We start from the raw sequence: 53,123 nt of genomic DNA on the forward strand, positions 1-53,123 counted from the left end.
TAATAGGAGTCCCACCAACATTTCGCGAATTTCGTACGCTAAGCTAAAATTTTATGAAGAAAATGAGGGGCAGGATAGTTCAATAAAGTCCGTCCTGTTTCGCTTCCCTGGCCTATAAATTGAATTGGTACTCATTTATATTAACCAAAATGAATATATATTGTTGAAACTATATTAACTAGGGAGGAATCTTCATGGGATACTTTGTTACCGTAGAGTCAGATGTGAATTTATATGTAGAAGATATTAACCCTGGGGGAAATAAAACCATCGTATTTTTACATGGCTGGCCGTTAAGCCATAAACAGTTTGAATATCAGTTTAATGTTCTTCCTGCTATGGGCTATCGCTGTATTGGTATAGACTGGAGGGGATTTGGCAATTCGGATAAACCAATGAGCGGCTATACTTTTAACAGACTTGCAGATGATATCCGCATAGTAGTTGGTACACTTCAAATAAACAATTTTACTCTCGTGGGTCACTCTACCGGTGGGTCTATCGCAATTCGATATATGTCTCGCCACAATGGTTTTAGTGTATCAAAGCTTATTCTTATTGACGCGGCCGCTCCAACTGGATTTACCGCAGAAACTGCTAATAACTACCTTAAAGAAACCTTAAATGATCGGCCTAAAATGATGCAGGACGTAACAGATGGCTTTTTCTTTCAGTATATAACTAAACCATTTTCGGACTGGTTTTTGCAAATGGGGCTACAAGCAGCAAGTTGGTCGACAGCTGCTATTATAACTACATTAAGAGATGAGAACCTACATGCAGATCTTCCGAAAATTAATGTTCCTACTTTAATTGTTCACGGCATTCATGACAAAGTTATTCCATTTGCACAAGCTCAGGAACTAAATGAAAAGATAAGAAATTCACAGCTTGTTCCGTTTCAATATAGTGGTCATGGCCTTTTCTGGGAAGAACGCGAGGAATTTAACCAACTATTGGCACAATTTATTTAGTTGAAAATTTGACTTTGATTCGATTACTGAACAGAATAAAAGACCATCCGATACATTAATCCGTGATTGAGGCACCATAAATGGTCGTTTGTGGAACCTTCCTAACGTACGAAATTCGCGAAATGTTGGCGGGACCCCTAATAGCCAGAGGAAGACAAGGTTGTCTTTTTCTTTATTTTTAAAAGGACCTGCTCAATTCACTCTTAAAAACATAAGGTAAAGAGAATCCATTAAAATACATAAGTGACCTCATTTTTTCGCCTCTTACTAAAAGGAGAGATTAATATGAGTTATGGTGGTAGCGGCTTTGCTTTATTAGTTGCATTATTTATTTTATTAATCATAGTTGGAGCTAGCTGCTTCTGCTAAAAAAACTATCGGAAAAGGCACCTTAAGGTGTCTTTTCTTTATATATTAAAAAGCCCACCTATTTCCATAGGTGGGGCTCCTCGAATTCTTCGGCATCATGAAAACCTAAATCAAACGAATACAACGTTTCTAATGTCTCTGAAGCTCCTATATATTTCAAAATACTCTCAATATCTTTGTATGATTGAAAATATAACGTTTTTGCTTTTGCTATTTTACTATCAGTCTGCAATTTTTTCTTTTTAATCTCTAATTCCTGAAATATAAAATCATTTATGTGCTCCAATATGTCTGTAGATCCATGGATACGCAAACGTGGTCTAACGTAAATTTTGTTGTTTTTTCGTTTCTCTCTCATTGTACCGAGGTCGTGTCGCATTAAAATATAAGTTTTCACGAATACTTCTTTATTAAACTCACCTTTGGGGAATGCTCTAGATTTTTCTTGTATCGGTGTCCAACCTAGTTCTTTAGCTTTTATGATAAACGAGTGACTACTTTTCATAGATGTGTACCATTCTACATACCCTTTATCTTCACGATACCTTGATTTGATTTCTTTTCCAAAGAAATCAGCAAACCTCTTTACTATTGTTTGTGACTTATGAGTAAATTGAAAATACCAATACCCATACACATTTGTTTCATAACCATTTCGCCAAACCATACCTAAAGCCTCTGAAAATGCATCTGTTTTATTAAAATCATCTATCCAATTTTTTTCTATAAGATTATTAGCCATAAAATATTCCCCTTAAATTTTATCCTTCTAATTAATCAATTGTAAAATAAAACTTTATTTCTATAAACAAGCAATCAACCTTTTAAATTTCACGTACTATATCAGATGTGTAAAACCTAATTCTACAATAAGGCCTATTCTACCATCCATCCCCTTATCCTCTAACCAAGTAAGTAGTAAATCCCTTATTTATTCCTCTATCTTAGTCAGTCATTCCCCTAGGACTTAAACAATCTCATATTTTTCATCTTTTCTTCGTAATTAAGCTTGACTGAAGGTCTTGAAGGTTTTTATCATGTGGGAACGATTATGGAACACGGCTGGAAGGCAGATTTATCCCCTACTTTGAAAGATCACAAAAAAAGCAATCAATCAAAATAGATGGATAAGCGTCTTGTTTTCGCCATGCGGTCACTTATAAGGTATCCGTATGTATAGACCCTGTTCACTCAGCGATTTTCATCGCATACATCCTTTTTCTATGGCTTGTCCTTGTAATATCGCCCCTACACGACAAGCTGAATGTACTCCCTAGCACCGTGATGCTAACGATAACCACCCGAACCTTTTAGGGATTCGTCCCTGGGCACGTTCTCGCCCGCCCTCACCAGAAGAACAGGATTCCAATGAGGGGTGCTGTTTTTGTAGGCGCATACTCTGTACCCCCTGCACGACCAACAGCTAGCCACGCCGTAACACGTTCCCTCTATATAGAAGCACGGAATTACGGCTTATCAGTTTTTAGTTACGTGGTTTCAGGCAATTCCACGCGAACAAAAAAACAAAAAGGCATCTCCAACTCCTAAATGGCCTGTAGATCCACAAGACTTCTAGGTTTAGAGATGCCCGCTATATATCTTTTGACTACAAAAAATACAATTCTAGCATTTACTAGTTGAATTTTAGTCAAACAATAGATAAAATGGGTATATCAAAGAAGCCTCGTGAAAAGGCATAGTTGTTTAAGGATAGTGTTGGTGCACTACTTAAACGTTAACACTGTGGTTCAATACAGTTTTTCTAGTCAAGTGGTGGTACACTTGCTAGAGCAAGTCATTCCCGCTATCGGTTGGCGCCAATAGAATATGGGAGTGGCTTTTTGTTTTGTGTTCATATTCAATTGTCTTTAATCTATCTCGTTCGATCTTCATGATCTTCGTTTATGTAAAATATCAAATCTTGTTTTGTTTTGTAGAATGTTGCTTGTTGTGTACTACGTTACAACAAGCTTTTTTCTTTGTAAATACCTCTATGAGCCTGTTACATTCCCTTCTATATAAAATTCTATTTTCATTTTTATACTTTTATAAATTTATACTTTTATAAAAATCTAGTTTTCCGAAAATAGAATGATAGTTTTTTTATACTTTTATAAAATTATAAAAGTATAAAATTATATTTTTATAAAAAACACGCTAATAAGGCTTGATAATATAACGTTTTGAAAATAGGTTTTAAAAACTATAATCTATTGACATCTTAATTTTAAACTTTTTATAAAAGTATAAAATTATAAATTTATACTTTACCGTTGGTTTGTTGTGTTATAAAATCAAATTATAAATTTATAAAAGTATAAAAAAACTTTTTTTACGAGGTGACGGAAAATGTGCACGGTTATCACAACTGGGAACTTCAAAGGTGGAGTTGGAAAAACTACCAACGCTGTAATGTTGGCTTATACATTCGCAAAACAAGGAAAGAAAACTTTGTTAGTAGATTTAGATCCACAAGCAAACGCGACTGATTTACTATTCAACACAATGAAAAAAGTTTATTCAATCGAACCAGAATTCAAAAGAACATTAGCTATGTCTCTTATCGACGCGAACTTACAAAGTGCGCTGATTAATGTACTACCCAACTTAGATTTACTTCCTTCTTACGAGGATTTACAAACCTATGAGAAATTCCTATTCAGAAATTTTGAAGATGACTTCTCACAAGATACATATTTTGCAAAACAGTTAAGTACAATCAAAGAAAATTATGATTACATTTTTATTGATGTGCCACCACAATTAAATAAATTTGCAGACAGTGCCTTAGTCGCTAGTGACTACGTAATGGTTATATTACAAACACAAGAAAGATCGTTAAAGGGTGCTCAGAAATACGTAGAGCATGTATTTGCTTTAGCAGATGATTACAATTTACCATTAGAAATTATTGGGGCATTACCTGTACTAATGCAAAACGGGAATGAAATCGACAAAGATATTCTTCAAGAAGCCGAAGAAATTTTTGGTAAAGCCAATGTATTCAGTAATATCATTAAACAGATGGCACGTTTAAAGAGATTTGATAGAACGGGAATCACTTATAATCTGAAAGATGTTCATGATAAAAACGTTCATACTGTATACCAAAATATTGCAGGTGAAGTCGAAAAAAGAATCGAGATTTTGGAAGGAATGACAACGGTAAATGGATAACAAATTGGATATAGACAAAGAACAACTTGGTATGAGAAGAAAAAGAACTGAAGGTTCTGTAACGATTACACCAGAAAGTAAAGAAGAGCAGGAACGTACTTTCCCTGAAGATGATAAGCTCTTTGAAAAACCAAAGAGAAAACTTACTACGAAAGAATTACCAAAATCTTTCCGTGTCTCATTAGAAACGCACACAGCAATATCAACACTTGCTACAATTGAAGATATGAAAATTTATGAAGTAATAAATATGTTAATCGAAGAAAAAGTATCCTCATTACCTACACCCAAACAAAAGTTAGTAAAAAACGCTGTAAAACAAGTGCTTGAATCGAAGAAAAGTCGAGAATAGGAATGAAGTTAAACTTTATTCCTATCTAAATAAACGCATTTATAATTTTATAAAATTATAAAGTTATACTTTTATAAAATTATAAAAACACAAATAGGAGTGGTACCTTTGGAAAATGAAAGTAAATCTTTTTTAGTAACTGTGACACCTATTACCGATAGTTCATCTTTAACTATTCAAAGTGATCAAACTAACACGAAAAAGGAAATACAGACACCAGAGAAACCAGATCAACGTTTAGTCCCATCTAAAACAGCTAAAATATCACCTGCTGTTTTACTAAAGCTAAATACCCTTAAGCCATTTATTCAAGAACAAGAAGGTATGGATAAAACATCAATTAACAACATCATTGATATGCTTGTTGAAAACTATGTAGATGCCAACCTAAAAAACCGACATTCTGAAGCATATAAAGATATGTACAAGCGTCTTTATGAAGTATTAGAGAATAAATAGGAGTGAGTAATTTGGATAAACAATACTTAGTAACTGTGACGCCTATTCAAAAAGATTCTAAGCCGCAAAAAAAGACTTCATTGCCGGCATCAGACAGAAAAAATATAAAAGTATCACCTGAAACACTTAATAAAATAAAAGCCATTTGTACTATGAAAGACATGAAAAATTATGAGCTTATTGATGAAATGTTAGATTACTATACCACTAATAAATTGAATTCAAATGAACAAAATAACCTAAACGATATATTGTCTATACGAAAATAAGCCCTGCTTTCTGTAGGGCTTATTGTTTTAAGTAATTAGATTTTCACCAAAACCGCCACCAAGGCTTTTTCTTCTCTTTCGCTGCAGCAACCTCATCACGAAATTCCTGCATCATTCTCTTGGTTTCCTGCATCTCACGAAGTGTCTTCATAAGCGTCTCATCTCGCGTTTCCAATCGTTTTTCCACGCGTTCATTATGCGCTTCTACACTCGCTTTGATTTCCTCGTTACTTTGCTTGGCCTGCTCACTCAATCGCTTCTCCATTGCTAACATACTCTGATTCATTTCTTGCGCCATAACGCTGTACTGTTCCTGTAGTTGCTGTTTAATGTGGAATGGCACTAAGTCCGTTTCCTCAGCCGCTTCTTGAATCAGGTCCGGATTAACTTTCTCTATTTGCTGCGCAATCATCTTCGCTGCTTTCTCTAGCGTCATACCGTCATGCTTGCTGAGTTCAATTAATTTCTCAATCACCATAATGTCATTGTCTGTGTACTGGCGTCTGCCACGATTATCTTTCTTCACAGCAAATCCTTCGCGTTGCAATACTTCCATGTACTTTCTAAGGGTGCTATCGGATATTCCTAGTCGTTTATATACTTCACTTGCAGAATAAACAATTTCGTCCGTCATAACGTCACAACACCTCCTAGTGACAGTATTCCATGATGGTTAAGAAATTCCTGCAAAATAAAAAATTCCCCTTATAATAGACAAGATATAAAGCTTTCTTCTTTCTGTCTACTATAGGGGGTTCATATCAAATAGGACGGCTCTTGTTTTTGGTAATCAAACTACTCTTTTGTATAAAAAAATTAACATATACATTTATCGTTCAATAATAAGTTCTATCCTTGACTAATATTGGACATACTATTTATACATCTAGAGAATCATCACATGAGACACTTTCAACTGGGGAAGGTGTCTTTATTATTTTTGATTCATATTGTATATAGTGGATTCATATAATTAAAATGCCGATACTGTGGTACAGAAAAAGTGTATTCCTCCCATCCAACCAGGAATGCTCTTTTTCTGTCTTTTCAGTTACACAAAATAATTTTCTGCATATATATTAAATGGTTCCAGAGAAACCACGAAAACAGAGTGCTCCTTGGTCAAGGGTTCTCTGTTTTTTTATTTTTCATGTTCATATTACTTCACAATATTTCATATAATACAATGACAAACCAGATTAGAGATATATTTCTTTATACTGTAAAAAAGAGCATCCCTCACTCGCCAGGGGAATGCTCTTTTTAGTTTACTTCACATACACATAGGCTTCATTTGCTGTAATATAGTATGTTTTGCCTTTGCTATTGTTTACTTCTTAATATACTCGTAGAACCATTTACCTTCCGGTCGAGTATCCATCCACCAAGTAATTTTATCTAATTCAGCATTAGGTAATACTTCCGTTTGCAAGTATGCTATACCCGTTTCTGGATCAGAAATAACTTTTCCTTTAATCCCACGTTCAGTCATAGCATTTAACACTTCTGGAACCAACGAAACGCCAAAACCTCCAGATTTAACATATTGATATCCACCATTAGAAACAGTTTGTTCTTGCTGCTTAGCTTCTGTAAACCAAGGTAATGATTTGCTACCAATCAATTCATTCAAATCGCACTTTCCGATACCAGGGACATTTCCCGTTTCAGTGTATTGCCAGATATCACATGGGTAATCTGGTTTCTTTCCACCATAACGAGGGATCCATACAAAGTCAGCTTTTACATTCGCCATTCCAAACGGAGCATACATATGATGGCCAACATATAAACCAACTTTCTGAGCGCCTAATCGTCGTAATTCATCGATAAACGCTTGTGTGCCGGCTCTCATATCATTCATTGTTTGAACTTCAACATCAGCAACCCAAACTGTAGCGCTCTTGTCACCGCGATTCCAGAAGTCACGAGCTTCTATCCGTGCATCATTTTCAGAAACAAAACGACAGAATGCATAGTTTCCAAAAGGGATATTTCGAACTTTCATGGCAGCGACATAAGATTTGTACACTGGATCAACATAGTTAGATCCATCTTGTACTCGAGCAATAACGAAATCTAGATGTTTTGCTGCTGTATCCCAATCAGGACTACCATTCCACTTAGACATATCAACAATATAACCCATTATTTATCCGCTCCTTCATTTCGTTTATCCGCAAACCATTTACCAGCTGTAGGATTAGATACAACACCTGCAGCAATCAAAATGTATAGAATCATATCTACATATTCTTGGTATCTCCCTAAATTAAAATGAGGGACAGTATCCATTAATACCATCCCTAACAGCGCGAACAATGCTACCCACAATCCATAATTCTTGAATTTCTCTTGCATCGTTATTTCCTCCGTTTCCTTGTATCAGAACGTTTTATTTTTGCTTCAATTTCACTTGCTACGCTTTCCAATAACCATGTCGGAATCCATTTATCCCAACCAACACGAACGCAGTTAGCAGTGAAACTATTGAAAATGTGATATGTTAAACCGCCTGTCACCATATAGAAGAAAAAATCTGGTAATTTAAAGGCAATATCAAACATATGCGCTAAGCATGGCAATAAAAAAAGCACCACGGTACGCGCGATGCCTTCTACTCCATATGCCGATGAATATGATCCATCTAACTTTGATGCTTTACTTCCAGTGATCCAATCGAGTGCAACAACCATCATCAGAATGAATATCCAGATTAGATTAGTTTTTCCATAAACCAAACTTAAGAACGTTCCTACTCCACCGCTTACAAATGAAGCTGCTTTAAATTGTGCTGAATTAAAAATATCGATTATGTTAAGATTTCTGAAAATGTCATGAACTCGCTCCAATTGTTCACCTCCTTTTAGGCAATAAAAAAGACCAGCTTACGGCTGCTCTGTTTGCGTTGTGTTTTCTGTTGTCGGTGTTTCATTCATCAATTTTCCTATTAATTCTTCTAATGCTGTTATTCGCTTATCTTGATCCACCTCCTTGAGTTTTTGTGCTTCAAGTTCTTTCTCTAGTTGACTTATCTTTTCACCTTGTAAATCCTGATTCTGTTTAATTTTTTGGACCGCATCTACATTAAGTGAAACAAGCGTGTACAAGTTGATTCCATCCCCTAAATCAGCATGGAATGTTTCGTCTGTATCCTCCAGAACAAGTCCGTACTGTAAAGGAATATCTGCAGTAGTATAAACCTTATCAGTCCCTACCGCTTCTTCTCTCATTTGATAAAGCTTTTCTACGTCACTCTTGAAGTTGTACTGTTGTACTTTCAATCCCATGATTTTTTCTAAAGAATCAATTTCTAAATCTCTAATATTAGCTTTAATCGTACGGCTACTACGGTTTGTCAGAGAAGTATACGATATGTTACCAGCTTCTAGGCCTGCTGTAGGGGTGCTTTCCCCTGTAGGGACTAACTGTATTCTCCCACTGTAGCCAGAAACGTGAGATGAACGAATACGAACAAATGCAAGACGCAAATCAGCGTTGTTGCCGTCATCCTCAAGTGATGTCTGATTTTGCGCTGATGGAGCACCGTTCCTTACAAAGTTAAATACTCCGTTACCGGCGAACCTATGGAAAGTATTAGAATTAGTCACAATGGAAGTACCAGCTGTTATTTGGACTGACGATGACGCTTTAATTGATATTGGCTGAGCAGACCCTACTGAATCCGTCTCAATATCAATCCAGCCATTTTTACTACTCTTGAGCCAGATATTATTGTCCCCGTGGATATTCATAGACCCTGTCTCAAAGAATCTAACCTGAGAGGCGTAATTAAACGCATTGTTTGAGTCTACACTACTGACTATGCCAATTGCAGATTGAGAGCTAGCTCCTGTTTCGTTCCCGTTAGCATCTAGAAAAGTAAAATGATAAAATGCAGATGATCCGACTATACCTTTAGTAGATGAATTACCTAGAATTAAACCAGGTGTAATTGCCTTAGTGTAATTGGAGTTAAAGAATTGCAGTTGAATACGGGAGGTACCTTTGTCGTACATCTCTAGATATTGTCGATTGAGCTTAACATATCTATTCTCTGTATTAGGGGCAGTCTTAATAGTAACGCCCACAAGTTCCTGCGCTTTTAAGTGCTTCGCTTCAATAAATCCATCTAACATTATCTTATTTGCTTGGATCAATACACTTTGAGCTGTTTGGTTAATTGCTGAAGCAATTTCACCAGATTTAACTCGTAGGTTAATTTCATTACTCATTACAGATAACGTAGCAGTATGAGATTCTACAATAGCCTTACTTCCATAGCGCCCATCAGAATCTACTTTATTGTAGACATCATTTTTCTCTGCCTTTAAGTCAATACGATTAGATTGCTGATTTATGCTTGTTTCAATAGTCGATACTTTAGAGTTAAAATCAGAAGTGGCCACTTTCTTGCCAATCTCACCTACAAGCTGGTCATAGTTGGCATAGTCTTTCGGATTCTCCATGAATGTAGAGCGAGTAGATCCTTGTTGTATTTGGGGTTGAGATACCCAAATTGTGCCGTTCTGTCTAACCCATATATCACCTTGTAAATGTGTTATCGCTACGTTAGGAGAAGTGATTTTAACAGATACTAGTATCCAAGAATTGTTTACTAATAAATCTTTAAACTCAGTTTGTACAAATGCAGTTGCAACTGCATTTGCCCCATTAAAGAATTGAAGTTTAATCGCCCCACCATTATCAAGTGTATTCTTATCCTGGACGTATACCCAAGTGGAGAATACATAATCACCGCCATTTTGTACAGCTGGAACACGCTGCATGATACCAGACCACTTACTAGCAGTTTGGCCTGTAGCTGTAATTTTGACAGAATTGTAACCTTCATGATGCCTAGCACTCTCAGGAACTATAGTAATCCCTGATCCTGTACCTACAATGCTCCATTTCGTTGTACTTGGGGTTGTATTTGTTACAGCTCCTGTAGAAGCGTTTATTACTCGATCTTCAAATGCAGCATTAAATAGTAAGTTTGTGCTTCCTAATTCGCCTACATATTCCTGCATTTGAGTATCAGTAACTGTATTTTTTATCTGATTATTCAACTGTGTGATACTACTCGTGTTTTGCTGAATAATCTCCCCTTGTTGTCCTTGTGTTTGAGATAACGTTTTGATAGTTTGAGAATTTGAATCTGTAGTCTGCTTAACTTCGTTCAAAGTAGATTGCATTGACCCCTGATCCTTTTGTATGCTCTGTATTGTAGCTACGTTGCTGTCTACTGTTTGTTTAATCTCATTTGATTTCTTTACGAACGTAGCATTATCTTCAGGAGCAGGACGCCATGTATAAACCTTATCACCAATAGTCAATTGTGGTGTACTTTGTTGATACCACACTGTACCAGTTTGAGCTACATCGGGTTCAATCCTCATAAAACTATCAGTGCTTGTCCCTGTGACTGTCATCATATCAGGGGTAACCGTGAAACTTACACTTACACGTTGCCACTGGTTAGTAGCATTTGGTGGACGTATCCCAGTAGCACCTGTGCGGAAATAAAAATTCTGTTGTGCAGATTGCCCATTCGCTAAGTTCTTAACCCTAACACAAACAGAGTAATTTACTTTATCTCCTGCTTTAACAACTCCTCGACTCACCAAATCTTTAAAGTTATAAGCTAAAGAGTTCCAAGCAGTTTGTGTTTCTATTACAGCATTTCCTTGATAAGTGTCCGCAGAAAGTCTAACTTGACCATTATTTTTAAACCACCAACGATCAGTTGCTAAAGGGGTAGTTGTTTTAGCGCCTTCAAACGTTCCAGAATCAACAAGTAAGTTAGTTACATTATCATTAATGTTACTTACTGTAGTCTGTAAGCTGGAGATAGTATTAGTGTTAGATTCTGCTGTCTGTTTAGCTGTATTAGCTGTTTGAGTTACTTGGTTCAGATTATTACTAAGAGTATCGACCTGTGTTTTTTCAGCTTTCTGAGTAATCGCCTCTGCATTCTGGTCAATCTCCGTTTTCATGTCGGTAAACTTCTGTATATTCCCTTGTTTGTCAGTTTCATAGACCTGCTTACCTACAAGGTTTTGGTCAATATAATCCCTATTATAGACTCCAGATTTATCAGCTTTATCCTCTAATTGTTGATTTATCCAAGTAGTATCAGGAAGGTCTTTAACCGTATTTTTTAAAGTATCAATCTCTATTTGAGCATCATTGATACTTTGCTGCAAAGATCCTGTATCAGGAGTAACCCTTTGCCATTGGCCATCTTTCCAAAGTTTCTGCACCTTATTTTCAGGATCAGAACTATCTATCCATAAAGTTTTTCCATCACGTAAATTTTCAGTAGGAGCTGTAGGTTGCTCGATAATATCAACCATGTTCTGATCCATGTAATCTTTTGTGGCATTTGCTAAATCTTTAGCCGATTGCGATTCTTCAACAGCCTCGTTTGCCTTTTTCGTAGCGTCATTTGCTTTTTCTTCTAAAGCAGCAAACCATTCTTTCGATACTTTGTCGTTAATCATTGAAAGCATCTTTTGATACAGTTTTCGCAACGCTTCATCTTGGTCAACTATTTCTACAAAGTTTCCGAATGTGTGCTTATTTTGATGCTTATCCTTGTGGGATTCGTCTCCCGCAATAGCTCTTGCTTCCAGGTAAAGAGTTGGAGTCATTCCTTCATCGATAATGCGTATTGTGTCGCCCTCACTTACATCCTCATGTTCATATCCAAATACGCTAGATATATCAATGGAATTCACTTCGTAAGTAACGATTGCAGAAACGCGCTTTTTCAGCTCCGTTTTTGCTAATGTTAACAATCGAGCCGGAGTAAGTTCGTCTTTTTCAGATTCCGGCGTATAGAATCCAAATAGATGCTTTCCGTTCACATTCCAACGTTGAAACGCTGCATCATCGACAATATATTGAGATCCGTTATTTACAGATTCGATAGTGATTAACTTGTCGTTACCGTCCGCGTCTTGTCCTATATAATACGGAACTAATGCAGTAATAATGTTCTCAGAGTTCTCTATACGTTTGATACCTACTAAATCCTTACCAAGCGTAACCTCTTTATTTGTTTCTCTGCCGCGCTTCTTAACAAGGTCAATGAATCTCCTTGGTTTGCCGGTTCCAATTTCCATTCTGTATTGGATCTCGATGTTGTCGAAGAGAGTTGCGATTTGTTGAATGAACTGTAAAGGGCTTATGAATTTTTCAATTTTAAAAGAACGCTTACCTTCAGCTTCGATAAGACCAATTTCCCATCCAGTACCTGTAATACCGAGTGTTAAATACTGTTCAGCGCTCCAACTTTTAATCTCTTGTGGTTTTATATAATTCTCTTTATCAAGTAAAATCCACTCACCTGATGCATAGATGGTAACATTGTGAGCTTCAGAGTCTTTTTCGATAGAAGTGATTACATAAGGAGTAATAACACCTGGGTTAGTTTCTTTTAATATTAAATTCTTTTGTTGGATATAATCTAGAAACGGAGAATCCTCTAATAATTTGAAATCCAGTATGTCAACATTATCTTTAATCTCCCAATGCCTTAGATCATCGAGATAATCTTCTGGCTGAATAGAAGCGATAATTTGTTTTGTTTTAAAGTCTACAATGTGTAAATCTCCGCTTACTTTCCTCATTATTTGTATCTCTCCCTGTAAGTTAATGTAGCAGTTCCTATATTGTAGGGACGTACAATGATATTGTTGTCACCTCGTTTCACAATCGGGAATCGACTGAAAATATCTTTCAAACCTATTGCATTTGTACCGTTTATTGTTACTAATGATCTTTCTGTGTCTATCTGTATTTTGTCTCCTATATCAAAAATATAAGGAGTCTCGTCTATTGTTAAAGTGTTGATTTTCCAAAACTTAACATCCTCTATAAAAGCGATATCAGCTGGCGGGTTTTTCCCATAAGCAATACACCCTACAGCTATCTTTGCTACCGGTCTAGCTGTCATTGGGTTACTGTCAGCCTCATCTCTCCATGCGCGAACAAAACTAGCATCATCTATTTCAGTATTCTTACGATATTTAGCGAAATAGAAGCTCCATTCTTTCCCCCTACGAGCTACTGAAACGTGTCCTCTAAAATCGTTAAATGTATCAGAATACATGCCCATCTCGTCAGCAATCCACTTTCTAGAGCTTCCTGGATCAATAATCGCTTGTGCTGTTGTCATTTCATGACTCATATATTCATCAGCCATCGCTAATTCAACTATTACATTGTCATTAGCATCTAAAAGCATTACGACCGTTTTGCCCATTCTGTTCCAGTGTTCAGACTGAAAAGTCATTTGTACATCCAGTTTAAAGTCTTGAATAACTCCTCCTGTATTAGGGATAGTTTTTTTCAAGAAAGGACCATGCCACTCAAAATCTGTACCCGTTCCATAAGATTCTGGTGTAAAAGCATATCCTTGCCATACCTTCATAGCTCCTGAACTTTTATAAACTCCTATTTGACCAGTTACAGCAGTCCAAGGGGTTAAATTAGTCATTTCATCCCATATAAGCCGTTCATTTTGTTTTACTAGACGAGTTTTAACTCCAGTAGGGTAACCTAGTCTAAAATATCCATCATCATTCCATACATCTAAAAATGGACTAGGGTTTGACACTTTAATATCAATAACGGGCTTTGTTTCTACTGTTCCCTTGTTTTCAAAAGTAGCTTTTAATTCCTGATTCTCTACTGACATAACTTTTGTTTGAACAGCCCCTAATTTATATGGCATAGGGCATATAAAAGTAATTTTTCCTTTTCCTCTGAAAATCAATTCGTCTATGTCCGCTCCGCCATCAATTACAGCCATGTATGTGCGATTCGGTTCATCATCAAAAATTAGTTCGCAAGGTTGATCTGTCACAAGCCAATCGGCTAAATCTTCTTTCTTTTGCTGCATCTCGCCTTGACTACCTGCCTTAATAATGACAGGAACTTCTATTGTTCTTACATTTGTATTCGTTTGTAGGAGATACCCTCCTGCTTTAGAAGGAGCCTTCAAGATATCTCTCTCAACAGGAGACCATGCAGGCCGATTAAATCCCATTAAGATAAAAATGTAGTCTTTACGTATCCCGTTAAATGAAAAACTACCTGATGGCATTTGGCTACCTCCTTCCCTATATTTTTTATATAAAAAACGCCCCCTTAGTTAAAAGGAAGGCGTTACAGTTGGTTTAAATTGTGCAAGACGTTGTTTTCGCCTGTTATTCGTAGTTTCTACAGGTTGCGCTAATGCTTCTCCAACGACTTTTTTATCTAATACGATGTACGTATTACCTTGATTACTTTGGTTATTATCTGTAGATGTTGTTTTAACTTGTTGCTCTTGCTTTGGTGCTTTATAAGCGACCTGTTGAGATGTTGGATTAACATTAACCATATCGTTTACGAATCGCTTAGAACTAGCAAATGAAGATTGTAAAGCAGTGCTATCGATACCGCCTGACACAATATCGCCCATTTGAATATCTTCAGTTAATACATCCAAGCCGTTCATTACCGCTTTAGCAATTGATATAGCCGCATCCTCGGCGCGATATGCATTTTCAGCAAGCCCGTTAGTTAAACCTAAAACAGTCCATTTCCCTGATTCTTGCATAACACGAGAAGGTGAATGAATTTTCATGGCAGAGTTGAAACCTTCACGAACTGTATTAGCGATATCACTTACCCATTCCTTCAGTTCATTATATTTTTCTCTCATGCCTTTGATTAAACCATTAAGAACATCTTTACCTGAACTCACCAACCATGTAGACGATTTGGAAAACGCTTTTATAATCCAACCATCGATTAATTTTTGTAGTTCTTGAGATAGATTACCTACCCAAGACCAGAATCCTTCTATGAAGTTCCACAGCATTTCCTTACCTGCTCGTTTCATTTTAGGATAGTTATCATTGATTACGACTAGAATGTTCCACATAGCTTCACCGATACCAATTATCAAATCAGGTATTGCCGCAATTATACCTATGATAAGCATCGTGAGGATTTCCCCACCTTTTTCCATAATATCAGGCATACGTTTGTTAATCTCTTCTAAGAAAGCAGTAATACCTTTCATAGCAGAGTCAATTAAGTCAGGGACCGTTTGATCGATACCTTTGATTAGTTCTTTAAGAATTTTGATACCGTTCTCCAAGATGCTAGGTAGCTTCTCTTTGACTTGGTCTAAGAACTTCTCAATTGCCTTCATCGCTGCGTCAGCCATCTCAGGTGTTTTGTCCTTGATACCTTTAGCTAATTCTTTAAGAATTGTCCCACCCATATTAAGCACATCAGGTAGTACATCTGATATTCCTTTTAGTAGCGTATCAATGATGTCTAACGCTGCACCTGTTACTTTAGGTAGGTTGTCAAAGATACCTTTAATGATGTTTGTTAAGATGTCTAATCCAGAGTTAATAAGTGAAGGTATATGAGGTAAGATTCCATTAATCAACGTACTAATAAGTGTAGTTATAACGTTTACTGCTTGCTCTACCATTGCAGGGATCGCGATAACTAAACCGTCAATTAATCTACTAATTACGTCAATGCCAAACTGAATGATTTGCGGTAGGTAAGATACCATTGATGCTATGAATCCGACTAACATATCAATACCTTTTTGTAGAAGCATTGGGATATTAACGTCTATACCCTCAATGATTGACCAGATGATTCTTCCAGCTGTAAATATCAGAGCGGGGAATCCACCGATAATGATTGATATAAGTGTAGGAATAATTTGTTGGAACATTAACGCTAATTGTGATGTATCTCCACCTAACGCTAAGCGTACAGCTTCAATGAATGCGCCTATAGTTGCTTTAGCTTGTTCAATTGCAGTGCCGATACCAATAGCGAAGTTCTGGAACCCACCAGTCATCGTTGTTAACCATCCATTCATGATATCACCAGTTAGTACTACTTGACCGATATACCTTACTAAGTTAAGTAGGTTTTGACCAAACTGACCGATTACAGGGAATGACATTAAGAAATTCGCCCTCATCTCAGCTAATGAGATACCTAAAGACTTAACTGTTGTAATCATGTTAACTGGTAATTTCATTAAGGAAGCATTAGCAAAGTCCCCTGATTTAGCTACCTCGTAGAAGTATGATGCCATATCTTTCGTTGTGACTCCAAGTCGTACAGATTGCTGGGCCGTTTGACTAACCCAGTCTATCGTAGATTGACGTATCTTAGATAACGATGTGCCAATCTTTAATGCTGTACCTTGCCATGAGTCAGGTAAGTGAGTAACCCAGTCATTGTATTGATCACCATCAACCATAATGTAACCAAAATATTTACCTAGAGACAGCAAATTGTTGCCAAACTTCTTAACAGCAGGAATAGTTGACAAGAAGTTATCTCGCATTTTAGACATCTGTGCACCTATCTTCATTACAGTTCCTTGCCATGTCTCAGGTAGATGTGTAATCCAGTCGTTATAGTAGTCCCCGTCAACCATGATGTAACCAAAGTACTTACCCATTGATACTAGGTTTTTACCAAAGTCTAATGATGCTTTACCTGCATTTATCATACTAGTTCTCATTTTTGCTAACTGCTTTCCTACACCTTCTGCAGCCTTTTGGTACTTCTCAGGTAGATGCCCCACCCATTCATTCATTGCGTCACCTGACTTGGCAGTCTCATACAAGTATTTCCCCATGTTTAGCATGTTAAGGCCGAACTCTTTAGATTTCTGACCTGCTACATTTAATCCATTCTGCATAGCTTTAATAGAGTTTTGTACCATATCAGATTTGTAGGCGTTGTTAAGTAGTTCCTTGCCATTTTCCACAAGATTCTTACTGAAGTCTTTGATTGACTTAATAGTCCCATCTACAAAACCCTTAAATTTCTCGTTGGTTTTGTAAAAGTGCGTGAATCCAACTGTTAACCCAGCTATAGCAGCAGCAAGTATCCATACAGGTGTTGACATAGTAGCAAATGCTGTAACAATAGGCATTATTATAGGTCGTAAGGCAAATAGGATTGCTCTCAATCCTCTAAAGTATCCGACACCAAGACCTAGAGGTAACATAAGGGCCATCAATGCGGGAACTAACATGATGGTACCTTGTATGAATCGTGCCATTGCAGGGTGGGCCTCATTGAATGCTATAGTCATTTCTGCAAGCTTTGTGACAAAATTAAAGACAGGCACCATAACAGCAGTAAATGCCTGCCTCATCGGTTCTAAAGCTTTCGTTAACTTCTCAATCATATCGTTATAGGCCTTGGCATATTTAGGGTCTAGCTCCATGTTAGCCTTGTGTAGAGCGCCGTACATGAAGTAGGCAGACATTCCAACCCCCATCGCTAGGATTGGCATTCCCATCATGATTGAATTAAGTCTCATTGTTTCATCTGTTAATGTTTTCATACTTGCCTGTGGTCCGTGTAACTCTAACGCTATTTGTGCAGCTGAACCACTACGCGCAACTTTATCAAGGCTGTCAACTAATGCGAGCGCTGGTCTAGCGGTATTGTACAATGGGTTTTTCATTTGATCTAAGTTTTTTGTAGTCTTAGATGCCAGGGAACTCATTGCGTTCATAACACCCATAGTCTCAAGCATCCCCATCATTGCTAAACGATTGGCGTTTATTTGGTCGTCTTGAGACTTCTTCATTGCCTTCCCTATTTCATTAGCTTGATTTATGAACTCTTGATTCGTTCCTTGAAAGTCTTTAGAGGCTTGGGCCATCTTATAGAATCCGTAAGTAGCCTTAATTTGATCTTCTTTGAATGGAATCATTGCCATTTTCTGAGCGTGAAAACCTTCCATCATTTCAAACACCATATTCTGAGCTTCTGCAGACATGTATTTAAATGAACCGCCCATGTCGTGCATTAACCCACCTATCTCGTTACCATAGGCGCGACGATACTTCCGAGCATAATACTCTGAGTCGCCTACCATCCCATTCATTTCTCGACCCATCGTGTTACGCATATCACGAGCTGTACGGTTCATATTGGAACCGATTCTCCCTAATTCGTTATTCACTCTTTGCACATCTCGTCTGATATTACCTGATTCTAACCTGGTTTCTATATCAACACGTCCGTCAGCCATTTGAAGTCACCTGCCTCTTTTGCGCCTCTAATCTTTTTAGGTACGCCTTATACTCCATTTCTTCTCTAATGGCTTTAGCTTCCGGAAGTTCATACCGCTCTTTCATTTTCTTAATTTGTTTTCGTTCTTCAGCATTATGCTTATCTTTCTTAGGTATTTCGCACGTTCGATAGTGTATCGCTGTACGCATCGGCGTCTTTTCGGACAGGTTATTAAATAACGCTAAAAACTCTCCCCATTGCAGTATCCCTTGTTGTTCAAATAAATTGATATTGTAGTCATACAAAAAAGACGCATATATCATTTCTGCGTCTAACGTGAAATTAACCACGGGTATTTCCGGAGATTCTTCTTCATTTAACGGATCTTCTAGTGTTTCCGTCATCTCATTGGTTTTCTTATCTGACATTAAATCAATATTCAATTTATCTTTGAAGATTTCAACAATAAGCTTCTCTTTCCCTTGCCAGTTAAGCTGATTAAGAAGATTATGATCAACGATAAGCATCAATAAAGCGATGTTCGGTTTCGCTCTGTTACTAATGGTCTCATCGTCGAATAATTCCATAATTTTCAGGACATTATCAAAAGACAGATTCAATTCGATATCGACACCTGCCCAATGATACATATCTCTATTTCTATCAGTAAGTTTAAACATTACTGACCACCTTACTTTTTAAGGTTAGCTAAGTATTTTGACTGCGATTCATTTGTTTTTTTTAATGTTTCTTCTGCATATAGATCATTTAAGTAATGAACAAGACTTAATAAATTCGCTACGGAACGTCCTGCGATGTCATATAACTCTTCGAAAGCACCATTACCTAAAAATGTATCTACAACATCTTTTGTGATTTCTTTTTGTCTTTCTGATAACGCGTCAATTTCTGAATCAGTAGCTTTTTCGTAATCAGTAGCTGCATTTTGTAATTCTTCTGTAGATGCCTTGAAGCGTTTTAAAGATTTTTGGTAACGGTTTAACGCATCATCATTGAATTCTACTTTAAACAATTTACCTGCTACATCTACTTCTTTATACGTTTTCTCGAAATTAAATTGAAATACTTGTGACATATAATCCACACTCCATTTTTTATATTTTTATGATTCCGTTTATTAAAAGGCGGAGAGTCGCTGAACACGACTCATCCATACCTTAGGGAGTTACTTCACCAGCTTTAGTGAATGTTGGGATACCATCGAATGAAATGGTAAATTCAATTTCACCTTTCGCATTTGCGTCTCCACCTGGAGCTTTGATTTCTGATAAAGTTGCTCTACCTTCCCACTTGTCTCCGTTCGGCTCTGTTACCTCGAAGTCAACCTTACGCTCAGGTCCGACTTTATTTAATTTACTGAAGATAAAGTCCTGAGCTGCATCTCCGTAGAAACGGTGTCCTTCAAATCCGTAAGATAACATGAACCCAGTGATATCACGTTCAGCAGCGCCGCCACCGTCATAGTAGTAGTTTTCATCAGACTCTTCGTTGTTATCAGGATCTACAGACGTAATACCTTTTGCGATAGGTTCCATTTTTTTCGTGCCTGTAGTTGACGTATTAACTTTAAATTTGTAACCGTGGTTTAATAAAAATGACATTCGGTCATCCTCCCTTTTCTAGTTCAGCAGTAAATAAAGCTGTATATATTTGCTCGTTAGCCTCTGTTTTATCGACCCAGTTAGGCTCCACATACTTTTCCATCGTAATGAGCTCATAAGATGTATCAATACTATGAAAATTGCGTTTGTGGAGGTTATGAAGCTCGTCTGCAATAGCATCGATGCTTGACATAGCCTCTAATCCATTAGGGCTTTTAACGAGTATTTGAAATTGTTTGCGTATCGTTTCACCTTCGAAGTACTGTTCACCTGGAGCAGATGGGGTTATCCGTATAGCAATGCTCTTTCTTGGTGTGCTATTGGTCCCTACGTCCAATACATTTGCTTTGATTGGTGCGTAAATAGTACTCGAAGGTAAAACAAAGGTTAAATGTTTGATCACGCTTTCTATTAACCATTTCATGTGATCACCTACTATATGTTTTCTTCCATTGTTTGTTTGACGATTCTTTGCCAGTCTGCTATATGAGCAGCCTTAGCAGCTTCGAACCATAAGCCTTGCGCGTTAGGATTGACATCTTTAGAAAAGTTGTACTGCGGATTGTAATACAAGCGTCTTGCATACGGCGTATCCCACCCGACATGCCCTTCGCCTGGTCTGCTATACCTGATGCCAGATCGTTTTAGCTCTGTAGTATCTTCAGGAGCATAATAATTACTGTCCTTTAGTACCTGTTGGTCTAACGCGAACTGTGCTTTTTCAACAGCATTCCTAATGTTAGATTCAGTTTGAGAAGTATTAACTCGCACGTTAACCCTAATCATCGCAGGTACAACTCCGTGTGATGGGGCCTGTTAGGATTAGTTGTATAAAGCGGTTCAACCTCTTTAATGAACATTTCTTTTCCATTCCACACGATCTTTGATTTCTCTTTGAAAACCTGATTAGGATGAGCTGAGTTGATAGAGTCATGGAATAGAATGGATTGGAATGTCACACTATCGCCTGTTGTAGCGTTATACACCTTCTCATTCGGTTGCACACGCACTCTTTCGATAACGATAGGCGCAGCATATGAAGCAGATCCACCACCCCAAATGTCATCCTCACCAATGTATTCATGATACTCAACTGTATGGGGGAGCATATGCAACGGAATAGGAATAAGATTGATCATCGCGTCCCCACCCCACTGTAAAGCAAACCTGTAGGCTCTAAGAACTTGATTGCACCATGAGAGAAACTAGGGTCAACAGTTGATACACCTTCAGATTTACCGCCTCTTAATAGTCCATAACGGAACTTCCCGACCTGCATAACAGGCGTCTCTATCATGACATTTGATGATGTTTCGCCGTATAACGCAAGGAATTCAGTTTGAGCAGCAGTAGCTTTCATTACTTGTTTCTTAATGAATGGAGCTACCGAATCAAAATCAACACCTTCTAATTTGTAATGAATCATTTGATCAATTACATCAGAGGCTCTTTTAATCATCCGTTTCAGCATCGTATCATCAGCAATAGGAGTCCCTTCGTATTCATTCCTGTAATAATCAACAGTTATATAAGGCATACTTTCACCTACTTAGCAACGGATTTTTTAGGTGCCTTCAACTCAGCAATTTCTGCTTCTAGCGCATCGATTTTATCAAGTGCTTGATTGTACTCTTGCACTGAAATATTACGGCCTCCAGTAGCGCGCTTAATGATTTTACCTTCGTCATTAATTTGATCGAAACCGTCATTCAGATAACTAGCCAAGAAGTCTTTATCAATGTTTAATACTTTGTTTAAACGTTTTACTTTTACTGTGTTGCTCATTTACACCATTCCTTTCTTATATAAAAGAAAAAGAGAAGCTATAAAAGCCTCTCTTACTCAGCAGTAATGTTGAATTTAACGCCATCTACTTTAGCGCCTAAAATGAATACGTCCCAATATTTACGCTCGTAGTAGAAGTATTTACCACCAGTTGTAGCAGATGGTTGATCTAAGCTAACGAATTCGTATTGTTGTGGAGCTACCATAGCTAATGGGTGAATTAAAATCATATTGATTTGTTTTGCAGTTGCATCAGGTACAGCGCCATTAGTAAAGTTGTAAGCTGTTTTCACGTGTAGATGGTACAGTAATGATTGTAACGTCATCTAAAGAATAGATACCGCGGTTAGCAGCTTTTTCACCAGTTCCGCCAACATCTAATTTACGTTGCAAATCTTTAGCTGCTTTTACAATCTTTTTAACAGCAGGTGTAATGTAAAGTAGACGTCCTGTTTGTGGAACTTCTGCTTCGTCCATTTCTAACATCATTTGGTCGAATACTTCTAAGAAGCTTTCAGGAGTAAGTGCAGTTGTATTGGCTGTTTTTCCAGCTCCCGTGAATTCTGCATATAATTTAGAAGCCATATACTTGTCGTGTTCAGGAACTGCTTCTTCATCGTTAAATACACGAGTAATATTCGCAATTGTAACAGCCATATTCGTCTCGTCAACGTCAACTGGATCAACTAACGTACGGAATTCGCGGTCATGACCAAGAGTCTTAGGTTCAAAAGAATTGTCAACACGACGAGTGTAATTACCTGCTGCATCACGGTTAACGTCAGTGTAACCTCCAACTTTAATACGTGGGATTTGGATTGTTTTCGCTCCAGTCCATTTAACAATTGCGTTATTAGGCGTGTTATATAAAGCAGCGAAAGATAATCCTTGAGAAAACTTTTGAACTAATACTTCCTGATATTGTGTAGCGTAGTTTAATGTAGCCATTTATAAAACCTCTCCTTTGATATATTGTTTTTAGTAAAACAAAAAGCCATCTATAAAAGATGACTTAGTAAAACCTATTGCTTGTTAACTCCGAACGCAGCAGCCCATTTATCCGATTCGGTCATCGATTGTTGTTGATGTTGACCACTAGAGAAAGTTGGTTTCGGTTTGCCGTTATCTGGTGGCGTTTGTTCCACTGTACCTTTAAAGTGCGGGAAGTCTGCTATAACCTGCGCAATAGCAGCAGTGATATCTACATCGTCTGTTACTTTTAACTTCGCAAGCTCGATGACCGCGTTTAAATTCTTCTCTTCTGTAATGCCTGCTTTAATAGCGGCGTTTTCAGCTTGAAGATTGAACAACGTACCTTCTTGCTCTTTCACTTGGTTCTGATAGTTAGTAAGCTGCTCTTGCTGCTTCTCCTGATCAGTTTTAAGTGTTTCTTGGTGAGCTTTCCAATCAGTAAGCGTCTGCGTCAATTGATCAACGTTTTCCACTCCTAATTGTTTTAAAAGTGCTGTTTGTTGCTCTGCTTTTGCTGCATCCAACTGTTCTTGTGTAAAGACTACCGGTGGTACAGGTGGCGTATCTACGACAGGTGGAGCAGCTGGTGGGGTAACTGGATTTACTGGCGGTGTTACACTTTGGTCACCTCCTTCCGGTGCAGGTGGTGTTAGATCATTAAAATACTGCATATTTGTTAAACGTAAGCGATATTTGTTTTTCATATTAATTAGCTCCTTTCGAAACTTCACATTGTAATCTGTATCCCTCTAATTCCCAAATTCTATTAACAATACGATTCTTACATATTTCAGTGCCGATATTCACGTCATAATTAACTGGATCAACACATGCGCTTGACTCTGTTAATATGAATCCATTCGGTAATTTAGCAACAACGACCGTGCATTTACTGTGAAACTCTTCAACTGTGAACTGTGTTCGTTCTAAAATATTGTTTATATCATCTTGTGTAATCGTGTTTTTCATAAGAAACACTCCTATACTGTATATATTTTCTCTCTTTCAGGGCGTCTTGTTCGACCTGTAGCTTTAATAAAGTCCCTCATGTTAGCTTGACGCTGCGATACTTTTTGTTTTGCTAGTCTAACGCCCTCTTTATCGCCAAGTTCTTCTAATAACATGACTTCGCGCTTCGCCTTTTTGATGTCTCTTTCAAGAGAGCGCTGTTTCTGACTCTCTTGATACACACGATCATTTTCCGCAAAGTCTTGCGGCTTATTTCTTTGCGTTGACATACCAGGTATATAGGGATATTTAATGTGCCGGCAGTTAACACCAAGTATTCCAGCTGGATCTCCATAAGAGGTTGTGGACCAAGCAGGATACTTTTTGCTTTTACCACTCATAGAGAAGATGCGCCCCTGATATGGAGCGCATTTCGGTCTAGCGCCCATATGACTGCTTGTTTCAACTAGGTCAACACCGTAATCTTTCATGCGTTCATCTTGCATTTCATTAGCTACGTTGTTACTAGTCGAGCGGCAGACCGTATTTACGTAGGCTTCAGCACTCCATTTCCTCCCTAACTTATCAACAAAACCAGGAATTCCTTTATTAGACCATTCTGAAATAGCCTGTCTGACAGCTTGTTGCTGCGTTATAGTGCCAGCAAGCATCTTACCGACAGTTGTATTTAAAACATCTAGATACATTTGCTGAGAATGTTTTAACATCGTCGTATTGACGAGATTCAAGGTACTGAGCGCTTGATTTACGTATGCGTTCAGAATACCAATTAAAGTAGCGTTAGTGGCTGTTGGAGGCGCTACTTCTAATAAGCCTAATTTAATAGCTTGATTGTAGATATCTTCATGATCAGCAATAGCAGCAGAACCAGCAGCTTTGAGCATTGCCCTTACTTCTTCTACTGTTTTACCGCTATGCTTCGCAAGAGTCTCTAATTGTTGTTTATCTAAGTTACCTAACTTATTCAGCTGTACCATGCGCCAGTGTTGGTACTGGTCGCCGTTTTCAGCTACTAATAATAAAGGCATATCATACTTTAACATTCTAGCCATATTTAAAAGCAGCTCTTCTTCTATCGCGTTATAAATCTCAACTACGAATAAAGAAAGCTGCTGTGATTTTTCTGGAGGTAAAGCCATTTATTACTCACCTCCGTTATTAGTTGGTTGCTGCTTTGGATTCCCTTCTAAATTAAAGAAGTCAACATTCTCTGGCATAGCCATCCTGTTTTCCTCTATAATCTGTTTTAGCAGTTGTTCGGCTTCTTCTTCAGAAATTCCGTGGATCTTCATCAGAGCCTTTATTTTGCTTGTTAAACCGTTTGTAACAAGTAGAATCTGTTTGTTAATTTCAGATGCCTGATCTTCTGCAATAGAATCGTCAAAAGTTACTGTTACTTCGTAGTCTTCAGTAGTTTTAAATACGTCGTATAAAACTGCGATATCAACAATAACGTCAACTAAGTCCCTGAGACAATCTTCTAATATTGTTTCGTGAGATTGTTTTGTTTTGAATGTCTTAGAGTTTTCACTAACAACTTCAGTAGCTGTTTTAACTCCTTGACCATCAAAGCTAAATGCGCCTGTTGAGAATCCTGTTTGCATTGATAGGTAATTTAATAGAGCGTTAATAGCCGCTGTATGCTCTTCCACACGCAATTCTACTGAGATATCATGGATACGTTGGTCTCCCTCAATCTTCATCGCCTCGTACACTTCATCAGAACTATCGAAGTAACGATGTGACATACCAGATATCGGATCAACAACATGTTTGATAGCAGAAGCAGGTACAATAATACGCTTCTTACCTAACACAAATTCTCTTTGGAAGCTGTCGAACGCGATATCAAGCGATTTAAGAACATCTAAAGAGTTACCGTACAACGAAATTCCAAGAGGAGAATACAAATCAAGGTTATTTGCTGTATTAGGTTTGAAATATACGAAGGTAGGACGCGATAAATTTTTGATTCTTACCTCATCTTCTAAGTCCTCGTATAGTTCTTTTAACCCTGTTTTCACACCTAATTCGCCTTTATTACGGCTTACATACAGTTCGTTTTTAATTACGTGCTGCGGACCTTCACTTGTTCGTTCGATTAAATGCCATTCTAAAAGCGTGTAATATTTACCAGCCTTTGTAGACTCGTTAATAAACACACCCTCTGTTACTTTGTTGTTATCCCATGATACAGGAACGAAACAATCTGCAGTAACAAACGATAATTTAATCCCTTCATTGTAATACACCTTAATCACCATGCCGCCAAGCGATAACATGTATTCAAGGTATCGCTGAAATTCTCTATAGAAGTTATTATCATCTAAAACGTTCTTGATATTATCGAACAACGCTTCGTCTGATATATTAATAGAACATTTCTCGTTAAAAATAAGAGAAGACATTTCTTGAGTAACCACTTTCGCCATGTTCAACGATGCCATACGGCGCTGTTTCTGTCCTTCTACCGTTTGATATTTAAGGTCGTGCCATTCGCTGAAATGGCCGCTATAAATCGCTTTCCAAATGTCTATTTGCTTATATGATTCTTCATCAATGGTAATCTTTCGATTGTCGGTGACCTTCTTAATACCGGAAATTAAGCCCATTTTGTAGAGTAGCTCCTTTCCTTTGTTGATTAACCATGTAAACACTGTTTATCACCTACTTTACATAGTTCTTGTAGAAATGGTTGCCAGCGTAGCGTGTTTCGTCAAGTGTATGGTTGTAATTATCAATAGGCGTGCCGTTATCTTGACGTACATACATGCCGATTTCTTTCAGAAAGTGGTAATGATCGTATTCTTCACACTCCATAAGGAAGAACTGCTCGTTCGTCATCAAGTTTTGGAGCCTTTCGATACCAACTTCCAATCCTTTAGCTGTGCCAGTAACATCATGTGCGTTGTTATCTGCCCCGACTGTATCAATCCCTATTAGGTGTAGTTCTTCACGTAAAGACTTACACGCAGGATCGACTTGCACTTCTGTATATCGCATCTCAAAGCGTTTTACACACCAATTTATAAACTTTTTGATTTCTTTTGCGTATACAGACATCGCTTTAACTTGTCCTGTTTCTGCTCCACTATGATAATAGTTAGCGACACGGAACAATCTGAATTTATTTTGGAATCTCGATACAATGTAGCAGCTGCAGCTCGTAGCATCACTTTGTCCACCGTCAGCAGTAAAGAACATTTCGTATCGATTACCTAAAACAACATGTTGGATGTTTTTATCCATATCAAACATGCTGTAGATAACACCTTGAGGCATTACTCGTTTACCATACCAATCTCGTTCCAATAGATACGGATTCTTAGAGAGAACCTCATGTATTTCCTGCTTACGTTTTTCTGATAATATCGGGTTATCATTAGGAGTCCAATGAGTCCAACGTGTGTTTTGAACGTCGAATACTTCCGATATAACAGGATGGTTAGGAGCAGGAGGGTTTAAGTCTGCTAAGTGATAACGGTCCTGAGCAGCAAATGTACGACGGAAGCACTCTTGAATCATACCCATGTTTAATAGGTTGATCTCACAAAAGACTACACTTCCAAGTGACATACCCGTTATGGCGCCGACACTGTTACTTTTCCCGCCGCCTTTATAATAAACGCGTTTAACTCCGTTTGGCGTGTGTATTTCAAGGTGCGACCCTAATTCGTTGTGCTTAATCTCTGCTAGATTGCCGAATATATGTTGTAATCCAGTGCCGTCACCATCTATAAATAAACGCTGCGCTTGCTCCTGGTTATAAGCAACAATTAAATGATTTGTATCTCTGGTCCACGACAAATAATCAGCATAGCGAAAATGCCCTGCTGTTGTTTTCCCAGAACGTGGTGTACCTTCCAATACATCAAAAGTGTAATTATATGGTCTATAGATGACTTCCAACTGTTTAGGGGAAAACTTAATCGCTGTTTTGCTCATATTGTTTACGCCCTTCTATTAATGCATCGAGTAGTGAAGTATCTTTCTGCTGACCTTTAAGTTTAGCAGCACGTATTTTAGCAAATTCAGTATCAGCTTTGACTTTCTCAATCTGTACCTTTTGCATTTCTTTGTTCATTTTGTGGCGCTCTTCCTCAATTTGCTTTTTAAAGTTGTCAGGAACTAAGTCGAAGTACTGAGATAGCTTATCCAGAGCCTTCATTTTGTCAGCAAGTTTAATGGAAATACCATCACGCCCCTGCTTCACTTCAGTAATTATTGAACCATCCACCATATCAGACTCAGCTAAATCAACAAAGTTCATCATTCGTGTTTCAGTAATAAACTCCGTCACTTTATTTCCTTCTTCATCTACTGATGTTTTTTCTAATGGTTCTAATTCAACTTCTCTTTGACCAAACGTCACATAGTTTGTAATATCAGCAAAAGCAATCTTAATATACTCTTTCAACACGTCCATTGCTTCTACAAATACATTTTCCACTAACTCACCTTTAAGCTCTTTTATATAGGAAGAAACTCGCTCGCGTCTTAGCAATCGACTTGCTTGCACGTGAGCTCCATCTTTGGAATATCCAGCCTTCAACGCAGCTTGTGTACCATTGAAGTATTTCACGAAATATAAACAAAAGAGGCGTTCCTTTTCGGTCAGTTCTTCATCCTCTAAAATCTCTTTTAATTTTTCTTTCGTCTTGGGATTCTGAACATTAGTAACGCTCCTTTTGGCAATAGTAACGTTACCATTCATTTGCTCATCCCATTTATCTTGTGATTTCCACTTTCTGATTTGCGAAGGCTTGAGGTTCAATTCAGCTGCAATATCAATTAGTGGTTTCTCACCTTTACTTGCTTTGTATATTTCAAATGCTTTATCACGATCTGGGCTTCGTTGCCTAGCCATATTCACCACCTCGCGGTAATCCCTAATTTATTTTACGGAATATTCAAATTAATCTTTTATAAATATGTCCAAGTTGTTATAATAAAGTTAACATTGTCATCCGGAAAAGTAATTCGTCCCCAATACGAGTTACTTTTCCTTTTTTATTGCTATTGGTTTAAGAACTCATCAATTGATTTATTCAGCGTACTAATAAGAGCCTCTCGACACTGTTTTGGTGTCATATCATCATTGATCTCATTATGTAAAGCTACAGCCTTCTCTAATTTCTGCGGATCAATGTGTTGTTTAACTAATTCCATTCCAATAACATTGTTGATTAAATGACCGACAATAACTGTTTGTTCTTGTTTATCTAGTTTCATTTATCTCACTCCCTTTAATTACGCCACATTTGATTGAATCAGCTGTATGTTCAACTATAGATTCCGCCGTAACCTTTCCATCTAAGTTGATACTAACTTTACAATCCATTCCAAACGGTTCGCTTTCGTTAATCTTTTTAACCACTTCAGATTGTTTAATTAATTGTTTAACATGAGTTATATCAGTTTTCGTTGCTAATGTTTCCTCTAACATACTAACCTTTCGACTTAATGCCTCCAAGCTTGTAGCAACATTAAGTACCGTTTGTTTCAGACCTTCATTATCTCTTTGTAGATCGCTAACGTTTTTTTCTAATTGATCGACCCTCATTTTAAGAATTTGATTATCCATCCTTCATCCTCCTCCGAAATAAATCTAATTTAGTCTTGAAATTCTCTAAAACTCAATGTATTATATTTTTGTATTTTCTCAGTTCCTAAGCCGAGAATACATCATCACTTCTGAAAGAACCCGAACTCCAGCGGGTTCTTTTTATTTACTTGAACTCATTTTCGAATTATTGTATTATATTTTCGGGTCTTGCTCCATAAATCATTATCAGGAGAATCTGCAGGTTTGCAGGTTCTTTTTGTAAAATAAAAAGCATCCACTACGTGAACACTTCATGTAATTATGATTAAATTATTTTAATTCAGATTGATATGCAGGTGAAACGAATGGAAAATAAAGAACATGAACAAAAATACGATTTAAACAAAATATACACATACGAAGAGCATCCTGATAAAATCAGTGGTCGCTGTGATAATTGCGGCAATTCCACATTCAAAAGTTCCATTAAAAATTTCATCTTCTTAAGAGAATGCCGTCATTGCGGCATGAAGAAAATCATCTAGCCCCGGATAGGGCTTTTTTCTTTATAAAATAAAAAATCAGCTTATTAGCTACTGTAATTGTTCAACTATCTCTTTAAACAACTGTTGTCCTTTTTCCAGATATCTTTCTATTCCGCCATCAGCAAAGTATTCACCTTCACTATTTATCATTTCAATCAGTACTTCACCCTTCTCCTCTGTCTGCGGTAGCTAACATAATATCCGTATCAGCATGGTCCCACATCATAACTGTATAGATCAGCACGAAATCACCTCAAAAGAATCATATTTTAAAAAATCCATAACGAAAACTAATTTATGCAGGGAAATGAATAATATACACAGAATGACTGCCGATAAGATGCATTATGTAAATAAGATAGACGGGAAATACCTTAGTATCAGTGTTTTCTTTCTTTCCAATGAATAATAGGTATTCATTATTTTATACATTGGCTTGAAAACGCCATTTTCAGCACCTAATCACCGTTATTTCCTGCATAAACTTCACTTTGTTAACTATCTATACTTTTGTTCAGTTTTAGTTTAAAATCATCCAATCATTCGCTAACATATCTGTTTGTGATGCGAGCCATCCGACTACAATTTCATTTTGTGCAGTTTTCATTGCAATCGTATCAACAAATTTAGGCTCTCCATTATACTCACCGTAACCATATCCTAATCCTCGTGATAGTTCGTTTCCTTTTATAAGGTAAAGATGCATGTCTTTTCCATTCCAACCTTCACGCTTTACTCTTTTACCTTCTACTAATGCTACTATCGCTCGTCCAAATGTCATTATTCAACCACCATCCAGTCATTTGCAAACATATCAGCTTGATACGGTTGAGCAGGAGCATATCCACCTTCTTTTAATGCAGCTACAATGAATTGTCCACTCCACTCAGGTAGTTTTGTATCTTGTTTGCCTAATAGAACTTGTTTGCACCAATAACCGCCCCAAACAGCACGAGTTACCTTCCTGCCTTTCATCAATGCATTCATAGCATCGCCAAAGTTTAAAGCTTCTTCAATAACAGTTGTATACCTCAAATCTTTTCCTCCTCTATTTTCGTTCGTTGTGTTCGTTTGTTTTGTTTGAATCCCATCATCTATCACATACCACTTCGCTTGTTTAAACAAAGACTGACAGTTCATTGAAGTTAGATGTGTTCCAATCTGTCTAAGAAATTCGTTAAAAAGCATTGGTTGTCTTAGGTCTACACCGTATTGATTAATACTGTTACTTAGTAACCAACACTCACATATAATTTCCCCATCACATTGAAGCATTACTTCAAAAGGTACTTCTGTATATTTGACCTCTTCCATCCCCTTCACCCCTTCTTCCACATGCAACACCTTTGCGCTTATCTTTCCTTAACAACAATCAATCCCAAAATCTTTCTGCTGCTTTCTTACCTAAATAAGCGAATAGTCCCTTAACAATAACAGCTAATACCCACACAATCGAACTAACCGTAAACACCGTCATATAACTTACATCCAGCTTAAATGCAAAACTAATAATCCAAGCTACCCCTAACCAAATTGCTGACCATGTTCCAAACGACAGAATCAAAATCCCTAATATAGCTAATGTAAATACTGCTCCTAATCCTTTAAACATTTCCTCATCTCCTCCTTAACAACAAACAAGACGCCACCCATATCACAGCAGCGCCTACGATAATTGCTATTGGTTTAATTGTTTAATAAAGTCTTCCTAACGCTCCTGTTTTCAAATCATTATTGATTCTTTTATATACTTCTTCAGCTAATAAAGTGATATTGTTTTCGTCTAGAGTGACATTAACAGGTACGGTATGATTTTTTAACGTTCCTTTTTTGCATAGCTTCTAATTTTTCTAGTAGCTCATGATATTCACCATATACATCAACAGTCCCTTTACATGGCCCGACCGTCAATGCTCCGGTAGGACATTTCTCTGCCCACTGCTTAGCAGCTTCGTGCATTATATAACCAAACTGATGTGAATTATTCGCGATAAATTGTTGTACTGAATCCACTTCTAATCCTCCTAACCAAATGTCCATTTTGTTCAAATTAATCTTATACCCATCGACTTCAGTGATTTCTTCAGCATGTACCGACGCGACCCAAACGCCATCTTCATCTAATAGTTGTTCATACTTTTTCACCGCTTTTTCTTCACTTTCTGCAACAACTAATCCTGTAGGATCATAATCAATCGCGTTAGCCTAACACATAAAAAGCCTCATATTATCACCTCATATAGTGATTACAGAACAACATAATTACTCATATACCGGCATATCTGCTACTGTGACTAAATTGGCACACGAATATATGAGGTTTACTATTATGTTGTTGTGTAATTTCTATATAACAAAGAATTTTATTCTCTCTAAACTAAGAACTAACATACATATTGGATAATCCATAGCTTACAAAGAACAAAAAAAGCCATCACCGAAGTGACAGCTCTTTTACGGCTTATAAAAATATTAAAAGGGATGGGAGAAACCTCATTCACGAAAGGGGATTTCGAGATACAGATTCAATTAAGGATAAAAACTAATTCTTATCCTTCTCCAAGCCACCGCATCAATTAATATGGCTACACGCCCTCTGTGTCAGTGACTGGGAGAAGACTAAGAATTTAATCTCAACTACTTCTCACAGGACTAGCCTTATAGATGTTTCACCATGGTTTGTATTAAATCTATAAGCACGTGTGCTAATCCTGTGAGAAACAGTCGAAACTATTTCTCGTTTATACTCCGTAGAGTCGGTCAATACATCGGTTGTCGCAGGACCTTAGCTGACCAATTCGTTTATACAATGTAATTATATCTAGAGGGAATATGTTTATTCCGTCCCCCTGTTTGAACCAACACAACCTGTAGCGGCACCCATCGCACTACTCGTATTGGCTCAAACAAAGAGCGGAACTCTTTGCCTAACGAAAGATGTGAGTAATTCGTTAAATTAATTCCCGGTTCAAATTGATGAAGCAGCTCTGTATTCCTATTAATATTTAGAAACGCGTAATCATCCAATCATGGACCATCACCCCATTTCCATTTTCAAGAACAACATTAACAGAGAATAAGAGGTACTATGTTCACCATCAACCCAGAGGACATGGCGGTCTCTGAGCTGATCACTAAACACAATGGAAACAGCATGACGAATGCGAGTTATCTCACACCCGCCACACTGGAATATGTCTTAATTAGTTTTAAATCTTCAGCAATCCTTTTTCTTCTTTAAAGGGAATCATACCACCCTTCACCACGGATTTTTACCGCCGACAGCCTGCACCTATACATTTTGTTGCAGTAACGTTTTGTTAATGAGGTTATTCTGTAACGGATTGTGATTACAGAATAAGTACGCTATCCCCTAAGTTATGCTGTTTTCAAGGAGCAATTAACTGTAGGTATAGCGTACCGTTTATTCAATTGTTAAAAGGTGCTTAAAAAGGTGCCCAAAAGTGACACTTTCTTAGATTTATGAAATCATTCCAAGCGCTTTAGCTACACTTAATACAGCAGCCTTTCTTTTTCTGTAAAACGTTCTTTTGTGTAGTCCCAGTACAGTATAAATGTAATCATCATTTAGCGATTTTATATTCATATACTTCATTTCAAGTATAGATTTCTGATCTTCATCTAATGCTTCATCTAAAGTTCGTTTGATTTGTATATATCGCAAGTAATCTTGATTCTCTTCCTCTTTATTAGTTCGTAACTCTGGGAATAATAGTTCTACACCAAATGCTGTACGCTCTTGTCTATTTTGATATTTCACTTTAAGCACGCGATAGTCTTGCAGTGTTTCAATTACATATGGTCTAATCTCTTTTTCATCAATTAATTGTCTTTGTCCCAAACTCGAATCCCCCTATTTCTGAATTTGTCTTTTTAACATCACATAAGGTACGTGAAATTTTACTATCTCTTTGTTGAATAAGGGAACGATGACTACAATACAGCCCCCACCACACTGTTAGTCATTGTTCCACTATCCATTAAGCTGTCTTTTGGCCACTCGTTATTCCACTACTAAATCGCCACCCATCATTTAAATGTTCCATTAACTCCTGATACGTAAATACATCGAATATCGTAACGCACTGATTATCTCCAAACCCTGGTTCTTTTCGGAACAACATATACTCTCTTGTACCTTCGTATCTTTTTATAACGCTCACCCCTTAATTTCTTTTATAAACACTTCAACACGCGGTTTCTCTGAATACCATTTACTTACCTTTAGATCCACTACCTGGCTGTCATCATTCCATATGACCTTGTTAAGTGCATCCTTCACTCCTTTTACATAATTATCAACGTCAGGTTTTGTTGTAGGTCTTAGTAACCCTTCTTCTGCTGCTAATGTTTTCTTCTTGGAGAAGGATTTGAGAGAAGGCTTGTACACCTTCACCTCAAGTTGTAGCGGTCCTTCTAGCAAACTTGCAGGAGCGAACTTTGCTGCAATTGCACTAACATATCGTTTAAAGTCCCTGGACTTCTTTGGATCATACATTCTAACTTTCCCGTGAACTGCGCTTGCTCTAGGTCTACCTTGGGCCACAGGTTCTGTCATTATAGTAAATTGAATCATTATTTCTATTAACCTCACTTTCTACCAAAGGATTATTTTGTTGAGTTTTCTAATTTTCTAAAATGAGTTTCAAAGAATGTGTTATCTGCACCTTTATAACAGCGTCTTATAATGTGTCGTTCATTAAAATCATTCGTTACCCTTAATGCTTTTAACAATGTCCATGGATCTTCGAATGTCGTTGTGTAGTGTCTTGCATGATAAATCTGCCCTTTTGTAAAAGCTCTTTTCCCTGCATGTTTCCCACCTTTTTCTTTATCAGGATTCATATATGCATCTTCAATACAAATCACTTTCATTTACCTTTACCTCCTTATTAATAACGAAAAGAAATATAACTCGTATTTACCACGCTAGTTACAAATGATTCGCTATAAAAATACTTTGGTTTAACATGAAACCTCTTGCAAAGTACTTGTATTTGATTAAACGATGGAATGATTCTTGATCGCTCTATCTCAATCAACTTATTAATATCGATATTTAACAATTCAGCAGCTTGCCCTTGAGTCATTCCGAATAAATGCCGAAGTTCCGTTAACTTCTCACCGTTAAAATTACTCAAAATATTTCGGTCCCTTCCGAATAAAACTTAATATTCCGTCAATACTGTAGACAACCCATTAAGTTGCTTTCTCCCAGTTCCCCCTTGGAGAACCAGCCGGGCAGTTAGCTTTTGCTAGCTGCTCTTTTATTTTGTTTTTACCCATTCTCCATAATGTAGTTCCCATCCCTGATCACGTAAATCAAATAACCGACTCTCTATTTCAAACGTTTTTCTTTCTTTGTGCTCTTCAAGTTCTTGAATTTCTTTTTGCAACCCATTTATTCGATTTTGATACCCTTTCCTAACTTCAATATCAGTATTTACATAATGCTTATAAGCTTGGATTCTTTCTTCTGGCCACTTTTCCATATCCATTCCCCTTTTCTACAAAATGAAATTTTTATATTAATCTTCATCATCCAATAAGATCAAACGTAATCTTCTCGTACTATCACCACAACGTCTTTCATAAGCTGGAGAAGTCATAAACCTAAGGAAATCAATCGATTTGTTTGTTTCCTGATTAATTTCTGGAATAGTCCCTTCTGAGATGAAGACATCCCCTTTATACAAAGCGTATATTTTTTCTTTCCATGAGATCCTCATATCCATTCCCCTTCCGATATTAGATTCAGAATTACAATTTGCCCTTATAAATCTTCTGGATCTCTTTCTCTGAAAAATATTTATATACTGCAAACACCTCAGGAAACTCACTTAAACATAAATCAATGATAGTATTGTCTGTTGTGCGTATATAAAAGTACTTAACCAATCCGATGTAATCATTGTGTAAGTAATAACTCTTAATCTCGTGATGGTAGCCATTCGCTTCCAAGACTTCGTACAGCTTAATTTTCGTTTCATCCATTTCGAATATTGATAACTGCCCCTCCGCAATATCCATTTGTTCAATCATTTCTCCATTCCCCTTTCGATTTGACTGAAATGTTATTTGTTATCCTTGTACTCCATCTCTACAAATTCAGCTGAATCGATTCCTTTCATTATCAATTCTTCTAGAAAGTAAAACGCTTCTTGTTCCCCTTCGTTTTCCCTTATATTTTGAAAATGTAATTTCTGTTCTTCATCTAATTCAAATTTCACCTTCGCCTCTAAAACCATCATTCATCCTCCTTATTTATTAAAATGAAGTTTTTATTACAAACTGTTTTGTTTAGACTTACAATCCTCACAGTAATTTTTAAATTGATTTCCTTCTTGCTTAAATGTATAACCTGTAGAAATTGCACCATTCATTTTAGTGTCAAAACTAGGTGGATAATTCGTTGTGCATAGAGGTACTTCTTTTCTGCAATCATCACAAATTACAACGGTTTTATATGACTTGATTTCCTCTGTTCTAAAAGCCATTACTTATCATCCTCTTTCTTATATTCTCTTAATTTTTCTTGCATTCTCCAGATGCCCGAATGGACTTTCTTAATTTCTTTTTTTAATTCTTCCGGAACCTCTTCCACAAGATCCAACACTGTATTTGCCCAACTCATCTTGCTAGAGGCATCTCCCATATATGCTAACGCTTGAAACAAATAATCCTCTTCTTTACCGATCTTCTTTAAATTTTCAAGGTTTGGTCTATGATCTAACACATTATCTGAAAATGGCATTTACTCTTCCTCGCTTTCTAATAAAATAGCGTTTTGGTTAAAGTTTCTTAACATACTCCCAAACGTCATCAATTTTTTCGTTTTGTATATCCAGCATTTCCTTATAAGTATCTAAACGTTCTTTTGAGCGTTTTAAATCCAACTTTATACACACGATGTGACCAAACAAAATACCAATAATTATCCAAAAAACCAATTCCATTACCTTTACCTCACTTCCACACAAGATAACGTTTTTGTTAGAAACTTTTCACCTTTTAATCAAACAAGCATATGATGTAATGTACAATTTGCTAGAAGTAATGTTTTCCTAAGTGCACTTGGAGTTTTGCACTTAGGATTTTTACATATATTATTCGATTTGAAATTAAATAACGATTTTATTCCGTTTTACTTACCCAAACAGTCGTGACCGCTTTTAAAATATTTCGCATCTCTTTCTCTGTTAAACTATCTACATAATCTTGCTTTTGTTTTTGAGTTAAGTGGATGCTTTTTGCTATTTCATTAAATTCTCTAGCCTTTTCTGTTCCGTCCATTTGGCTTCACTCCATTCAAAATAAAGATTTTATTAAAACTTTTCACCTTTTAACTGGACAAGCATATATTATTGTATGGAGGCATCCATTCATAGAAATCTACCTTTCTTCTTAAAGAGCATACTTACATGTGTGCTCTTTTTTTATGACTAAATAAGAATTTTGTTATAAAACTTCTATCTTTTCGATTATGACTGTAGTAAAAGCGACATCCCACTCATCATGTTCGTGACTGCATTTGTACCAATAGTTGATTACACCTTCATATAACACGTCACTTGGGAAAATGCTGTCGTCACCATTTTTTATCCAAACTGGCTTTTCACCATTCATTACATCCTCTAGATCTTTAACTACCGATAGTTCTTCTTGTAACTTTTTCATGACTTTATGAAATTCTTGTTGTGCATCATCTAGTAATTTATAAAATTTAGGTTTTACTTCTTCACCGTATATCCCAACTTCACTAACCTTGTATATTTCCATTTCCGCTCCCCTTTTCTCCCAAATAACTATTTTGTTATAAATTAAATGTGACAATCTACTATTACTACTACATCGCCATCCTCTAATGGATTAATGAATCGCTCTGTAAATTTTCCATCCCAATCATCTGACTCTGCATTTGTTTCCGACGACATTCCGAACCACCCCATATCACCTTTCGCAATCCAATTACCTTGTTTATCAACGACTGCATAAGTAGATAACGTTTTAGAGTTTCTTTGTACATACTCTGCTTCCGTTTCTCCTTTACGTGCGCCATACATAAGAACTTTTAGTACATCATTCGGAGATTCTTGCATTGCTTTCCAATCATTCTTTGCAACTCGGACATTTTTATCTTTCATCGCTTGTAGATCCAATTCACCTACATACGCTGCATCACAACTATTACCATCTTTATCGATCAATAAATTACTCCATCTTCCGCCTACAACATACCAATCCCATTTAGAATTCGGGTTATATGTGCTCAAATGATTTCCTTCTTCATCGAATTCTACACCGTCATCTTTGTACCAGTATTGCAGCCACTCTTCGTATGACTTCTCGTTAACTTCTGACGAACGATTGTACTCTTCAATTAATTCTTTCTTAGTTTTATAGATATATGGAGCTACCTCTTTCTCTTCATCAAATGGAGCTAACACCTTTTCTAAATACTGTTTATCCTCAGTTTTCTCTTTTGGAATTTGTACCATAACTGCAAAGTGACTCATAATTTATTCCCCTCTCTTTTTTTGATTAAAATAACGCTTTTGTTATAAATCACCAAAACGTCGGAAACTGTTTATTGATAACATCCACAACAAATTGTTTATTACGTTGTAACCAACTCTGAGCTTGTTTTAATGCTCCTCTTCTTTTAATTACTCCCTTATCGATGAGAAGCTGCTGATCGATTTGAATATTTGCTTCCTTGTAATAATGGTGATTAATATGGACCTTAATCTCTAGCTGATCTTTTTCATTTACAAACCTAACTGTTAAGTTCCCAATCTTTTTTAATCTTGCAATATCTAAATGCACATCGGTCACCTCGTTTTTATACAAAATTCAAATTTTGTCTTAATATCCACTTGCTAAACGATCATAGTTAACTTGGTTCTTATCAAAGTACGCCTTTTCCATGTCTTCAAATTCCATACCTAACTTTAAACCTATTGATATTAATGAAAGTAATGCACCCATATATAATCTGAATTCGTTCAAATCTGCTCTGTAAATGTTTCTGAACAATATTCCGTACTCTCTATAAGTTCTAGTGTAAAATTCCTCTTCAATATCAAATATTGTAATAAATTCATTAACTTGATCACTATGCCCGTACCTATTACCAAGGCTCGCCATAAAGTGTAAGCAATCGGCCCACTCATCATACTGACGTGCCTTATCATCTTTTTTGTTCTTTTTCCAATACTTGAAGAACCCAATCTCATTACTTAGCTCACCTAACTCCGTATATAATGCCTGTGTCACGTCACCAGTTAAGTTTTTACTTTCCAACCCATGAACCTCAACAACTTTACGATCTAGCTTGTCCTGTGCTTCAAAAATCTTTTGTATGTTTAACATTCCATTACGCTCCTTTTAATGAACTCTCAATTCGTTCCTTACGTGTAAGTAAATCTTCTAAATTACCTTCTGTTTTCTTTTTCTCAAGCCCTAACATATTTAAATGTAGTTTCATGTTGCTTATATCTGAATTAACGCTTTCTAATTCTGATTCCAGTTGAATTCTCGTTTCTTTCTTCATTCGATCCCTCCTACTTTCCTAATTCTGCTTCGAATTTACCAAACTCGAATCCGACTAATTTCTTACCACTCGGAAACACTGTTAAAGGAACTGAATTATACCCATATGACTTATGTTCTAGTGAGTACTCATAGTCAGCGTCAATATTTCTAGCTTCATACTCCGCTCCTGCAGCGTTTAGGGCCCATTTAACTTGATTACAATTTGGACAGTTATCTTTCGTATAAACAATGATCTTAGTTGCCATTCTCTTCATTCTCCTTTGCTTCAGTTAACAGTTGAGTTACCTCGTAAGTACCGTGCTCTGTATATTTCATTGTTCTTCCTCCTTGTATTTAGATAAGATAGTTGTTAATGCAATTGCCGTCCCTTCATTCGCAATCCATTGCCCTTTGTAATACCCTGCCAGTCCTAAATCCTCGTTATCGTAAGCCTTATCAGCTTCTTTTCTGTTTTTCACTGCTGATTGTTGTAACTGTTCGATATACTCTTCAATCGCTTCTCTCATTCTCTCCATCTCCTTTTAGTAGCCCCGCCAGTTCCTCGCAACTTCCTTCAAATAAGTCGCGCCCATCAGGTAGCTTGTATATGTTAATATCGATTAATTTGTTGATTAAAACGTCTTGCCTGTCCATGTTGCCTCCTAGCTATTTTGTTTCTTCTTATACTTACGTGGCGGTTTAGTAGCCGCATCCTCCACGCCCCAACCTCTATAAAGTCTTCCGTAAAATGTATCCTCTTTTATACCGTTTTCCCGTGCTATACGAATCCATTTTTTATACTTATTTTCTTTTACACCTTTCGGTTTCGTTGCTGCTTCATGGGGGTCTGTACCATTTTGGACCCTTAAATAAAAAGTTTGATATGGGATTTCATTTTGTTTAGCTAACTCGATATACTCTTTGTATTGTTTTGAAAACTCACGATCAACTTTCGGTTTCGTTGCTGCTTTGTAAGGATCCATCCCCCTACTGATTCTTGCGTAGAATGAAGTTGCACTTATACCGTTTTCCTGTGCCTTTTTTATTAACGATTCCCATTTATTATGTTTTTTGGGTGTTGTTACTGCTTCATAAGGATTCATACCTTTTTTAATTCTTTTATATAGAGTTGTATGACTAATTCCGTTTTTCTCTGCAAGTGTTTTTATTCCAGCGCTAATCCCGATTCTGCTTTTTTTCTTTCTAACCGGTACCGTTATAGCGCGTTCTATATCCCATCCACTCTCATTCACCCGTAGATACACATTTGTTTTGCTAATTCCGTTCTTAGCAGCCTTCTCGTAATCCTCATATGTAATAACCGTCGCATAATCTTTCATAGTACTTTCTCCTTAGCTATTACCGAGCAATTTTTCCCCGTCCTAATTGTTGGAGTTGTGGCAGCCTTTTCTATATCCCAATTCCGGGTGTTGATTCTCGACATAAATGTTTGATAACCAATTCCGTTTGGCTTGGCTATTTCTAACCATACTTCCATTAACCCTTTGCTTTTTTTCAGAGGTACCGTCGCTGCTTCCTTACATCCCATTCCTACTTTTAACCTGCTATAAAAAGCACCTTTGCTTATCCCATTTGATTCAGCTAATTCAATCCATTTGGCGTATTTCCCACTCGGTCTACGTTTAACCGTTCCAGGCGGAGCTGTTATAGCAATTTCCACATCCCATTCCGCTTGGAAAACACGATAGTATAGTAAATTCCTAGTTATTCCGTTAGCAGCTGCTCTTGCACGTTCCTCATCAGTTAACCAACGATTTAAAGCCATTTCCTTCTCCCTCCTAATTTAGCTAATTTCTTTTAGTTCACCATTTTCATCGTAGCGATTCCCTTGCTTGCCCGGTGGCTTCGTTGCTGCTAATTCATAGGACCAACCTCGTTTTAATCGGCTATAGAATGTATAGCGTGAGATACCATTTTTTTCAGCTACATGCATCCATTCCCCATGCTTTCTATCAAAGTCCATTTTCTTTGTGCCAATCGGTTGTGTTATAGCTCTTTCAACATCCCACTCATAGCGATATACGCGTTGTTGCAATCTCTTTTTACTAATACCGTTTGACTTAGCTGTTTTATAATGCTCATCCAAGATAATGAAGTACATTTCCATCCCTCATTTACTTTAAATATTTAGTGACGAACTGCGGTTCAAATCCATCTTCTAAAAGAATTCTCATTGCTATCGACTTTCCTTGGTCTCGATGCTTTTTGAAAAGCGATTCTGCTTCATCCCAACTAAAGTCTTTATTTCCGTCCCTGTTATAGCGCCATATCGCCGTGACATAGTCTATAAACATATCAAACTTAGGATCTATCTTTTCCTTGCTTGAAAGCTCTTTCGCACTCTTAGCTTGCCTCGGAATCATAGCGCGGACATCTACAAATCCTTTATTCCCTGGTTTGTTTTTAACATGTGATTTTTTCTTATCGAAAACAGATCCTTTTAATGGTTCTTGATCCTGATTTTGATTTAAGAACTTTTCGGATGTATTAATAGCTTTATAATCAAAACTTCCAACGACATCTTCTAACGTTAATTGCTTCATGCCACATCGCCTTTTTTCTCTTTCTGCTGCATACGATGAATTTTCATTAATCTCGCTATAACGGCATGACGCTTTTTATCTACTTCTTCATGCGTCTGGTTCGCCGCCTCGCAAACGCATGGCCCAAATTGATACATTCCCATTCCTATATCGTTTTGAATCACTCCAGTTCCGTTACACGCGCACATAATCGTCATCCTTTCTAATTACAACTTCGATTCCATGATCTGATATCTGAGCTACCGCAAAAGCCATATTGTTATGACCAGCAATGTTTAAACGTAATTTATTGAAGATGTATAGTAATTCTTTATCTGAAAATTCAATCTTTTTTACCTGTTGGCTGTCGCAGTAATTGCCCTTCCGTTTTTTCTAGCACATCAATTTCAATTCCGGTTTTTTCTGCTTCTATCTGCTGTTGTACTTCTCTTATGCACTTACGGTATCCATAACATTTGCCCACCGCTTTTATTAAATCAAACAAGGTTCTCGTTTCAATCCTTCTAACAGTTGGATCGCCGTAGCAAATTGAGCAAGCTGTCATCATTTTTTCTTCAATGTGCACTTCATGAATATCGATGTTATCAATTTCGGCACCGCATATATCGCAATATGGTTTGGATGGAGCTTGTACATCACCGAATAACATTTTCATATCCCCCTTAGAATGGTAGAGCTTTTCTTCTATAATCCTTTGTATCTTTGAAAACAAGAGCTTTAAAGTTGTTAAAGATGCGTGATACAATTCGTTCGTCATAAGCGCTCTCTAAACGTTCTCCAGTAAGGTTTGTTGTAAAGATAGTAGATTCACCTTGCCTGCCATCGAAAACATCGAATAGCACCCTATTAATGAAGTTTGTTGCTTTTGTATTGGCATCTAATGCGCCTAACTCTGCTCCTAAATCATCGACTATTAACACTTTTGCCTTTACTAATGTTCGTATGATTTCATCCTCAGTTAAGGAGGAATCTTTATTGAACGTACTTTTAATCTTCCGTAGTAATTCACCGACAGTGACAAACACGACTGGTATACCAGCTCCTGCAAGTTCTTCTGCAATAGCGTAAGCAAGATGTGTTTTCCCTGCGCCACAATTCCCTGCCATAATCGTATTAAATATCTTTCCATTGCGATAATCCTTTGCGATGACCTTTGCAAGTTCAAGGTTATTCGCTCCTTCCTCGCTAGTAGGTTGGTAGTTAGCAAAGTTTGCTTTTTTGATATTACTATCGGCAATCATGCTTTGTTGATGGAATAAATGTTTTTGCTTATTCGTTTGATCAGCTTCCCATTTTGTTTGTTCATGTTCTTGAAGCTTTTTACTTTCGTTTTCAAGGTAGCACCGAGGACATACAACTTGTCCTTTAAAATTCATTTTTGTCATTTTATGATTTTCACAAGTATCAGAAGCCATAGTCATATTGACCCTTTTGGCTATAGCGTCTGGTACTGCCGCTATCGCTCTCTGCATTGTTATTCACTCCTTTTCTAGATTTCATTTGAATTGTTAACTGGTCGAACTTTTCGCGTAGTTTCTTAGGAGATAAGATATTCCCTTGCCAAAACGGATCTGCTTGGCACCAATCAATAACATCTTTAATATCTTGTAGTTCCCTGTTGTCTCGTTCTCGAAGTAACCTAAATTCATTTGCCCATGACTCGAAGTTAGGTTCTTTTTGATTAGGATTATTACCCTTAATCAGTTCAAATAAATATTTCGCTGCATTAGTGTCGCAAGTTTCAAACTTGAGACGAGAAGTCTTTTTATTTGTAGTAATCTTTGTAGTATTTTCTGTAGTAATCTCTGTATTTGTCCCACGTTCTAATGTGGGAGCCTCTCCCTTTTTAGTGTGGGAGACTCCCTCTTTATAATGTGGGAGGGTATCACTTTCTAATGTGATAGGGTCTTGATATAAAATGGATATTTTTTGAATATTTTCTGCTATAGGTTCTACATACATAACATTGTTAAGCCTAGTGCTGTTAACTATGATGGTTCGAAACTCAATTGTGATTAATTTCTTTTTTAACAAGTATTTACATGCTTCCAATACTTGTCGTTTCGTAAAGCCAAATGAATCTGCTAGCTGCTGATAACTCTTCTGAAGCTTGTCCGCCTTAAATTTTTGTTTATAACGAATTTCATTTGTTTTCTCATCCTGTATCTCAGTTGGTTTATACCAATAAAAAATTTCACTTAATATAGTAATAGCGACCATATACGGCTTACCATTATCTAAAGTAAGGTGTTTAAACCAACCTTGGTCCATCGTATTACCACGTAAGTTTATTCTTGCGATTTTCATCACATTGTTGTTCATTCAGTTCACCTTCTTCATTAGACGCTTTCTCTTTCGCATACCGCTATGTCGCCTTGTATTTCAATAATTTTGTAGCCCGGATAGCGATCAGGAGTAATGTATTGGCTCGCCTTCAATTTCGCTTCTTTCTCATTTCTTACGCCCTCCCATACCCATGAAGGGAGGACGATTTTCGATTGATTTTTATCTAACATAGGCTTTGCTCCTTAATTTGTTTGTTTTATTAAATTAACAGCTTGTCCCTGTGGCTTATCAAATACAACTTTTAACGGTTGAAACAACATTGATGACATTTGGAGCATTTCGTATTGTTCATTTGTTAATGCTACTGGATATAGCACTCCATCCTTGCAATACATTAGAATTACGCCATCTTTCATTTTCATAATCCTCCTTATTTACCAATAACAACCTATGTGTTACAATAAAATCATAATTTTTTCAAAGCGACTTTCTTTGAAGCGTCCTGTCTCCTAACAGGGCGTTTCTTCAATTTTCATAGTAACAATCACAATAATCTGTTAAAATTTAGTTACCGATGTGTGTATCAACCGGCCTGTGCTTCTGTACGGGCTTTTTTGATGCTTTCACGCATCGGAATATCCAGGAACCTGTTTATTAGGTGGGGGATACCGTTAAATTCCTGAATATTCCGACAAGCAAGAGCTTGTCCTATTTAGCTAGAGTTATAAACTCCTTATGCATTTCCTCAATCTTATCTGCACTGTTATGTATCCCTCTAGCTCCTAAACTGCGTATCATTTTGATGATGTTTGCTTTGTCTTCCTTATCCTTCTGCTGTTTATCCATCGGCTTCAATCCTCTTCTTGTTTTACTTCATGTACAACAACTTCTAATTCAAGGTTATTCAACTCCTCTACTAATTCTTTGAGTCTTTCTAACCCTTTTATCTCAACTTTTGCTGTTAAATTAGTATTCTTCATAACTACCACCCTTTCAATTTGGTATAATTTTCATAAGAGGTTGAATTAACTAACAACTAGGAGGACTCTTATGAAGATTAAAATGAATTTCAATATGGACGATTTTGAAAAAGCTATCAAAGAAAAAGCTGAAACTGCTATTAAAGAAGGTAAATCTGGAGCTACAACTCAAGTAGAATGTACAAACTGTAAAAAGGAATTTGAAATTGTAGCTAAAGAAGGTACTGTAAAGTGCCCTCACTGTAATGAAGAGATTAATATCACTTTAAATATCAAATACGACAATTAACTTTTGTGTAATTCAACCTCTTATTAAATGTGATAAAACCCTTATGTTAGAGTCGAAGTCGCCACTTCGGCTCTTAACCATTTAAAAGAATCCGTCTAGCTTCAGCTAAATCTTTGATTACTAATGCTGTTTCTGCATCGTTACAAACCTTAGTTAATTCATTAATTCTTTCTAATAACATTTGTGCTACTTCCATTTTGTTTAATGTGTTTTTCATTTTTGTTCCTCCTTTATATACCTTCTATCTATCCAATCCATTAAACGAATGAATCCTGCGAGCATGATGAATATAACTAGGATCATTAAATGTGAGAATGTGCTTTCTTCCATTGTTTACACCGCCTTCTGTTCTTGCTCTTTCTTCAGTCGGTCTATGATGTAGGCTTGTCCTTTTGGTGTTACGTATGTTGTTGTCCATGTGAATGCTTCACCATTTGGTTTCTGTTTAACACCTTGCGCGATTTCAAAGTATCCTTTTTCAACTGCTGGCTGAGTCGGTTCAGTAGAATTCTTGAACATTAACTCCCATTCTCGAAGTTTTGCGAATAACTGACGTTGACCAATTTTTACCCCTTGTTTTGTTGCTAACTTTGCAACTTCACTAACTTTCAGTGTTTGTTCTGACTGCATACACGCTTCTGCGAATGTTACCAGCGGCTGTTGCTGTACGATTTGTTGTTGCGCTGCTGCAAGCTTTTCTTTCTCTTCTTTTAATTTAGTGAGAAGACCGATTGCAAAGTCTGGATTAGTTACCGCTTGTTCCAGGACTTGATCTGTCATGTATGCTCCATGTTTTCTAATAGAAGGAAGTACTTCGCTTGTTACCCACTTTTTGAATTTCTTAGCTTCTTCTTTGCGACTTGTCATAATCAGTGAGTAAAGACCCGATTCATTAATTAACCATGTTTTTCTGTTTTGACCTGATAGGAATAATGTTCCCATCAGCTTTTCTTCTTCATCTAACCTTTCAACTGCTTTACTTACTTGCGAATGTTCTAATGCGTCACACACATCTTTTGCTACAAACCAAACATCTTCACCTTTTACCACCGTTCGAACTTGTCCAAACTCTTCATTATTGAAAACTTGTAATTGATTCATTTTGTTTCCTCCTCTATTCAAATGATAATTTTTTTATCATCAAATACCGAAAAATAATCAGGAAAAAGCTCTTTAACACTTATGCTAAAAACATCCTGATACTTAACCATTATGTCTGGTCTTGGTATATATCCACTTTCAATCTTACGAACATAAACCGTTGATATACCTAACTTCTCAGCTAATTGCTTTTGCGTGAATTTCATCTTTTTTCTTTCGATTCTTAAGATGTTATTCATTTAACCACCTTCCATTTCAACTCGCGTTTCTTTGTTGACTTCAGTATAAATGATAATTTTTTTATCGTCAACATATTTTATAAATTTTTTATCATTTTTACGAAAAGGGGTTTAAAGTGATAAAATTTGTATCTATAATGTAATTAAGGATTTACTGAGAGGGGAAAATTTAAAATGACTTTTGGAGAAAAACTAAAACAACTGAGGGGCAAGCGTACACAAGGTGATGTAGCTAACCTGTTAAACATATCAAGAGCAACATACTCACATTTAGAAAACAACCGAATCGAACCTAGCATGACTGTATTAAACTCTATTGCCGATTTGTTTTGTGTTTCGACGGATTATTTATTAGGAAGATCATCAGACCCACGTTTAACTGAAGAAGAAGACAAATCAACTGATGAGATGGCTAGAAGATTTATGGAATTAGTAGCTGATCTACCTAAAGAGGAGCAAGAAAACGCTTGGAAGCAAGCGGCAATGTACGTGAATTTCACTAAAAATCAAAAATAATGTTAGAGCATAAAAGAAGCTAACTGCTCAGTTAGCTTCTTTTAATTTTGCTTCTTTATATGTATGAGAAGTGATTTCTTTTAAAACCTCTTCAGTACTAGTCCCCTTTTTCTCTAAAAACCACTTCACCATTAGTTCTTTTGCTAATTGTTCTTTTGTCATCATAAATCCCCCTTGCATCCTCTTTTGTATATTTTTGGAATTAATTACTTTTTTGCTTCTTTCCCCAAAAAGGAAATTTATCCGTAAAATACGAATGACACCGCCAGTTAAGACGATGTCATTTTTGATTTATATTTAATTAAAAGAAACAACTCAACTGGTAATTTTTACCAGCCTCCACCTGGGTCCGTCATCATGCGTTGAACGACAGGATTAGATGCCTCTTGTTTGTTATCTGTTTGCTGGTTATCAGTAGAAAAAGTGAACAACCCTGCTACTAATAAAATTGGTAATAAAGCTAATATTTTTTTCAATGCTTTCACCTCTTCTTTCGAAGATAATTATACCATTTTTTCATAGTAAACCCAAGTAAATTTTAGGCAATTGCGAATAATGGATGTTACCAGACTTTTGGCACATCAATAAGGACTTTCGTAGTAGATGTTCCTTCTCTTCCCCTTCACATGTAAGAGCGTAGTACGTCGTTTGGATATCTGTCCATTCTCCATTTTTCTCTTTTAAGTCTAATAAAATTTTTTTAGCACCTAAAATATCACCTTCAAGTATCTTTGAGTATGCATTTTCGCTTGGATGTACAAACTCTAGTGTATCCAAATCTCTTTGATAATGAATTTTCAAGAACGATAAGGTTTGTTGGATGAGTTCCCATTTGATTTTTAACCCTTTACAAGAAGGTTCTCCTAATAATTCCAATGTCGTTTCTAAATAATGTTTAGCGCTTTCGTATTTTTTAGGTTCAAATATCAATGATTCTCCAATTTTTAAATATGCATTTAACTTGGGAAGTGAGAAGTATCCATCCCATTCTAAATCAGAGAGTATTTCTTGACACTTTGAACGAGACTCAACTACTTCTCCGCCTTGTAAAGAAGTTACTGCTATAGCTTCTTTATATCTTAACAACAAACATTCTTTTATAAATTTATTTGTTATGTCATTTATTTTTTCATCAACCAACTTCAGTCTTTCATATAACGTTTTATAATTTCCGGATTGATATTGAGCCTGACATAATAAGATTTCTGTCAGAACTTCCATTTCGATTGTTTTAACGTTTTTGTTTTTTTGGCGTAATAATTTGAAATAAGCTGAAGCTTTTAAGCCTTCATGATATCTTCTATAAATAATTTCATATACTTCAGCAAACTCTTTATTTTCAGTGACGTCAGAATTAATCTCTTGTTCTATAACTACCTTCAACAAATCGAATTTCCCTCTGATAGCTAAGTCTTCCATAGCTTCTCTTAAATTTTCAGGTTTAGGTTCTGTATTCATTATATAATCAGTAACAACTTTCGCTTGTGAAAACATACTCTTCTTTAATAAAATAAGCGTCTTCGAAAGATATCCGAAACTAATATCGTTAGATCCTTTAAAAACTTTGGTCACAGTAGCAGGCTTCACTCCCCAATAATCAGCTAACTGCTTCTTCTTAAAACCAGCTACATACAATTCCCCTTCAAGAACATTTAAAACCTTCCACACTTTTTTTGTTCCTCCCTTTTGGAACAAAGACGCTTCGCTCTTTTCTCAACTTTAAAAATAGGAATTTAATACCATAGTAATGATTTAGTAATATCGGCATGTTATAATGTAAGTGTTACTCGTGTAGTAACCGAAAAGAGACTTATGGCAGATGTTCCCCTTGTGAGTCGGGCGAACGGTACAAGTAGTGCAGCGAACACTCTTGTACACGCTGTGAGTCTTTTTTTCGTTCCGTTTATTTTAATGTTTTCATAATACCACATTTTTCCCAAAATTCAGTCGTGTAGTTATCAGACAATTGTTGAGAAAGTTAAGAAACAGCTTTATATCAATGTTTCTAAGCGATGTAAAAATAAAATATGCAAATATGCAAATATGCATGGAACGTATAAAAGACTTCACATGCATATTTTACCACAATAATACGGAACTTTTGTTCTGTTTTTTAATTTATTTTCAGAAACTATAACTACCATTTTATCATTAAAGGTAGTTAAACGCCCATAAATAGTAGTATAGTTGTTTAGTATTTATACTTTAAACTATGAGACACTTTGGACAGATTTTAAAAAAACTAAGGAAGTCACGTGGCTTAACTCAAGAGCAACTTTCCCACAAGTTAAACTTGAGCAGGAGCCAAATCAAGAACTGGGAAACAGATAGGTATCAACCAGATATAGACACTTTGGTTATTATCGCCTCTTTCTTCAATGTTTCAGTAGACGTGCTTATTGGCTTCAAGAGCAATTTTGAAGATGAACCATTACAAGAACTATTATCCAATGTCCAAACAACGTATACGGCGTTAAATGAACATCAGAGAGTACGTTTTTGTAAGCAAGTCTCTGTATTAATCGATATGCTTGAGGATAATCAAGATATATTCTGATTTAAGTACATTGTAGAAGAAATGTTTTCCAATGGAAAGAGGTAAAATTTTACATAATTTTACCAATCCTACCAAGAGAGCCATTCGGTTCTCTTTTTTTATTTTCGTTCGACAAAATATGACAATATTATGATAGATTGTTTGCTATGATAAGCTCGGAAATCTTACATTTTACATAAAATTATCAAAAAAGGTGGATAAAACATGGAAACGCTAGCTGTTTTGATCTTTCTAGCTTCAATTGTTCTGTTTGTATTATTTATCATCGCTCTGTTCAAAAGAAAACCTAAGGCGAAACTTTTTATCAGTTCGATTGTATGCCTTGTGTTAGCTATGATACTAATACCAACAGAAGATAAAGAAGAGAAACCTAAAGCAAAAGAAACAACTCAACAAGCTTCTACAGAGGTAAAAGAAGAGCCTAAAAAAGAAGAAGTGAAAAAGGAAGAACCTAAAAAGAAGGAAGAGCCAAAGAAAGAGGAACCTAAAAAGGAGCTTTCTAAAGAAGGTGAATCCTCTAAAGTTAAAATCGCTGTAGGATCTGTTGAAACTTTAGAATCAGTTGGTTCAGAACATATAAACGAAAAAGCTCAAGGTGTCTTTAAAGTGGTGGAATTAACACTTACAAATAATCAAAAAGACGCAATCACATTAAGTAGTAATAGCTTTAAATTAGTTGATAATCAAAATCGTGAGTTTTCCCCTAATTCTACTGCTCAAATTAAATTAAACGTAGCAAATGGCGGTAACTCTAAATTCTTATTAGAAAAATTAAATCCTGGATTATCTCAAACCGGTAAAATAATATTCGATGTACCAAAAGACGTACAAGGATTAGTATTAAAAGCTCGTGGTGGTATGACAGGAAAAGAAATCACATTGAAGTTGGAATAGTAATTGAGCACTCGAAAGAGTGCTTATATTTTTTCTCAATGAATAAAACAAATTAACATAGTAAAATAATATTTGGATTGGCGTCCAATGCATATTATTAAAAGTAACGTGGTTCAAGTCGGAGGAAGGCACCTTAGGGTGTCTTTTCTTTTGTCCATTATATCCATTACGTACGCATTGATTTTTTATGTGCATTTGATATAATTACTGTATTAGTATTACAGTAATACAGTATGTATATAATAAAAGAAGAGATGCTAGACACATCTCTTCAAATAACTGCTACCGCGAAGATGGTTAGTTAGTTAGATTAATTTTTCTTTTTAAAAATCCACCCAATCAACTTCCCACGGTCGAGGGTGGATTTTTCATTGTCTTCATTCAAAAATTGTTTCTTAAACAAATGCGCTGATATTTCACGCACAATTGCTTTTGCAATTTCCTTCAAAAGTTCTACAATGAATTCCATGGCTATCACCTCCTCCCATTCAAAAATGGAAAGAAGCTAATAACCAACCACCCTCACAATATACAGTTAACTATATTCTATCATACTAGTACAAGCTCACCAATATAAAAAAAAGCCCACCTATTTCCGTAGGTGAACTTTATCTTTATTACACAATACCAAAGTATACTCTATTTTTCTCGTAAACTTTATGCAATTATACATATTTGAAAAAAATACACCATATAAATATTACATGTAGTAAAATATATATTGTGGATACATTCTATAAAGCAGATTCTTTTGAAAGACGTAACATATCAATCACTATAGAAGATATGACGTCACTCTAATTTTGATCTCAAATCTCTTGTATTTTATGTACTAACAATCTGATATATATAGATGATTCTGTTTTATAGGATGTGTTTACATGTATAACAAAGGAATAATACGGATAAGTTTATACTAAATGAACGTTGTTCAAGTGGAAGAAGGCACCTTTGGGTGTCTTTTTTTATTTTTAAAAGGACCTGCTCAATTAATGCCTAAAAACATAAGGTATATTAAATCCGTTAAATACATGCGTACACCCTTGTTTTCTCCTCTTATTAAAGGAGGTTCTATTGTTATGGGCTATGGTGGTAGTTGCGGCGAAGGCTGCGGTTTTGCTGGAGGCTTTGCTTTACTCGTTGTACTCTTTATACTGTTAATCATTATCGGATGCAGTTGCTTCTGCTAAAAAACTATCAGAAAAGACACTCTAATATGGGTGTCTTTTCTTTATGCATTAAAAAACACGTCAAATTAACTTTTAAACGTGTTTTTCGGTGAAATGATATTTAATATAATCTATCCCTAGACTAACTAACGGAATAATTATTGCTAAACTTAACGCATAAACCATCGTTTTTATACCTGTATAATCTAGGAATTTATCCGCTATAACTAACGCTAAAACAAATAATATTGTTGATTTTATAAATAGTTTAAGAAAATCAATTTTCATATCAGTTCCTCCTTCGCATCATGAAAAGAAAAATGAAAAATTCTTTAAATGAGTGTATAATATACATTAGACAGAGGCACAATTGCAAGAGAACAGAGTGGTTGAGACACCCTGTTCTATGTAATACTCACTAATTAGCGAGTGAACGGAACATAACTAAAAGTAACTATCTTTAGCACTCTTAGCCACTCTACAGCTACGTTCATAGCTTGAGTGGTTTTTACATATGTAAAAATAGATAACTTCAGCGTTTTTTGTTCTATATATTCAACAAAAGGTTCAATTAAGTACCTTTCCATGAAAAACAAGAAGACAGTACCTATCAATTCTTTCACATGCATCACCTCCTTCTAATAAGAACTAAAAATCAACAGCAATTGTTGTTTTAGATTGCTTGATTTTAGTTAACTTACCAGAGGTAGGTTGACAATCCCACTCGATTAACTATCATTACTGGAATAATGTAGCATATGCTTGCAAATTTGTACATATCAGAATTTTAAATCATTAAACCTTAAGTATCTTTTTTCTCAATATAAGAGTTATAAATGCATGCTATAATTTTAATAG

The 53,123-nt window shown here is 36.4% G+C and carries 83 protein-coding genes and 2 pseudogenes; 13 read left to right on the top strand and 72 right to left on the bottom strand.

Translation table 11 applies throughout. The annotated features are described in order from the left end of the window. The first annotated feature begins 194 nt into the window (after positions 1-194). Together JFU02_RS04340 and JFU02_RS04345 are read left to right on the top strand one after the other, a co-directional pair. Positions 195-974 (top strand): alpha/beta fold hydrolase, encoded by a 780-nt coding sequence (locus JFU02_RS04340; protein ID WP_201069992.1) that lies wholly within the window; start codon positions 195-197, stop codon positions 972-974. Positions 975-1,259: 285 nt separating this feature from the next. After that, positions 1,260-1,343 (top strand): YjcZ family sporulation protein, encoded by an 84-nt coding sequence (locus JFU02_RS04345; protein ID WP_201070161.1) that lies wholly within the window; start codon positions 1,260-1,262, stop codon positions 1,341-1,343. 58 nt (positions 1,344-1,401) lie between these two features. Here JFU02_RS04345 and JFU02_RS04350 read toward each other — a convergent pair whose 3' ends face one another. After that, positions 1,402-2,085, bottom strand: coding sequence for a hypothetical protein (locus JFU02_RS04350; RefSeq protein WP_201069994.1), 684 nt, complete (start codon positions 2,083-2,085; stop codon positions 1,402-1,404). A 1,607-nt stretch (positions 2,086-3,692) separates the two neighbouring features. Between JFU02_RS04350 and JFU02_RS04355 the strand changes: the two genes are divergently transcribed. The 4 genes from JFU02_RS04355 to JFU02_RS04370 all read left to right on the top strand — a co-directional run bounded on the left by JFU02_RS04355 (position 3,693) and on the right by JFU02_RS04370 (position 5,600). Further along, positions 3,693-4,520, top strand: a complete 828-nt coding sequence (locus tag JFU02_RS04355; RefSeq protein WP_201069997.1) for a ParA family protein — start codon at positions 3,693-3,695, stop codon at positions 4,518-4,520. Beyond that, entirely contained in the window at positions 4,513-4,872 is a 360-nt protein-coding gene (locus JFU02_RS04360; protein WP_201070000.1) for a hypothetical protein, read from the top strand. Before JFU02_RS04355 ends, JFU02_RS04360 begins: the two co-directional genes overlap by 8 nt. A 108-nt stretch (positions 4,873-4,980) precedes the next feature. Beyond that, positions 4,981-5,331: a hypothetical protein gene (locus JFU02_RS04365; protein WP_201070003.1), complete on the top strand. Its 351-nt coding sequence runs from the start codon at positions 4,981-4,983 to the stop codon at positions 5,329-5,331. Positions 5,332-5,342: 11 nt separating this feature from the next. Beyond that, entirely contained in the window at positions 5,343-5,600 is a 258-nt protein-coding gene (locus JFU02_RS04370) for a BfmA/BtgA family mobilization protein (protein WP_201070006.1), read from the top strand. Positions 5,601-5,643: 43 nt separating this feature from the next. Here JFU02_RS04370 and JFU02_RS04375 read toward each other — a convergent pair whose 3' ends face one another. From JFU02_RS04375 to JFU02_RS04405, 7 genes are all read right to left on the bottom strand, one after another. Next, positions 5,644-6,234, bottom strand: coding sequence for a DUF3967 domain-containing protein (locus JFU02_RS04375; RefSeq protein ID WP_201070009.1), 591 nt, complete (start codon positions 6,232-6,234; stop codon positions 5,644-5,646). Between the two features lie 696 nt (positions 6,235-6,930). Then, on the bottom strand, positions 6,931-7,749 hold the full coding sequence (locus JFU02_RS04380; RefSeq protein WP_201070010.1) for a GH25 family lysozyme: 819 nt from the start codon (positions 7,747-7,749) through the stop codon (positions 6,931-6,933). Further along, a complete protein-coding gene (locus tag JFU02_RS04385; protein ID WP_061685210.1) occupies positions 7,749-7,961 on the bottom strand; it encodes a hypothetical protein in 213 nt (70 codons plus the stop codon). Before JFU02_RS04385 ends, JFU02_RS04380 begins: the two co-directional genes overlap by 1 nt. 2 nt (positions 7,962-7,963) lie before the next feature. Beyond that, positions 7,964-8,452 (bottom strand): phage holin family protein, encoded by a 489-nt coding sequence (locus JFU02_RS04390; RefSeq protein WP_201070013.1) that lies wholly within the window; start codon positions 8,450-8,452, stop codon positions 7,964-7,966. Positions 8,453-8,488: 36 nt separating this feature from the next. Beyond that, complete coding sequence (locus tag JFU02_RS04395; RefSeq protein ID WP_201070017.1) at positions 8,489-13,237, bottom strand: phage tail spike protein; 4,749 nt, start codon at positions 13,235-13,237, stop codon at positions 8,489-8,491. Continuing rightward, positions 13,237-14,715 (bottom strand): distal tail protein Dit, encoded by a 1,479-nt coding sequence (locus JFU02_RS04400; protein ID WP_098663959.1) that lies wholly within the window; start codon positions 14,713-14,715, stop codon positions 13,237-13,239. The genes JFU02_RS04395 and JFU02_RS04400 overlap by 1 nt, the downstream gene beginning before the upstream one ends. Positions 14,716-14,763: 48 nt before the next feature. After that, positions 14,764-17,712, bottom strand: coding sequence for a carbamoyl-phosphate synthase large subunit (locus tag JFU02_RS04405; protein WP_242488054.1), 2,949 nt, complete (start codon positions 17,710-17,712; stop codon positions 14,764-14,766). A gap of 244 nt (positions 17,713-17,956) precedes the next feature. Here JFU02_RS04405 and JFU02_RS32005 point away from each other — a divergent pair, with 244 nt between their 5' ends. After that, positions 17,957-18,127: a hypothetical protein gene (locus JFU02_RS32005; RefSeq protein WP_242488055.1), complete on the top strand. Its 171-nt coding sequence runs from the start codon at positions 17,957-17,959 to the stop codon at positions 18,125-18,127. Positions 18,128-18,688: 561 nt separating this feature from the next. On the opposite strand, the gene JFU02_RS04410 is transcribed toward JFU02_RS32005, so the two are convergent. The 17 genes and pseudogenes from JFU02_RS04410 to JFU02_RS04490 form a co-directional block, all read right to left on the bottom strand. Continuing rightward, a complete protein-coding gene (locus tag JFU02_RS04410) occupies positions 18,689-19,357 on the bottom strand; it encodes a Gp15 family bacteriophage protein (RefSeq protein ID WP_201070022.1) in 669 nt (222 codons plus the stop codon). 11 nt (positions 19,358-19,368) lie between these two features. Beyond that, on the bottom strand, positions 19,369-19,773 hold the full coding sequence (locus JFU02_RS04415) for a hypothetical protein (RefSeq protein WP_098663962.1): 405 nt from the start codon (positions 19,771-19,773) through the stop codon (positions 19,369-19,371). An 82-nt stretch (positions 19,774-19,855) separates the two neighbouring features. Further along, positions 19,856-20,299, bottom strand: coding sequence for a phage tail tube protein (locus JFU02_RS04420; RefSeq protein WP_098663963.1), 444 nt, complete (start codon positions 20,297-20,299; stop codon positions 19,856-19,858). Positions 20,300-20,303: 4 nt separating this feature from the next. Beyond that, positions 20,304-20,723, bottom strand: coding sequence for a minor capsid protein (locus JFU02_RS04425; RefSeq protein ID WP_201070025.1), 420 nt, complete (start codon positions 20,721-20,723; stop codon positions 20,304-20,306). Between the two features lie 11 nt (positions 20,724-20,734). Then, entirely contained in the window at positions 20,735-21,085 is a 351-nt protein-coding gene (locus JFU02_RS04430) for a minor capsid protein (RefSeq protein ID WP_201070028.1), read from the bottom strand. After that, positions 21,082-21,438, bottom strand: a complete 357-nt coding sequence (locus JFU02_RS04435; protein WP_098235008.1) for a putative minor capsid protein — start codon at positions 21,436-21,438, stop codon at positions 21,082-21,084. Before JFU02_RS04435 ends, JFU02_RS04430 begins: the two co-directional genes overlap by 4 nt. Then, positions 21,435-21,836 (bottom strand): head-tail connector protein, encoded by a 402-nt coding sequence (locus JFU02_RS04440; RefSeq protein ID WP_098235009.1) that lies wholly within the window; start codon positions 21,834-21,836, stop codon positions 21,435-21,437. Before JFU02_RS04440 ends, JFU02_RS04435 begins: the two co-directional genes overlap by 4 nt. A gap of 8 nt (positions 21,837-21,844) precedes the next feature. Then, entirely contained in the window at positions 21,845-22,084 is a 240-nt protein-coding gene (locus tag JFU02_RS04445; protein WP_201070031.1) for a hypothetical protein, read from the bottom strand. Between the two features lie 53 nt (positions 22,085-22,137). Further along, positions 22,138-23,032 (bottom strand): annotated as a pseudogene (locus JFU02_RS04450) (capsid protein). 74 nt (positions 23,033-23,106) lie between these two features. Continuing rightward, a complete protein-coding gene (locus JFU02_RS04455; RefSeq protein WP_201070034.1) occupies positions 23,107-23,760 on the bottom strand; it encodes a hypothetical protein in 654 nt (217 codons plus the stop codon). 1 nt (position 23,761) lies between these two features. Continuing rightward, positions 23,762-24,025 (bottom strand): Gp49 family protein, encoded by a 264-nt coding sequence (locus tag JFU02_RS04460; RefSeq protein WP_144502657.1) that lies wholly within the window; start codon positions 24,023-24,025, stop codon positions 23,762-23,764. Between the two features lie 11 nt (positions 24,026-24,036). Next, a complete protein-coding gene (locus JFU02_RS04465; protein WP_201070036.1) occupies positions 24,037-25,164 on the bottom strand; it encodes a phage minor capsid protein in 1,128 nt (375 codons plus the stop codon). 3 nt (positions 25,165-25,167) lie between these two features. Continuing rightward, positions 25,168-26,682, bottom strand: a complete 1,515-nt coding sequence (locus JFU02_RS04470; RefSeq protein ID WP_201070039.1) for a phage portal protein — start codon at positions 26,680-26,682, stop codon at positions 25,168-25,170. Positions 26,683-26,692: 10 nt separating this feature from the next. Next, positions 26,693-27,970 (bottom strand): PBSX family phage terminase large subunit, encoded by a 1,278-nt coding sequence (locus JFU02_RS04475; RefSeq protein ID WP_201070041.1) that lies wholly within the window; start codon positions 27,968-27,970, stop codon positions 26,693-26,695. Next, the gene (locus tag JFU02_RS04480; RefSeq protein ID WP_201070045.1) at positions 27,951-28,892 is read right to left on the bottom strand and encodes a terminase small subunit; all 942 of its coding nucleotides are present in this window, start codon (positions 28,890-28,892) and stop codon (positions 27,951-27,953) included. The genes JFU02_RS04475 and JFU02_RS04480 overlap by 20 nt, the downstream gene beginning before the upstream one ends. 149 nt (positions 28,893-29,041) lie before the next feature. Next, a complete protein-coding gene (locus JFU02_RS04485) occupies positions 29,042-29,257 on the bottom strand; it encodes a hypothetical protein (RefSeq protein ID WP_201070047.1) in 216 nt (71 codons plus the stop codon). Next, entirely contained in the window at positions 29,244-29,609 is a 366-nt protein-coding gene (locus tag JFU02_RS04490; RefSeq protein WP_201070050.1) for a hypothetical protein, read from the bottom strand. The genes JFU02_RS04485 and JFU02_RS04490 overlap by 14 nt, the downstream gene beginning before the upstream one ends. Positions 29,610-29,935: 326 nt before the next feature. Between JFU02_RS04490 and JFU02_RS32010 the strand changes: the two genes are divergently transcribed. After that, a complete protein-coding gene (locus JFU02_RS32010; RefSeq protein WP_242488056.1) occupies positions 29,936-30,115 on the top strand; it encodes a DUF8096 family protein in 180 nt (59 codons plus the stop codon). A gap of 48 nt (positions 30,116-30,163) precedes the next feature. Here the strand turns inward: JFU02_RS32010 and JFU02_RS32565 are convergent. The 38 genes and pseudogenes from JFU02_RS32565 to JFU02_RS32405 form a co-directional block, all read right to left on the bottom strand. After that, positions 30,164-30,359: pseudogene (locus JFU02_RS32565) on the bottom strand (hypothetical protein). 276 nt (positions 30,360-30,635) lie between these two features. Beyond that, positions 30,636-30,896: a DUF2829 domain-containing protein gene (locus tag JFU02_RS04495; protein WP_201070053.1), complete on the bottom strand. Its 261-nt coding sequence runs from the start codon at positions 30,894-30,896 to the stop codon at positions 30,636-30,638. After that, entirely contained in the window at positions 30,896-31,429 is a 534-nt protein-coding gene (locus JFU02_RS32015) for a Thoeris anti-defense Tad2 family protein (protein WP_242488057.1), read from the bottom strand. Before JFU02_RS32015 ends, JFU02_RS04495 begins: the two co-directional genes overlap by 1 nt. 58 nt (positions 31,430-31,487) lie before the next feature. Further along, positions 31,488-31,727, bottom strand: coding sequence for a hypothetical protein (locus JFU02_RS04505; RefSeq protein WP_201070057.1), 240 nt, complete (start codon positions 31,725-31,727; stop codon positions 31,488-31,490). A 182-nt stretch (positions 31,728-31,909) separates the two neighbouring features. Beyond that, the gene (locus JFU02_RS04510) at positions 31,910-32,260 is read right to left on the bottom strand and encodes a hypothetical protein (protein ID WP_242488058.1); all 351 of its coding nucleotides are present in this window, start codon (positions 32,258-32,260) and stop codon (positions 31,910-31,912) included. Between the two features lie 1,336 nt (positions 32,261-33,596). Next, positions 33,597-33,977 carry an ArpU family phage packaging/lysis transcriptional regulator gene (locus JFU02_RS04515; RefSeq protein ID WP_201070060.1) on the bottom strand — a complete coding sequence of 127 codons (381 nt, stop codon included), beginning with the start codon at positions 33,975-33,977 and terminating at the stop codon, positions 33,597-33,599. A 139-nt stretch (positions 33,978-34,116) separates the two neighbouring features. Further along, complete coding sequence (locus JFU02_RS04520) at positions 34,117-34,299, bottom strand: hypothetical protein (protein ID WP_201070172.1); 183 nt, start codon at positions 34,297-34,299, stop codon at positions 34,117-34,119. Further along, positions 34,296-34,712, bottom strand: coding sequence for a RusA family crossover junction endodeoxyribonuclease (locus JFU02_RS04525; RefSeq protein WP_201070062.1), 417 nt, complete (start codon positions 34,710-34,712; stop codon positions 34,296-34,298). Before JFU02_RS04525 ends, JFU02_RS04520 begins: the two co-directional genes overlap by 4 nt. 32 nt (positions 34,713-34,744) lie before the next feature. Next, positions 34,745-35,011 carry a hypothetical protein gene (locus tag JFU02_RS04530; protein ID WP_201070064.1) on the bottom strand — a complete coding sequence of 89 codons (267 nt, stop codon included), beginning with the start codon at positions 35,009-35,011 and terminating at the stop codon, positions 34,745-34,747. Positions 35,012-35,028: 17 nt separating this feature from the next. Further along, positions 35,029-35,277 carry a helix-turn-helix domain-containing protein gene (locus tag JFU02_RS04535; protein ID WP_201070066.1) on the bottom strand — a complete coding sequence of 83 codons (249 nt, stop codon included), beginning with the start codon at positions 35,275-35,277 and terminating at the stop codon, positions 35,029-35,031. Between the two features lie 126 nt (positions 35,278-35,403). Then, positions 35,404-35,628 (bottom strand): hypothetical protein, encoded by a 225-nt coding sequence (locus JFU02_RS04540; RefSeq protein WP_201070068.1) that lies wholly within the window; start codon positions 35,626-35,628, stop codon positions 35,404-35,406. Positions 35,629-35,664: 36 nt separating this feature from the next. Next, positions 35,665-35,865 (bottom strand): hypothetical protein, encoded by a 201-nt coding sequence (locus tag JFU02_RS04545; RefSeq protein ID WP_080497311.1) that lies wholly within the window; start codon positions 35,863-35,865, stop codon positions 35,665-35,667. Between the two features lie 31 nt (positions 35,866-35,896). Then, positions 35,897-36,178: a hypothetical protein gene (locus tag JFU02_RS04550; RefSeq protein ID WP_201070070.1), complete on the bottom strand. Its 282-nt coding sequence runs from the start codon at positions 36,176-36,178 to the stop codon at positions 35,897-35,899. A gap of 32 nt (positions 36,179-36,210) precedes the next feature. Next, on the bottom strand, positions 36,211-36,387 hold the full coding sequence (locus JFU02_RS04555; protein ID WP_178389853.1) for a hypothetical protein: 177 nt from the start codon (positions 36,385-36,387) through the stop codon (positions 36,211-36,213). A 33-nt stretch (positions 36,388-36,420) separates the two neighbouring features. Next, entirely contained in the window at positions 36,421-36,633 is a 213-nt protein-coding gene (locus tag JFU02_RS04560) for a hypothetical protein (protein WP_201070072.1), read from the bottom strand. Continuing rightward, complete coding sequence (locus tag JFU02_RS04565; protein ID WP_201070074.1) at positions 36,633-36,890, bottom strand: hypothetical protein; 258 nt, start codon at positions 36,888-36,890, stop codon at positions 36,633-36,635. Before JFU02_RS04565 ends, JFU02_RS04560 begins: the two co-directional genes overlap by 1 nt. A gap of 37 nt (positions 36,891-36,927) precedes the next feature. Beyond that, complete coding sequence (locus tag JFU02_RS04570; protein ID WP_201070077.1) at positions 36,928-37,092, bottom strand: hypothetical protein; 165 nt, start codon at positions 37,090-37,092, stop codon at positions 36,928-36,930. Positions 37,093-37,270: 178 nt separating this feature from the next. Beyond that, positions 37,271-37,429 carry a hypothetical protein gene (locus JFU02_RS04575; protein WP_201070080.1) on the bottom strand — a complete coding sequence of 53 codons (159 nt, stop codon included), beginning with the start codon at positions 37,427-37,429 and terminating at the stop codon, positions 37,271-37,273. Positions 37,430-37,594: 165 nt separating this feature from the next. After that, positions 37,595-37,915, bottom strand: a complete 321-nt coding sequence (locus tag JFU02_RS04580) for a hypothetical protein (RefSeq protein ID WP_201070083.1) — start codon at positions 37,913-37,915, stop codon at positions 37,595-37,597. A 41-nt stretch (positions 37,916-37,956) separates the two neighbouring features. Continuing rightward, entirely contained in the window at positions 37,957-38,652 is a 696-nt protein-coding gene (locus JFU02_RS04585; RefSeq protein ID WP_098639549.1) for a hypothetical protein, read from the bottom strand. A 49-nt stretch (positions 38,653-38,701) separates the two neighbouring features. After that, positions 38,702-38,962, bottom strand: coding sequence for a hypothetical protein (locus JFU02_RS04590; protein WP_201070087.1), 261 nt, complete (start codon positions 38,960-38,962; stop codon positions 38,702-38,704). 39 nt (positions 38,963-39,001) lie between these two features. Beyond that, positions 39,002-39,508, bottom strand: coding sequence for a dUTP diphosphatase (locus JFU02_RS04595; protein ID WP_201070095.1), 507 nt, complete (start codon positions 39,506-39,508; stop codon positions 39,002-39,004). A 4-nt stretch (positions 39,509-39,512) separates the two neighbouring features. Next, positions 39,513-39,689 (bottom strand): hypothetical protein, encoded by a 177-nt coding sequence (locus JFU02_RS04600; RefSeq protein ID WP_176527235.1) that lies wholly within the window; start codon positions 39,687-39,689, stop codon positions 39,513-39,515. A gap of 10 nt (positions 39,690-39,699) precedes the next feature. Next, positions 39,700-39,936 carry a glutaredoxin family protein gene (locus JFU02_RS04605; RefSeq protein ID WP_201070098.1) on the bottom strand — a complete coding sequence of 79 codons (237 nt, stop codon included), beginning with the start codon at positions 39,934-39,936 and terminating at the stop codon, positions 39,700-39,702. A gap of 66 nt (positions 39,937-40,002) precedes the next feature. After that, positions 40,003-40,197, bottom strand: coding sequence for a hypothetical protein (locus JFU02_RS04610; protein WP_201070101.1), 195 nt, complete (start codon positions 40,195-40,197; stop codon positions 40,003-40,005). Further along, positions 40,181-40,324: a Fur-regulated basic protein FbpA gene (locus JFU02_RS04615; RefSeq protein WP_201070104.1), complete on the bottom strand. Its 144-nt coding sequence runs from the start codon at positions 40,322-40,324 to the stop codon at positions 40,181-40,183. The genes JFU02_RS04610 and JFU02_RS04615 overlap by 17 nt, the downstream gene beginning before the upstream one ends. An 8-nt stretch (positions 40,325-40,332) precedes the next feature. Next, the gene (locus tag JFU02_RS32570; RefSeq protein ID WP_346656156.1) at positions 40,333-41,010 is read right to left on the bottom strand and encodes a hypothetical protein; all 678 of its coding nucleotides are present in this window, start codon (positions 41,008-41,010) and stop codon (positions 40,333-40,335) included. Continuing rightward, positions 41,007-41,456: a nucleoside permease gene (locus tag JFU02_RS04625; RefSeq protein ID WP_201070106.1), complete on the bottom strand. Its 450-nt coding sequence runs from the start codon at positions 41,454-41,456 to the stop codon at positions 41,007-41,009. The genes JFU02_RS32570 and JFU02_RS04625 overlap by 4 nt, the downstream gene beginning before the upstream one ends. An 18-nt stretch (positions 41,457-41,474) precedes the next feature. Then, the gene (locus JFU02_RS04630) at positions 41,475-41,792 is read right to left on the bottom strand and encodes a hypothetical protein (RefSeq protein WP_201070108.1); all 318 of its coding nucleotides are present in this window, start codon (positions 41,790-41,792) and stop codon (positions 41,475-41,477) included. 13 nt (positions 41,793-41,805) lie between these two features. Further along, the gene (locus tag JFU02_RS04635; RefSeq protein WP_098774350.1) at positions 41,806-42,234 is read right to left on the bottom strand and encodes a cell division protein SepF; all 429 of its coding nucleotides are present in this window, start codon (positions 42,232-42,234) and stop codon (positions 41,806-41,808) included. Then, complete coding sequence (locus JFU02_RS04640) at positions 42,231-42,422, bottom strand: hypothetical protein (RefSeq protein ID WP_201070110.1); 192 nt, start codon at positions 42,420-42,422, stop codon at positions 42,231-42,233. Before JFU02_RS04640 ends, JFU02_RS04635 begins: the two co-directional genes overlap by 4 nt. A 134-nt stretch (positions 42,423-42,556) precedes the next feature. Beyond that, positions 42,557-42,883, bottom strand: a complete 327-nt coding sequence (locus JFU02_RS04645; protein WP_242488059.1) for a hypothetical protein — start codon at positions 42,881-42,883, stop codon at positions 42,557-42,559. A gap of 13 nt (positions 42,884-42,896) precedes the next feature. Further along, entirely contained in the window at positions 42,897-43,655 is a 759-nt protein-coding gene (locus tag JFU02_RS04650) for an ATP-binding protein (RefSeq protein WP_098603054.1), read from the bottom strand. Beyond that, the gene (locus tag JFU02_RS04655; protein WP_201070112.1) at positions 43,639-44,556 is read right to left on the bottom strand and encodes a DNA replication protein DnaD; all 918 of its coding nucleotides are present in this window, start codon (positions 44,554-44,556) and stop codon (positions 43,639-43,641) included. Before JFU02_RS04655 ends, JFU02_RS04650 begins: the two co-directional genes overlap by 17 nt. Before the next feature lie 17 nt (positions 44,557-44,573). Beyond that, entirely contained in the window at positions 44,574-44,750 is a 177-nt protein-coding gene (locus JFU02_RS04660; RefSeq protein ID WP_000884750.1) for a hypothetical protein, read from the bottom strand. 12 nt (positions 44,751-44,762) lie between these two features. Then, the gene (locus tag JFU02_RS04665; RefSeq protein ID WP_201070123.1) at positions 44,763-44,936 is read right to left on the bottom strand and encodes a hypothetical protein; all 174 of its coding nucleotides are present in this window, start codon (positions 44,934-44,936) and stop codon (positions 44,763-44,765) included. A gap of 292 nt (positions 44,937-45,228) precedes the next feature. Then, positions 45,229-45,366, bottom strand: coding sequence for a hypothetical protein (locus tag JFU02_RS04670; protein ID WP_201070125.1), 138 nt, complete (start codon positions 45,364-45,366; stop codon positions 45,229-45,231). Between the two features lie 5 nt (positions 45,367-45,371). Then, positions 45,372-45,500, bottom strand: a complete 129-nt coding sequence (locus JFU02_RS32405) for a hypothetical protein (protein ID WP_276571042.1) — start codon at positions 45,498-45,500, stop codon at positions 45,372-45,374. Positions 45,501-45,570: 70 nt separating this feature from the next. Here JFU02_RS32405 and JFU02_RS04675 point away from each other — a divergent pair, with 70 nt between their 5' ends. Then, entirely contained in the window at positions 45,571-45,789 is a 219-nt protein-coding gene (locus tag JFU02_RS04675; RefSeq protein ID WP_201070126.1) for a hypothetical protein, read from the top strand. A gap of 73 nt (positions 45,790-45,862) precedes the next feature. Here JFU02_RS04675 and JFU02_RS04680 read toward each other — a convergent pair whose 3' ends face one another. The 3 genes from JFU02_RS04680 to JFU02_RS04690 form a co-directional block, all read right to left on the bottom strand. Continuing rightward, positions 45,863-46,006: a hypothetical protein gene (locus JFU02_RS04680; RefSeq protein WP_201070128.1), complete on the bottom strand. Its 144-nt coding sequence runs from the start codon at positions 46,004-46,006 to the stop codon at positions 45,863-45,865. A 116-nt stretch (positions 46,007-46,122) separates the two neighbouring features. Then, a complete protein-coding gene (locus JFU02_RS04685; RefSeq protein WP_201070131.1) occupies positions 46,123-46,890 on the bottom strand; it encodes a phage antirepressor in 768 nt (255 codons plus the stop codon). Between the two features lie 17 nt (positions 46,891-46,907). Beyond that, the gene (locus JFU02_RS04690; protein WP_201070134.1) at positions 46,908-47,129 is read right to left on the bottom strand and encodes a helix-turn-helix transcriptional regulator; all 222 of its coding nucleotides are present in this window, start codon (positions 47,127-47,129) and stop codon (positions 46,908-46,910) included. A 174-nt stretch (positions 47,130-47,303) separates the two neighbouring features. Here JFU02_RS04690 and JFU02_RS04695 point away from each other — a divergent pair, with 174 nt between their 5' ends. After that, positions 47,304-47,645: a helix-turn-helix domain-containing protein gene (locus tag JFU02_RS04695; protein WP_201070137.1), complete on the top strand. Its 342-nt coding sequence runs from the start codon at positions 47,304-47,306 to the stop codon at positions 47,643-47,645. Between the two features lie 27 nt (positions 47,646-47,672). Here the strand turns inward: JFU02_RS04695 and JFU02_RS32410 are convergent, their stop codons facing one another. From JFU02_RS32410 to JFU02_RS04705, 3 genes are all read right to left on the bottom strand, one after another. Further along, positions 47,673-47,807, bottom strand: coding sequence for a hypothetical protein (locus JFU02_RS32410; protein WP_098257705.1), 135 nt, complete (start codon positions 47,805-47,807; stop codon positions 47,673-47,675). A gap of 167 nt (positions 47,808-47,974) precedes the next feature. Continuing rightward, positions 47,975-48,121 carry a complement C1q protein gene (locus JFU02_RS04700; RefSeq protein WP_201070139.1) on the bottom strand — a complete coding sequence of 49 codons (147 nt, stop codon included), beginning with the start codon at positions 48,119-48,121 and terminating at the stop codon, positions 47,975-47,977. Between the two features lie 40 nt (positions 48,122-48,161). After that, complete coding sequence (locus JFU02_RS04705; RefSeq protein WP_201070142.1) at positions 48,162-49,313, bottom strand: AimR family lysis-lysogeny pheromone receptor; 1,152 nt, start codon at positions 49,311-49,313, stop codon at positions 48,162-48,164. 544 nt (positions 49,314-49,857) lie between these two features. On the opposite strand from JFU02_RS04705, the gene JFU02_RS04710 reads away from it, so the two are divergent. Together JFU02_RS04710 and JFU02_RS04715 are read left to right on the top strand one after the other, a co-directional pair. Then, complete coding sequence (locus JFU02_RS04710) at positions 49,858-50,202, top strand: helix-turn-helix domain-containing protein (protein ID WP_201070145.1); 345 nt, start codon at positions 49,858-49,860, stop codon at positions 50,200-50,202. 204 nt (positions 50,203-50,406) lie between these two features. After that, the gene (locus JFU02_RS04715; protein WP_098863550.1) at positions 50,407-51,096 is read left to right on the top strand and encodes a DUF4352 domain-containing protein; all 690 of its coding nucleotides are present in this window, start codon (positions 50,407-50,409) and stop codon (positions 51,094-51,096) included. A 310-nt stretch (positions 51,097-51,406) separates the two neighbouring features. Here the strand turns inward: JFU02_RS04715 and JFU02_RS04720 are convergent, their stop codons facing one another. Further along, positions 51,407-51,565: a hypothetical protein gene (locus JFU02_RS04720; protein WP_000394434.1), complete on the bottom strand. Its 159-nt coding sequence runs from the start codon at positions 51,563-51,565 to the stop codon at positions 51,407-51,409. A gap of 610 nt (positions 51,566-52,175) precedes the next feature. On the opposite strand from JFU02_RS04720, the gene JFU02_RS04725 reads away from it, so the two are divergent. Continuing rightward, positions 52,176-52,286 (top strand): YjcZ family sporulation protein, encoded by a 111-nt coding sequence (locus JFU02_RS04725; RefSeq protein WP_000540371.1) that lies wholly within the window; start codon positions 52,176-52,178, stop codon positions 52,284-52,286. 72 nt (positions 52,287-52,358) lie between these two features. On the opposite strand, the gene JFU02_RS04730 is transcribed toward JFU02_RS04725, so the two are convergent. Together JFU02_RS04730 and JFU02_RS04735 are read right to left on the bottom strand one after the other, a co-directional pair. After that, a complete protein-coding gene (locus JFU02_RS04730) occupies positions 52,359-52,553 on the bottom strand; it encodes an ABC transporter permease (protein WP_201070148.1) in 195 nt (64 codons plus the stop codon). Between the two features lie 134 nt (positions 52,554-52,687). Then, positions 52,688-52,894, bottom strand: coding sequence for a hypothetical protein (locus JFU02_RS04735; RefSeq protein WP_201070151.1), 207 nt, complete (start codon positions 52,892-52,894; stop codon positions 52,688-52,690). Positions 52,895-53,123 lie beyond the last annotated feature (229 nt).

Source organism: Bacillus sp. TH13 (assembly GCF_016651175.1).
In the GTDB taxonomy this organism is placed as follows: Bacteria; Bacillota; Bacilli; order Bacillales; family Bacillaceae_G; genus Bacillus_A; species Bacillus_A thuringiensis_S.

Excerpts from the sequence above, each read along its gene's own strand:
- JFU02_RS04490 (WP_201070050.1), bottom strand. The coding sequence starts at position 29,609 with ATGGATAATCAAATTCTTAAAATGAGGGTCGATCAATTAGAAAAAAAC.
- JFU02_RS04475 (WP_201070041.1), bottom strand. The coding sequence starts at position 27,970 with ATGAGCAAAACAGCGATTAAGTTTTCCCCTAAACAGTTGGAAGTCATC.
- JFU02_RS32570 (WP_346656156.1), bottom strand. The coding sequence starts at position 41,010 with ATGAAAGATTATGCGACGGTTATTACATATGAGGATTACGAGAAGGCT.
- JFU02_RS04545 (WP_080497311.1), bottom strand. The coding sequence starts at position 35,865 with ATGAGGATCTCATGGAAAGAAAAAATATACGCTTTGTATAAAGGGGAT.
- JFU02_RS04555 (WP_178389853.1), bottom strand. The coding sequence starts at position 36,387 with ATGATGGTTTTAGAGGCGAAGGTGAAATTTGAATTAGATGAAGAACAG.
- JFU02_RS04345 (WP_201070161.1), top strand. The coding sequence starts at position 1,260 with ATGAGTTATGGTGGTAGCGGCTTTGCTTTATTAGTTGCATTATTTATT.
- JFU02_RS04685 (WP_201070131.1), bottom strand. The coding sequence starts at position 46,890 with ATGAATCAATTACAAGTTTTCAATAATGAAGAGTTTGGACAAGTTCGA.
- JFU02_RS04530 (WP_201070064.1), bottom strand. The coding sequence starts at position 35,011 with ATGAAAGTGATTTGTATTGAAGATGCATATATGAATCCTGATAAAGAA.
- JFU02_RS04595 (WP_201070095.1), bottom strand. The coding sequence starts at position 39,508 with ATGTTAAACATACAAAAGATTTTTGAAGCACAGGACAAGCTAGATCGT.
- JFU02_RS32005 (WP_242488055.1), top strand. The coding sequence starts at position 17,957 with ATGATTGAATTAAGTCTCATTGTTTCATCTGTTAATGTTTTCATACTT.
- JFU02_RS04735 (WP_201070151.1), bottom strand. The coding sequence starts at position 52,894 with ATGCATGTGAAAGAATTGATAGGTACTGTCTTCTTGTTTTTCATGGAA.
- JFU02_RS04645 (WP_242488059.1), bottom strand. The coding sequence starts at position 42,883 with ATGTTATTCGGTGATGTACAAGCTCCATCCAAACCATATTGCGATATA.
- JFU02_RS04670 (WP_201070125.1), bottom strand. The coding sequence starts at position 45,366 with ATGGATAAACAGCAGAAGGATAAGGAAGACAAAGCAAACATCATCAAA.
- JFU02_RS04630 (WP_201070108.1), bottom strand. The coding sequence starts at position 41,792 with ATGTACTTCATTATCTTGGATGAGCATTATAAAACAGCTAAGTCAAAC.
- JFU02_RS04615 (WP_201070104.1), bottom strand. The coding sequence starts at position 40,324 with ATGGACAGGCAAGACGTTTTAATCAACAAATTAATCGATATTAACATA.
- JFU02_RS04435 (WP_098235008.1), bottom strand. The coding sequence starts at position 21,438 with ATGATCAATCTTATTCCTATTCCGTTGCATATGCTCCCCCATACAGTT.
- JFU02_RS04565 (WP_201070074.1), bottom strand. The coding sequence starts at position 36,890 with ATGCCATTTTCAGATAATGTGTTAGATCATAGACCAAACCTTGAAAAT.
- JFU02_RS04385 (WP_061685210.1), bottom strand. The coding sequence starts at position 7,961 with ATGCAAGAGAAATTCAAGAATTATGGATTGTGGGTAGCATTGTTCGCG.
- JFU02_RS04725 (WP_000540371.1), top strand. The coding sequence starts at position 52,176 with ATGGGCTATGGTGGTAGTTGCGGCGAAGGCTGCGGTTTTGCTGGAGGC.
- JFU02_RS32015 (WP_242488057.1), bottom strand. The coding sequence starts at position 31,429 with ATGGAAGAGGTCAAATATACAGAAGTACCTTTTGAAGTAATGCTTCAA.
- JFU02_RS04580 (WP_201070083.1), bottom strand. The coding sequence starts at position 37,915 with ATGGAAATATACAAGGTTAGTGAAGTTGGGATATACGGTGAAGAAGTA.
- JFU02_RS04585 (WP_098639549.1), bottom strand. The coding sequence starts at position 38,652 with ATGAGTCACTTTGCAGTTATGGTACAAATTCCAAAAGAGAAAACTGAG.
- JFU02_RS04485 (WP_201070047.1), bottom strand. The coding sequence starts at position 29,257 with ATGAAACTAGATAAACAAGAACAAACAGTTATTGTCGGTCATTTAATC.
- JFU02_RS04525 (WP_201070062.1), bottom strand. The coding sequence starts at position 34,712 with ATGATTCAATTTACTATAATGACAGAACCTGTGGCCCAAGGTAGACCT.
- JFU02_RS32410 (WP_098257705.1), bottom strand. The coding sequence starts at position 47,807 with ATGACAAAAGAACAATTAGCAAAAGAACTAATGGTGAAGTGGTTTTTA.
- JFU02_RS04420 (WP_098663963.1), bottom strand. The coding sequence starts at position 20,299 with ATGTCATTTTTATTAAACCACGGTTACAAATTTAAAGTTAATACGTCA.
- JFU02_RS04495 (WP_201070053.1), bottom strand. The coding sequence starts at position 30,896 with ATGACATTTGGACGAGCGATAGTAGCATTAGTAGAAGGTAAAAGAGTA.
- JFU02_RS04340 (WP_201069992.1), top strand. The coding sequence starts at position 195 with ATGGGATACTTTGTTACCGTAGAGTCAGATGTGAATTTATATGTAGAA.
- JFU02_RS04690 (WP_201070134.1), bottom strand. The coding sequence starts at position 47,129 with ATGAATAACATCTTAAGAATCGAAAGAAAAAAGATGAAATTCACGCAA.
- JFU02_RS04625 (WP_201070106.1), bottom strand. The coding sequence starts at position 41,456 with ATGGCTTTAAATCGTTGGTTAACTGATGAGGAACGTGCAAGAGCAGCT.
- JFU02_RS04480 (WP_201070045.1), bottom strand. The coding sequence starts at position 28,892 with ATGGCTAGGCAACGAAGCCCAGATCGTGATAAAGCATTTGAAATATAC.
- JFU02_RS04400 (WP_098663959.1), bottom strand. The coding sequence starts at position 14,715 with ATGCCATCAGGTAGTTTTTCATTTAACGGGATACGTAAAGACTACATT.
- JFU02_RS04380 (WP_201070010.1), bottom strand. The coding sequence starts at position 7,749 with ATGGGTTATATTGTTGATATGTCTAAGTGGAATGGTAGTCCTGATTGG.
- JFU02_RS04415 (WP_098663962.1), bottom strand. The coding sequence starts at position 19,773 with ATGTCACAAGTATTTCAATTTAATTTCGAGAAAACGTATAAAGAAGTA.
- JFU02_RS04680 (WP_201070128.1), bottom strand. The coding sequence starts at position 46,006 with ATGAAAAACACATTAAACAAAATGGAAGTAGCACAAATGTTATTAGAA.
- JFU02_RS04720 (WP_000394434.1), bottom strand. The coding sequence starts at position 51,565 with ATGGAATTCATTGTAGAACTTTTGAAGGAAATTGCAAAAGCAATTGTG.
- JFU02_RS04570 (WP_201070077.1), bottom strand. The coding sequence starts at position 37,092 with ATGGAATTGGTTTTTTGGATAATTATTGGTATTTTGTTTGGTCACATC.
- JFU02_RS04715 (WP_098863550.1), top strand. The coding sequence starts at position 50,407 with ATGGAAACGCTAGCTGTTTTGATCTTTCTAGCTTCAATTGTTCTGTTT.
- JFU02_RS04610 (WP_201070101.1), bottom strand. The coding sequence starts at position 40,197 with ATGAGAGAAGCGATTGAAGAGTATATCGAACAGTTACAACAATCAGCA.
- JFU02_RS04560 (WP_201070072.1), bottom strand. The coding sequence starts at position 36,633 with ATGGCTTTTAGAACAGAGGAAATCAAGTCATATAAAACCGTTGTAATT.
- JFU02_RS04660 (WP_000884750.1), bottom strand. The coding sequence starts at position 44,750 with ATGTTAGATAAAAATCAATCGAAAATCGTCCTCCCTTCATGGGTATGG.
- JFU02_RS04695 (WP_201070137.1), top strand. The coding sequence starts at position 47,304 with ATGACTTTTGGAGAAAAACTAAAACAACTGAGGGGCAAGCGTACACAA.
- JFU02_RS04650 (WP_098603054.1), bottom strand. The coding sequence starts at position 43,655 with ATGACTATGGCTTCTGATACTTGTGAAAATCATAAAATGACAAAAATG.
- JFU02_RS04445 (WP_201070031.1), bottom strand. The coding sequence starts at position 22,084 with ATGAGCAACACAGTAAAAGTAAAACGTTTAAACAAAGTATTAAACATT.
- JFU02_RS04360 (WP_201070000.1), top strand. The coding sequence starts at position 4,513 with ATGGATAACAAATTGGATATAGACAAAGAACAACTTGGTATGAGAAGA.
- JFU02_RS04635 (WP_098774350.1), bottom strand. The coding sequence starts at position 42,234 with ATGAAGCAATTAACGTTAGAAGATGTCGTTGGAAGTTTTGATTATAAA.
- JFU02_RS04440 (WP_098235009.1), bottom strand. The coding sequence starts at position 21,836 with ATGCCTTATATAACTGTTGATTATTACAGGAATGAATACGAAGGGACT.
- JFU02_RS04640 (WP_201070110.1), bottom strand. The coding sequence starts at position 42,422 with ATGTGCGCGTGTAACGGAACTGGAGTGATTCAAAACGATATAGGAATG.
- JFU02_RS32405 (WP_276571042.1), bottom strand. The coding sequence starts at position 45,500 with ATGAAGAATACTAATTTAACAGCAAAAGTTGAGATAAAAGGGTTAGAA.
- JFU02_RS04410 (WP_201070022.1), bottom strand. The coding sequence starts at position 19,357 with ATGTTTAAACTTACTGATAGAAATAGAGATATGTATCATTGGGCAGGT.
- JFU02_RS04405 (WP_242488054.1), bottom strand. The coding sequence starts at position 17,712 with ATGGCACGATTCATACAAGGTACCATCATGTTAGTTCCCGCATTGATG.
- JFU02_RS04550 (WP_201070070.1), bottom strand. The coding sequence starts at position 36,178 with ATGATTGAACAAATGGATATTGCGGAGGGGCAGTTATCAATATTCGAA.
- JFU02_RS04355 (WP_201069997.1), top strand. The coding sequence starts at position 3,693 with ATGTGCACGGTTATCACAACTGGGAACTTCAAAGGTGGAGTTGGAAAA.
- JFU02_RS04655 (WP_201070112.1), bottom strand. The coding sequence starts at position 44,556 with ATGAACAACAATGTGATGAAAATCGCAAGAATAAACTTACGTGGTAAT.
- JFU02_RS04460 (WP_144502657.1), bottom strand. The coding sequence starts at position 24,025 with ATGAAAAACACGATTACACAAGATGATATAAACAATATTTTAGAACGA.
- JFU02_RS04600 (WP_176527235.1), bottom strand. The coding sequence starts at position 39,689 with ATGAAGAAAGAAACGAGAATTCAACTGGAATCAGAATTAGAAAGCGTT.
- JFU02_RS04375 (WP_201070009.1), bottom strand. The coding sequence starts at position 6,234 with ATGACGGACGAAATTGTTTATTCTGCAAGTGAAGTATATAAACGACTA.
- JFU02_RS04430 (WP_201070028.1), bottom strand. The coding sequence starts at position 21,085 with ATGATTAGGGTTAACGTGCGAGTTAATACTTCTCAAACTGAATCTAAC.
- JFU02_RS04350 (WP_201069994.1), bottom strand. The coding sequence starts at position 2,085 with ATGGCTAATAATCTTATAGAAAAAAATTGGATAGATGATTTTAATAAA.
- JFU02_RS04455 (WP_201070034.1), bottom strand. The coding sequence starts at position 23,760 with ATGAAAAACAAATATCGCTTACGTTTAACAAATATGCAGTATTTTAAT.
- JFU02_RS32010 (WP_242488056.1), top strand. The coding sequence starts at position 29,936 with ATGGAAAATAAAGAACATGAACAAAAATACGATTTAAACAAAATATAC.
- JFU02_RS04675 (WP_201070126.1), top strand. The coding sequence starts at position 45,571 with ATGAAGATTAAAATGAATTTCAATATGGACGATTTTGAAAAAGCTATC.
- JFU02_RS04730 (WP_201070148.1), bottom strand. The coding sequence starts at position 52,553 with ATGAAAATTGATTTTCTTAAACTATTTATAAAATCAACAATATTATTT.
- JFU02_RS04465 (WP_201070036.1), bottom strand. The coding sequence starts at position 25,164 with ATGGCTTTACCTCCAGAAAAATCACAGCAGCTTTCTTTATTCGTAGTT.
- JFU02_RS04710 (WP_201070145.1), top strand. The coding sequence starts at position 49,858 with ATGAGACACTTTGGACAGATTTTAAAAAAACTAAGGAAGTCACGTGGC.
- JFU02_RS04575 (WP_201070080.1), bottom strand. The coding sequence starts at position 37,429 with ATGGACGGAACAGAAAAGGCTAGAGAATTTAATGAAATAGCAAAAAGC.
- JFU02_RS04425 (WP_201070025.1), bottom strand. The coding sequence starts at position 20,723 with ATGAAATGGTTAATAGAAAGCGTGATCAAACATTTAACCTTTGTTTTA.
- JFU02_RS04540 (WP_201070068.1), bottom strand. The coding sequence starts at position 35,628 with ATGGAAAAGTGGCCAGAAGAAAGAATCCAAGCTTATAAGCATTATGTA.
- JFU02_RS04505 (WP_201070057.1), bottom strand. The coding sequence starts at position 31,727 with ATGTTTAAAGGATTAGGAGCAGTATTTACATTAGCTATATTAGGGATT.
- JFU02_RS04665 (WP_201070123.1), bottom strand. The coding sequence starts at position 44,936 with ATGAAAGATGGCGTAATTCTAATGTATTGCAAGGATGGAGTGCTATAT.
- JFU02_RS04395 (WP_201070017.1), bottom strand. The coding sequence starts at position 13,237 with ATGAGGAAAGTAAGCGGAGATTTACACATTGTAGACTTTAAAACAAAA.
- JFU02_RS04605 (WP_201070098.1), bottom strand. The coding sequence starts at position 39,936 with ATGGCAACTAAGATCATTGTTTATACGAAAGATAACTGTCCAAATTGT.